This is a genomic window from Massilia sp. LC238 (assembly GCF_000735635.1).
Classification (GTDB): Bacteria; Pseudomonadota; Gammaproteobacteria; order Burkholderiales; family Burkholderiaceae_D; genus Telluria; species Telluria varians.
This window is the reverse complement of the sequence record NZ_JNNN01000030.1, coordinates 343,144-400,559: the sequence shown is the minus strand read 5'-3', so window position 1 is coordinate 400,559 and position 57,416 is coordinate 343,144. Positions and strand designations below refer to the sequence as shown.

Genomic DNA, 57,416 nt, shown 5'->3' with positions numbered 1-57,416 from the left:
GCCTACCTGCAGCTGCCGCCGCCGAGCCCGGCGAGCGTGATGGCGGAGGCGCTGGAGGAGCAGTGGGCGGTGATCGATTACACCGTCAAGGCGAATGCCCGGGCGGCGGTGAAGTGGCTGACGCCCAAGAAGTGACAGACTTGTCTTTCGTAGGGTGGGCAGGTTTCCTGCCCACGCGTTCAAACAGTGCTGGAGATGACGCGGGCATTTGACAGTCAACTATCACCGCGTGGGCGGGAAACCCGCCCACCCTACATTACCCGGCAACGGGCAGTGCGGTGGTTTCTTTGATCCTCTGCAGCGCAAAACTCGACTTCACATCCAGCACCGCCGGATGCTTGAGCAGCGTGCCCATCATGAAGCGCGAGAAGTGGTCCATGTCTTCCACGTGCACGCGCAGCAGGAAATCCATCTCCCCCGTCATCGCATAGCAGGCCACCACCTCCGGCCAGGTCCCCACCGAGATCGCGAAATCGTTGCGCGGCGAGGTCGCCGGCAGGCCCGGGGCGCCGCGCGCGCCGCCCGCCACTTCGCTGTGCTTTTCCAGGCGCACGTTCACATAGGCCAGCAGCCCGAGCCCGATCTTGTCCGGATCGACGAGGGCCACGTACTGGCGGATCACGCCCGCTTCTTCCAGGCGCTTGATGCGGCGCAGGCAGGGGGAAGGGGACAGGTTGACGCGCTCGGCCACGTCCTGATTCGACAGGCGGCCATCGGTCTGCAGTACGGACAGGATCTTGCGGTCGGTCTTGTCGAGCTCGATTTTTGACATGTTTTCCTCGGTGGATTCGCGAACCCGGCAATTTTATTGCGCAAATCATCTGGCGGGGGGAATTGTTTGGAATTTAATGCCGGAGGCCCAGGAATATACTGTGCGCATGATGGATCAGGCTGGCAGAACCCGGCCCCGCGCGTCCAGATGGCCAGCAAGAGCCGCAGCGCGCCCCGCATCCTGGCGACATTAACGGAGACACCGCATGAACGCACCCCTGGCGCGCGCCAACCTGGCGCTGCCGCAGCACGACATCACCCTCGACGACAAGTGGACGCTCGAACGCGGCCGTGCGTTCATGACCGGCACCCAGGCCCTGATCCGCCTGCCGATGCTCCAGCGCGAGCGCGACCAGAAGGCCGGCCTGAACACCGCCGGCTACATCACCGGCTACCGCGGTTCGCCGGTCACCGCCGTCGACCAGACCGCGATGAAGGCGAAGAAGCACCTCGACGCCCACCACGTCAAGTTCCACCCGGGCATGAACGAAGACCTGGCGGCCACCGCCGTCTGGGGCACCCAGCAGACCAACCTGTACAAGGACGCCAAGTACGACGGCGTCTTCGCCATGTGGTACGGCAAGGGCCCGGGCGTGGACCGCTGCGGCGACGTTTTTAAACACGGTAACAACGCCGGTTCCTCGAAGCACGGCGGCGTGCTGGTGCTGGCCGGCGACGACCATGCGGCAAAATCCTCGTCCACCGCGCACCAGTCCGACCACATCCTGACCCACTGCGGCATCCCGGTCCTGTACCCTTCGTCGGTGCAGGAATACCTGGACTTCGGCCTGCACGCCTGGGCCATGAGCCGCTACACCGGCCTGTGGGTGTCGATGAAGTGCGTCACCGACATCATCGAGTCGGGCGCCGTGGTCGACCTGGACCCGGACCGCGTGCAGATCGTCACCCCCACCGACTTCGAACTGCCGCCGGGCGGCCTGAACATCCGCTGGCCGGATGCCGTGCTGGACCAGGAAGTCCGCATGAGCAACTTCAAGTGGTATGCCGCGCTGGCCTATGCGCGCGCCAACAAGCTCAATCGCATCATCTGGGACAGCAAGAAGCCGAAGATCGGCATCATCACCGCCGGCAAGAGCTATGTCGACACCCGCCAGGCCCTGGCCGACCTCGGCATCGACGAGCAGGCGGCCGCCGACATCGGCCTGCGCCTGTACAAGGTCGGCATGACCTGGCCGCTCGAATCCGAAGGCGTGCACGAGTTCGCGCGCGGCCTGGACGAGATCCTGGTGGTGGAAGAGAAGCGCCAGGTGATGGAATACGCCCTCAAGGAAGCCCTGTACAACCTGCCGGACGGCGAGCGTCCGCGCGTGGTCGGCAAGTTCGACGACACCGGCGAGTGGAGCAACAAGGACCGCATGGGCCACGGCGACTGGCTGCTGCCGGCCACCTACGAGCTGAACCCGGCCCAGATCGCGCGCGCCATCGCCTCGCGCATCTCGCACTACTGCGCCGGCCACCCGGTCGAGCAGCGCGTGAAGGAGCGCATCGCCTACCTCGAGAACAAGGAACTGGTGCTGAAGTCGATCCCGGCCAAGGCCAATCCGGAAACCGACCGCATCCCTTACTTCTGCTCGGGCTGCCCGCACAACAGCTCAACCAAGGTGCCGGAAGGCTCGCGCGCCATGGCCGGCATCGGCTGCCACTACATGGTGCTGTGGATGGACCGCGAAACCTCCACCTTCACCCACATGGGTGCCGAGGGCACGACCTGGATCGGCCAGTCCCCGTTCACCGACGAGAAGCACGTGTTCGTGAACCTGGGCGACGGGACGTACTTCCACTCGGGCATCCTGGCGATTCGCGCGGCGGTGGCGGCGAAGGTCAACATCACCTACAAGATTTTGTACAACGACGCGGTCGCGATGACCGGCGGCCAGAACGTCGACGGCCCGCTCGACCCGGGCATGATCACGCGCCAGATCGCCGCCGAAGGCGTGCGCCCGATCATCGTCGTCACCGACGAGCCGGAAAAATACCCGGACGACTACGCCTGGGCCGAAGGTGTCACCGTGCGCCACCGTTCCGAACTGATGGACGTGCAGAAAGAACTGCGCGAGATGCCTGGCGTTTCCGCCGTCATCTACGACCAGACCTGCGCCTCCGAGAAACGCCGCCGCCGGAAAAAAGGCGAGTTCCCCGACCCGGCCAAGCGCGCCGTCATCAACGAAGCCGTGTGCGAAGGCTGCGGCGACTGCTCGGTGCAGTCGAACTGCCTGTCGGTCGAGCCGCTGGAAACGGAACTGGGCCGCAAGCGCCAGATCAACCAGTCCTCGTGCAACAAGGATTTTTCGTGCGTCTCCGGCTTCTGCCCGAGCTTCGTCACCGTCGAAGGCGGCGGCCTGAAGAAGCCAAAGAAAGCGGCGACGTCTGAAGCCGCGCCGCCGGCACTGCCGATGCCAGCCATCCCGTCGATCGCCGAACCCTTCGGCATCCTGATCGCCGGCGTGGGCGGCACCGGCGTGGTGACCGTCGGCCAGATCCTGGCGATGGCGGCCCACGTCGAAGGGAAGGGCGCCGTGGTGCTCGACCAGTCCGGCCTGGCCCAGAAGGGCGGCCCGGTGATGTCGCACGTGCGCCTGGCCGAACACCAGGCCGACCTGCACTCGACCCGCGTGGGCACCGGCAGCGCGGACCTGGTGATCGGCTGCGACCAGATCGTCGCTGCCTCCCGCGACGCCCTCTCCCGCATGGGCGAAGGCCGTACCTGGGCCACCGTCAACTCGACCGGCGCCACCACCGCGGCTTTCGTCAAGAACCCGGACTGGCAGTTCCCGGCCGAGGGTTCGAAGGGCGCCATCCTGCAGGCCTGCGGCGCCGACAACGTCGATTTCGTCGACGCCGGCAAGATCGCCACCGCCCTGATGGGCGATGCGATCGCAACCAATATGTTCATGCTGGGCTACGCCTTCCAGAAGGGCCGCGTGCCGCTGCTTGAGGCCTCGCTGCTCAAGGCGATCGAACTGAACGGCGTCTCGGTGCCCTTCAACAAAGCCGCCTTCAACTGGGGCCGCACGGCCGCCCATGACCTGGCCTCGGTGAAGAAGCTGGCCACTCCGGCCCAGGTGATCGAGTTCAAGCGCAGCGAGACGCTCGACGACATCATCGCCCGCCGCGTCGAGCTGCTCACCGCTTACCAGGACGCTGCCTACGCCGCGAAGTACAAGGCTTTCGTGGACCAGGTGCGCGCCGAGGAAGCAAAACTCGGCAAGGGCAGCCGCCTGGCCGAAGCCGTGGCGCGCTACTTCTACAAGCTGATGGCTTACAAGGACGAGTACGAAGTCGCCCGCCTGCATACCGACCCGGTTTTCCGCGCCAAGATCGCCAACATGTTCGAAGGCGACATCAAGCTGAAATTCCACCTGGCGCCGCCGCTGCTGGCCAAGCACGACAAAGAAGGGCGCGCGCTCAAGAAGGAATACGGTTCGTGGATGATGGGTGCGTTCGGCGTGCTGGCCAAGCTGAAACGCCTGCGCGCTACCCCGTTCGACGTGTTCGGCTACACCGCCGAGCGCCGCACCGAGCGTGCGCTGATCGGACAATACCGCCAGACCGTGGAAGCGCTGCTGCCGCAACTCACTGCCGAGAACCTGGCGCAGGCGGTGGCGATCGCCAGCATCCCGGAAGACATCCGCGGTTACGGCCACGTGAAGGAGCGCCACCTGAAGGCCGCCAAGCAGAAGGAAGCGGCTCTGGTCGCGGCTTTCCACGCGCCGGCCGCCGGCGCCCCGCGCGCCGCATAAGCGGGCAGCGCTTGACAGGAGAGAACAAGGCCGGAAAAACCGGCCTTGTTCGGCCGCCTCGTCGGCTCTTGTTCTTCTGGAATTCCCTTTAGCATTTCTTGTTGTCCATCAGACCCAACTGTTACAGTTGGTTGCACTCCAGCCCGATTCGCGCGTCTATAATCGATTGCATGAGACCGCCATATGCACATGGTCGTTTGTCGACCGCTCCCCGCCTGATCGCGTCGCTGTGCGCCGCAGCCTTCGTCCTTGCCGGATGCGGCGGCGGCGGTGGTTCGCCCGGCGCCGGCCAGACTTCTCAGCAGCCGCCCCCGTCGACCACGCCGCCCAACCCGACTCCCCCGACCGGCGGGGCGTCGCCGGAAGACCTCAATCCGAATCTGCTGGGCGAAGCCTTCAGCACCTACTGGAACCTGTGCGCCAAGCCGCGCACCGGCCTGGACACCGAAGGCAAGCCCTTCCCGGACCGCCAGGGCACGCTGCTCGACGAGCTGAAGTTCCTGCGCGCCTGGTCGAACCAGTACTACCTCTGGTACAACGAGATCCCGAATACCTACCGGATGGCGGATTTCACCAATCCGATCGACTACTTCAACGTGCTCAAGACGCCGGTCCTGACCGCGTCGGGCCAGCCGAAGGACAAGTACCACTTCACCTATGCCACCGAGGAGTGGGAAAAGGAGCAAAACTCCGGAATCGAACTGGGCTACGGCGTGACCTGGAAGCGCAACAGCGCGACCGTCCCGCGTACCTGGCTGGTCGCCATGGTGGAACCGGGTTCGCCGGCGGCGGCTGCCGGCCTGCGCCGCGGCGACATGCTGCTCAGGGTGGACGGCGTGGACTTCGTCAACGGCGGCACCGCCGACCAGGTCAACAGGATCAATGCCGGCCTGTTCCCAGAGACGGCCGGCGCGCCGCACCAGTTCACCCTGCAGCGCAGCGGCAGCACCTTCGACGTCTCGATGCTTGGTGCGGACGTGCGCATCGATCCGGTCAAGCACGTGCAGGTGCTCGATACCCCGACCGGCAAGGTCGGCTACCTGAGCTTCGAGACCCACAACCAGGTGTCGGAGAAGGAGCTGGTGGACGCCTTCACCACCCTGAAGCAGGCCGCCGTGAGCGACCTGGTGCTCGACATGCGCTACAACGGCGGCGGCCTGCTGTACATCGCCAGCGAGCTGTCCTACATGATCGCCGGTCCCGAGCAGACCAGCGGCAAGATCTTCGAGCGCCCGCAGTACAACGACAAGACGCCGCAGCAGCCGGCCATCCCGTTCCGCAACACGGCCTACGGCTTCAGCTCGCCGAATCCGGTGCGCGCGGGCACGCCGCTGCCTTACCTGGGCCTGAAGCGCGTCACCGTCCTGACCACCTCGGGCACCTGCTCGGCCAGCGAAGCCGTGATCAACGGCTTGCGCGGCGCCGACGTCCAGGTCGACGTGATCGGCAGCACAACCTGCGGCAAGCCCTACGGCTTCACGCCGGTGCCGAACTGCGGCACCACCTACTTCTCGATCGAGTTCAAGGGCGTGAACAACAAGGGCTTCGGCGACTTCTCGGACGGCCTGGCGCCGACCTGCCAGGTGGCCGATGACCTGTCGCGTCCGCTCGGCGACCGCAGCGAAGGCCTGCTGGCCGCGGCGCTGACCTACCGCGAGACCGGCACCTGCCCGCCGGCCAGCCGCGCGCGCCAGGTGCCGATGGAGATCGTGCGCCATCCGGCCAAGGAAATCTCGATCTACACGAAGCCGCGGCAGTAAGATTCGCGCGCAAAAAAGAGCCCGGCCAGCACTGCTGCCGGGCTCTTTTCATTCTGGAAACAGGTCTATAATCGTCGGCTTTGTCACCCGCTTGATTGTGGAGTTTCCTGATGATCCGTTCCGCCCTGCTGCTGGCCTTGCTGGCTGCCGTTCCCTTCGCCCATGCCGCGCCCGACCTGACCACCGTGTCGGAGCGCTCCGGCTTCCAGGCCACCGGCCGCTACGATGAAGTCATCAAGCTGTGCGGCGACTTCCAGAAAGCCTATCCGAAGCAGGTGAAGTGCATCGAGTTCGGCCGCACGCCTGAGAACCGCCCCATGCTGGCGCTGGTCGTCTCGAACACCGGCGCCTTCACGCCGCAGGCGGCCAAGAAGCAGGGCCTGCCGGTAACCCTGATCCAGGGCGGCATCCACGCCGGCGAGATCGACGGCAAGGACGCCGGTTTCCTGGCCCTGCGCGAAACCTTGAACAACAAACTGGCCAAGGGTGCATTGGACAAGCAGGTCCTGCTGTTCGTCCCGGTATTCAACGTCGACGGCCACGAGCGCTTCGGCAAGTGGAACCGCCCGAACCAGCGTGGCCCGGTCGAGATGGGCTGGCGCACCACCGCCCAGAACTACAACCTCAACCGTGATTACGTGAAGGCCGACGCACCCGAGATGCAGGCCATGCTCAAGCTGGTCAACGCCTGGGACCCGCTGACCTACGTCGACCTGCACGTGACCGACGGCGCCAAGTTCCAGCACGACGTCTCGATCCAGGTCGAGCCGGTCTATTCGGGCGATCCGGAATTCCGCAAGGCCGGCCTGGCCCTGCGCAGCAAGGTCATCGCCGACATCGCCAAGCAGGGCTCGATGCCGCAGTCCTACTACATGTCCTTCGCCAAGACCGACGACCCGCAGTCTGGCTTCATCGACAGCGTCTCGGACCCGCGCTTCTCGACCGGCTACTTCCCGCTGCGTAACCGCATGGCGATGCTGGTCGAGACCCATTCGTGGAAGGACTACCCGACCCGCGTGCGCGTCACCCACTACACGGTGATCTCGGTGCTCGAGCAGGTCGCGCAGAACGGCAAGGCCTGGCAGCAGGCTGCCCAGGCCGCGGACGCGCGCGCCGCCCAGCTGGCCGGCGCCCCGGTCGCGCTGACCTACCGCACCACCGACAAGACCGAGATGGTCGACTTCCAGGGCTACGAATACACCCGCACCCCGTCCGAGGTGTCGGGCATGCTGATGACCCGCTACGACGAAAGCAAGCCGCAGGTGTGGCGCGTGCCGCTGCGCGAGGAAGTGGTGCCGGACCGCGTGGTCAGCGCACCGCGCGCAGGCTACATCGTGCCGGCCGCCTGGGCCGACATCGTGGCCAGGAAGCTGACCCAGCACGGCATCGGCTTCCGCAAGCTGGACAAGGCGATCGCCCAGGCGAGCGTCGAAACCTTCCGCGCCGACAAGGCGACGTTCGGCGCCACTTCGCTGGAATCGCACCAGCGCTTGAGCGTCGACGGCAACTGGAAGACGGAGCCACGCGCCGTACTGGCAGGTTCGCTGTACGTGCCGGTGAACCAGCCGAAGGCGCGCCTGGTGGTGGCGATGCTGGAGCCGCAGGCGCCGGACTCGCTGCTGGCCTGGGGCTACTTCAACAACGCCTACGAGCGCAAGGAGTACATGGAAGAATACGTGGCCGAGGACGTGGCGCGCGAGCAGATGGCCGCCGACCCGGCGCTGGCCGCCGAGTTCAAGCGCCGCGTCGATACCGACCCGGCCTTCGCCAAGAACCCGCACGCGCGCTTGGACTTCTTCTACAAGCGCCACGCCTCGTGGGACGAGCGCCACAACCTGTACCCCGTCTACCGCACCGCCACCGCTCCCTGAGCGTTCCCCCTGCGCCTGATCCGAAACACGATACGGATCAAGCGCAGGGCGTGCGCCGTCCCCCGGGCGGCGCTGATTCGCTAGACTGCCAGGGTCGCCGCCATTCTTCGCCCTGCAATGCGTGCCTGCCGTGTTTCCCTCCAGCCCGGCATCCGCGCCGCGATCGCGACGCTGCCCGTCGTCTTCCTCCTGTCCAGCCTGGTCACCGGTTTCGGTATCGGCCTGGCCGCCTTCCTGTTCCTCGGCATTGCACTCTGGCAATGGCGCGCCAGCCGCGCGGTCTTGGTGCGCGACTGGCCGGCCCTGCGTCCGGTCGTGCTCGCGTTTGCCGCCTACGCCGCCTATGCGCTGTTCCTGCACCTGGCGCGCGCCACCGGCTGGAACACGGTCGAGGCGCCCCTGCGGATGCTGCTCGCCCTGGCCATCGTGCCGGTACTGCGGGTGGCGCAGCTTGACGCGCGGCCGTGGTGGCATGGCGCCTGCGCCGGTGCGCTGGCCGCGGCCGCCCTGGCGGCCTGGGAACGCTGGGGCGCCGGCTTCGAACGTGCCGGCGGCTTCCTCAACCCCATCGTGTTCGGCAACCTGGCGCTGGTGCTGGTGCTGGTGGGGCTGGCGTCGCTGCTGGACCCGCGCGTGCGCCGGCACTGGTGGTGGCCGGCGGCCGCCGCGCTGGCGGGAGCCGCCGCCTCGCTGCTGTCCGGCAGCCGCGGCGGCTGGCTGGCCCTGCCGCCGGCCTTCCTGCTGCTGTGGACCCAGCGCCGCCACATCCCGCGTGCCGTGCCGGGGGGCCTTGCGCTGGCGATCGGCGTGCTGGTCGTGCTGGCCTATGCGGTGCCGGCCACCGGGGTCAGGGCGCGTGTCGAGGTAGGCCTGAGCGACCTGCGCCTGTACGTGGACGGCAATCCCCTGCCGACCTCGCTGAGCATACGTCTCGAGCTATGGAAGGCGGCCGGCATGCTGGCCAGCGAGCACCCGCTGGCCGGCATCGACACGGCCGCCTACAAGGTGCAGATGCGGGCCTGGATCGCCGAGGGCAGGCTCAGCCCGGCCGTGTTCGCGCCGCCGGAGCCGCCGCACCTGCACAACGACGCCCTGCAGGCCCTGGTGACGCGGGGCCTGCCTGGACTGGCCTGCTGGCTGGCGATCATCTTGGTACCGCTATGCTGGTTCGGGCGGCGCCTGCGCCATGCCGCCTGCGGAGAACAGGCGGCGCCGGCGCTGGCCGGCCTGCTGGTGGTCGTGAGCTATGCCATGGCGGGACTGAGCGAGGTGATGTTCTGGTCGATGAAGGCGAGCCTGCTGTATGCCATGCTGGTGTTCGCCTTCATGGCCTGCTGCGTGCAGGCCGCGGATCCGCCCCGCAGGCAGGCTGCGCCGGCCTTCCCCTAGCGGCCCTCGTGACGGCGACGCCGCTCGATCTTCACCAGCCCCTGGCGCTTCGCCTCGGCCCCCGCCGCAGCGTCCGCCGGACGCCCGTCGAGAAACCCGGGGCAAGGCCCCAGCCGGCCGGCCCAGCCATCGGCCAGCGCCTGCCTGACGATACGCCAGGCGCCTTTGCGGAAGCGTCCGTGGCAAGCCAGCCACAGTCCCAGCCCGGTCAGTGTGGCGACGGCGCCCGCCAGCTGCGGCGAGCGCGCATGCCGGCGCGCCACCACGACCCGGTTGCGCAGGTTGTAGTAGTGGCGCGGGCCGATCGGCCCGGCGCGCATCCTGCTGGCAGGAGAGCGCAGGTGGTCGACGACGCTGCCGGGCGCCAGCCACAGCGGCCAGCCGGCGCGCCGCAGGCGCAGGCAGTATTCGGTGTCGTCGTAGGACAGGAACAGGGCCGCATCGGGCAGGCCGCAGGCCGCGGCGGCGCGCGCCGACACCAGCAGGCCGACGAAGGAGGCGGTGTCGACCCCTACCAGCGCGCGGCAGTAGTCGGCGGGCGCGAGCGCGCGTTCGATGCCGCTGAGCAGCTTGTAACGGCGCCGATGGGCCAGCGCCAGTCCGCCGAACTCGAAGACGGCCGGCGCCACGGCGCCGGGCGCCGCCACGCTGCTTGCCTGGACGAGCGCCTTGGCCAGCCGTTCCAGCGTGTCGGGGCGCGGCACCGCATCGTCGTCCAGCAGCCAGATCCAGTCGCAGCCGCCGACCAGGGCGTGGCGCATGCCGAGGGCGAAGCCGCCGGCGCCGCCCAGGTTGCTACGCGAACGCAGCACTTCCAGGCCGGGGCGGCGCGCCAGAACCGCGGCGGTTTCCGGTCCGCTGCCGTTGTCGACCACGATGACGTGGTCGGGAGGGCGGTGCTGGGACTGCAGCGCCGCCAGCACCTGTTGCAGCAGTTGGGGACGGTCGCGGGTGACGACGACGGTGACGATCCGCATGACTGGCTACAGGTGGCGCGCGAGCCGGCTCAGCATGCGGCGTACCGGCGCGCTGCTGCGTTGCGGATCGAACAGCAGCGCATGCAGCAGGCGGCTGTGGCGGAAGGCGAGGGCGGTCAGGCGCTTGCTGCGTCCCCTCTCGCGGATCAGGCGGCGCAGGCCGGGGGCATCCTGGAAGCCGGCCAGCTCGGGCCCCTGCAGCGCGACCCAGTCCAGGTGCATCATGTTGTTCATGCACTGGAAGCGCGACCCGCCCACCCAGGCATACTTGGGAAAGACCAGGCCGATCTGCCAGGGATCGAGCAGCATCACCTCGTGGGCCATGAAGCGCGCATGGTCGCGCAGCACCGCCTCCGACGTGTCGTTCAGCACGCGCGGACAAGCGTAGCCGCGGGCGCCGGCGAACTGGGTGCACAGGTGCTGCTCGACGGCGAAGCGGGAACGGAAGCGGCGCTCGAAGATCGACGAGCCGGGCGGATGGGCGCGCTGTTCGTAATGGCGCGCATCAATCGCGTCCATCGGCGCGGCCGACCAGTAGGCCTGCAGCAGTTCGGTGGGGCCGAAATGGAACCAGTCGCTCAGGTGGTAGGGCAGGCGCTCGAACATGAGCGGGTCGAGGGTGAAGAAGGAACAGGCCAGCAGCCGTTCGCGTCCTCCGTCGCGGCGGCGCTGCTCGGCGGCGCTGCTCGGCGGCGAAGTCGAGGAAGCCGGCATGTTCCAGGAAGCAGTCGGTGCGCAGCTTGACCGCGTAGGGCGTGTGCACGGCCGCCAGGCCGGCGCGCGTGCTGGCCAGTTGCCGGTTGGCGTTATTGGCCTTGTCGTCGTCGAGCTTGAGCGGCGCCAGCGGGCCGGGGTCCGGGCTGAGCACCACGGCGTCGACGCCCAGCTTGCGCGGCACGTCGGTGCCCTCCCAGGTCGACAGGACGATGCGGGCGCCCGGCAGCACCTGGCGCGTCATGCGGATATTGCGCACGAAGTCGTCGCGCTCGCGCGTGACGTAAGGTTTGAAGGCGCCCTGGAACACGAGGGTGATGTCGGAAGTCTTCATGGGGCGACAGGCGGCTGGTGGGACGTGGGCTCCGGCTGCGGCGCAGGCGCCGGGGCGGGCGCCAGTGCGTCGATGTAGCGGCGCAGCGGATGGTCCGGGCGGCGCGCTACCCGCTTCACGCCGAACAGGCCGTGGCGGTCGAACACGCGCCAGGTGTTGTTCCCGTCGGACATCCATTCGTAACGCGCCAGCCAGGCCGCATCGTCGGCGCCGATGCGGTCGACCAGGCGCCGCCGTATCCGGTGAAAGCCGCTGCGGATCATCAGGTGTTCGATGAGGCGGCGTGGAAAGTAGCGGGGATCGCCCGGGCGGCCGATCAGCGGATCGGCATAGCGCAGCACGCGCCAGAAGGCCCGGTCGAAGCGGTGCACCTCGGACAGCACGTAGGGACGGCCCCCGATGGGCGCGCCCAGCGCATGGGCCGCGGTGGCCAGCCAGACTTCCTCGCGCGGATAGGCGGCGCTGCCGTCGAGGTGGCGCTCGAGCAGGGCCGCTACTTCGAACAGCAGCGCCGCCTCGAAACTGGCGCCCTCGACCTGGGACCCGACCAGGCTGGTGCTGCCGAGCCGCCGGCACAGGTTTGCCAGCTGCTGGTCGGCCAGCGCAGGGGCGGCGAAACGCCAGCGGCTGCCGGCGCGGATCGGCCGCGTATGCAGGAAGTTGCCGCCGCGTCCCAGCCAGGCAGCCAGGCCGGGCCGGGCCGCACCAGCATGTCGTTCGAGGCATGCAGGCAGATGCGGCCGGCGTCGCCGGCGCGGCGGATCCATGCGATATTGGCCAGGTGGGCCTGCAGGATGCCGCCCCAGCGCGTCGCATGGCGTGCGGGATTGAGCACGACGTTGCGGCAGCCGGCTGCGCGCAAGGCCGTTTCCAGCTCGGGCAGGCTGAAGCGGGCATTGGCCGACACGTGCAGCACGATGCGCGCCTCGGGGAAGAAGGCGGCGAAATTCCTCGCTTGTCCTGCGACTACCCCTGCCTGCGTGTGCACGGGGAGCGATATGTAGATCAAAACAGGCTCCGTGCGTTGTCCTGCAAGGCGCTGTATTCCTGCGGCGTGCCGGCGAAGTGCACCTCGTGCGCACCGATCTGGTGGTACATGATGCGCTTGCCCGACGAGACCAAGTGGTTGTACAGGGGCGCGACGTAGAGTTCGCCCCATTGGCGCAGGTAGCGGCCGCCATCGCCGAGCGCATGCTCGCAGCTGGCGCCGAAATCGGCGGCGCGCGCGAAGTAGTACAGCCCGGTGCTGCACAGCGGGGAGACGCGGCGCTTCTCGGTGGTCTCGGCAACCAGGGGGCAGAGCGAGGTGGCGGGGCGCACGAAGGACCAGTGCGCCCCCTCGCCGGCGAACACTTCCAGGTAGCCGTCGCTCGACCCCATGGCCTCGGGGAAGCGGTAACGTGGACGGATGGTGTCGATGTTGAAGATGAGCAGGGCCTCGTTGCCGCCGGCGCCGGCAGCGTCCAGGCCGCGCAGCACGGTTTCGGCCTGGCCGCGCGTGGTCTCGCCGAGGCCGACCGCAAGGTAGTCGTCCAGGCCCAGCCTGTCGCATTCGCGCGCGATGAAGTCGTCGGCGCCGAAGGCATGGCGGTGGACGAACACGAAGCGCTCGCTGCCGAAGTAGTGTTCGAACGAGCGCAGGCAGCAGCCGAACAGCGTCTGCCCGTCGAGCGGCAGTTCGTACTTGGGGCGGGAATAGCCGGCGTCAAAGAAGCGGCGGCTCATTCCCGCCATCGGAATCACGATCATGCGCTCTCCATTCGAGGTAAACGCGGATGGCATTGGCTAGCAGGGCGCGTTGGCGTAGCGGGGCGTCGGCGTGCAGCGGCAGCATCGACAGGAACAGCAGCACCATGACCGGGTAGCAATCCCATGCGGTGGGCAGGCGGCCGGCGAAGTGCGTGGCCAGGAACAGCTCGCGGATCGGCCCGGTGCGCTGGGCCAGGACCCGGAAGCGCAGCGCGTGGCCGGGAGGCAGTCCATGCAGGGCTGAGCCGGTCGAGGAGCGCACCGGCGAGAGCGGCGGCGCGCCCACTTGAAGACGCGTCCGGCCCTTGCCTTGCCCGTCCAGGTCGCCGCTCAGCTGCAGGTTCCGCGGTTCGCCGAACTGGGCGTTGCCCGCACTGCTCAATTGCAGGCCAGGCCGTTCGCCTGGCCGGTCGTCGTCTTCCAGCACGAAGTGCCCGGCCACGATGTGGTCGTACAGCCCGAGCACCGAATGGGCGAGCTTGCCGATGTCGTAGCGCAGGTCGCCGAAGCGGGAGGGGCGGCCGTTGGCATCGGTCCCGCGCGGATCGATGGTCTTGACGCGGCCGGCGCGGAAGTCGAACAGGATGTTGCTGAAGCAGAAGTCGCCGTGCAGGAAGCTGGGTTCGGGAGGGCCGGCGTCGACCGCGGCGCAGGCCTGTTCGGCGATGACGCGCAGCGAGGGCGTGCGTACGCCGTTGAGGGCCCAGTCGGCGTCGAGGTCGCACCCGGCCGTGGCGGCGTAGGCCTCGAGCCGCGACAGGGTCTTGTCGCGGTAGGCCTGGCGGATGGCGTCGAGCGGAGGGGGCTGGTCCAGCGGGACCGCCCGCGCGGTGCGCAGGAAGGCATCGGCGGCACGGAAGATGCGTGCCCAGACCCGCTCCGGCAGGCGTCCGAAGACGTAGAGCTCGTTCAGGGCGGCCAGGTGCAGGTATTCGAGTTGGTAGCCGCAGCCGCAGCACTCGTCGGTGCGCCCGATGTAGGGAGCCAGGAAGGGCTTGACGGAGCGCGGCGCCCGTTCGAACCATTCGGCCTCGGCCGCGATCTTGCCGCTGTCGTCGCCGGTCTTGGTGACCACGCCGTCGGACACGCGCAACTGGTTGAAGTGGCGCTGGGTGGTGACGGTGCGCTTGGAATCGAAATAGGTGTGCACGTGGCCGAAGTCGAGCCAGCGCGCGACCGGCCAGTGGTCCAGGCCGACCTGGCGCTCGTAGGCGACGACCGAGGCGATGAAATCTCCCCCTTCGGCCAGCAGTTCGCGCAGCCGCGCCGGATCGGAAAACGCGAACATGCCGGTCCAGATGCCGCCCGGCTGGCCGTGCCTGGGCACTTCGTGGTACCAGTCGTAGTACTCGTCGGTCTGGCCCACCGCCAGCCAGTCGCTGCCGCTGCGCGGCGGGTCGTCGATCAGGGTGTCGCCGTACAGGATTTCGATCGGCCCGCTGACGCCGTGCGTGCAGAGGAAGTCGTGCACCGCCCAGCCCAGCGCCGCGCCGGTTTCGGTACGGTAGAGCGTGATGCCGCAGGCTTGCAGGCAGGCGGCGTCGGCCTCGTCGAGTGCGAAGTCGCCCGGCACCGTCATGACCACCTGCGCATGGCGGGCGCCATGGCGCCGCGCCTGGTAGGTGAACAGCCGCTGGTTACCCACGGGAAGAAAGGCGGGCGGAATGCGGCCGAACTCGGCGTACAACTCGCTGTCGACGTAGGCGCCGGAAGTAATGAGCAGCATTTATGCCTCGCGCCGTTCGTCCGCCAGCAGGGCCGAGATGTCGGCGAGGGAATAGCGCAGGAATTCCGACGGCCGCACGGCCTTGTCGTCGACATAGAAGCCTTGCGTGCCGCACCACGGCTTGCCGACGTGGAGCTCGTCGCAGGGCACGCCGTGGCGCGACAGCCATTCGACGATGAGAGGCAGCGTGTGCAGGTTGATCTTGCCGACGTTGCCGCTGTAGGTGCGCACGTTGCGGCTGGTGCTGATCACGATGTCGAAGCCGTCGCGCTGGTAGTCGCGCAGGCGGGCGATCAGGGCCAGGTTGGGAAGCGCATGCGCATAGCCCGCTTCTGTGCAGTAGGCGATGGTGTCGTCGAGGTCGATGATCAGGCGTTTCATGCGACCAGAATAGGCGGGGCCGGAAGCGGATTTATGATCCATGTCTATCGTGCGCACGATGCCCACAGGCACTCACAGGAGGTTGGCGTCGACTTCGCACAAGAGCCCGTGTTCGAGCCGGAAGAAGCGTCGGCAGTGGCGCTTGAGGGCCGCGATGTCGTGCGAGGCGAACACGAAGATGCGCACCGAGGAGATCAGTGCTTCCATGCGGGTGGCGGCCTTCAGCTGGAACTCGGCGTCGCCGGCGCCGAAGATCTCATCGACCAGCAGGATGTCCGGACTGGTCGAGGTGGCCACCGCGAACATCAGGCGCGTGGCCATACCGGCCGAATAGGTGCGCACCGGCAGGTGCAGGAAGGAGCCGAGCTGGGTGAATTCCTCAATGTCGGGCAGGCGTGCGGCGATCTCGCGCTTGCCGATCCCGAGCAGCATCGCCATGCGCCGGATGTTTTCGTAACCGCTCAGTTCGCTTTCCATGCCGGCCCCCAGCTCGAACACGGTGGCCACCTGGCCTTCGCGCAGCACGCTGCCGGACGAGGGGCAGTACACCCCGGCCATGGTGCGCAGCAGGGTGCTCTTACCGGCGCCGTTGTGGCCCAGCAGCCCGACGCTGTCGCCGTCGCGCAGCCGGAAGCTGGCGTCGCGCAGCGCGGTGACGAGCTGGATGCCGCTTCCCTCGGCTTCGATGCGCCCGCCGGTCGATACCCGCATCAGGTGCCGGCGCAGGGACTTGGCGCGTACGTCGTAGACCGGATACTGGACCGTCACGCGGTCGAATTCGAGGCGCGCCATGATCAGAGCCAGTAGGCGATGCGGTTGCGCTTGGCGTTGAACAGCCACAGGGTGAGGATCCAGCCGCCCAGGCACAGCAGGGCATTGGTCAGCACCACGAAGCCGGGCGGCGCCGCGCCCAGCAGCGGGTAGCGCATCAGCTCGATCAGGTGGCTGAACGGATTGAACCAGATGAACTCCGCGCTGAAGGGCAGGTAGTCGGGCCGGTAGAACACCGGACTGAGGAACATCAGCAGCGGCATGGCGGCGCCCAGCACGTATTCGAGATCGCGGAAGCGCGCGCCGAGCATGCTGAGCAGCAGCGCCAGCCACAGCAGGTTGGCCGCCACCAGCAGCAGGCAGGGCAGGGCCAGCAGGGTGTAGCGCGTGACGGGCACGTCGAACATCAGCACGACCGCGAGCAGCACCGGCAGGTTGTGCGCGAAGTTGATCAGGTGCTTGAGCACCATCTGGATGGGCGGCATCGACAATGGCATGCTGATGTTGCGGATCAGCGCCGCCTGCCGCCAGTAGGTAGTGGTGGATTCGAGGATACAACCGCTGAGCAGTTGCCACAGGATCAGGCCGCAGGTGAGCGAAGGCACGAAGCTGGCGCGCTCCATGCGCAGCAGCTCGCTCCAGACGAGGCCGAGGCCGAGCGTGCCGGCGGCGGTGCCGAGCGTCATCCAGAACGGGCCGAGCACGCTGCGCCGGTAGCGCGCGCGCAGGTCGCTGGCCGCGATGAAAGCGATCACGTGCAGCAGTCCCCAGGCGTGGCGCAGGTCGGCCAGGGCGGGCCCGCCCAGGACCTTGCGCACGCTGCCGTTCATGGTGGTCGTGGCGGTGGTTGACATGATGGGCGATTCTGGCCTGCCGTGTCCCCGTGCGCCTGATCTTGCGCAATCGGGCGCGATACCGATGCAACTGCCGATCCTGTCATGCCGTCTGAATCTTCATGTGGCCGCGGGCCGGTTCCGGAGACGTCGATGGACAATTTCCTCAAGCAGTATGCGCGCATGCAAAAGACTTTCTATGACGACTCGCCTGCGGATGTCGAGGAGATCGTCGGCAATTACGACTACCACGAGAACTTTCCCTACGAGACCCACCTGCTGCACCTGTACGGCGACATCCGCAAGCCCGTGCTGGCCGACCCGCAATCGGCACGCGGCTTCGAGATCGGCTGCGGCGAAGGCCGCATGGTGCGGCGCATGTCGCGCCTGCTGCGCCAGGTCGACGGCGCCGACATTTCCAAAAAGATGGTGCGGGCGGCGCGCGCCCGCACCCCGAACGCCGAGATCTTCCTGAGCAGCGGCACCGACTGCGGCGAGGCCCCGTCCGGCGCCTACGATTTCGCCTACTGCGCCATCTCGATGCAGCACATCTGCGTGTACGACACGCGCGCCCGCATCCTCGACGACATCGTGCGCATCCTGCGTCCCGAGGGCTGCGCCACGCTGCAGTTCTTCTTCTCGCGCTACTACCCCTATTGCCGCACCGCACCGCCGCCCATCAACGAGGCCTTCCTGGTCGACATCCACCACATCGACCGCCTGCACGCGCGCTGGACCGAGAACCGCTGGGACGCGGCCGGCACCAACAGCGCCTGCGACGTCGCCTTCGGCACCGACGACATCCCGCGCGTGCTGGAAGACTTCGGCCGCTGGTTCCGCCAGGCCGACGTCTGGTTCCACGACATCTCGCTGGGCCGGCCGGACGGGCGCGGCGGCGGGCGCGAGCGTGTCCTGGCCGAGGTCCATCCCAACTGCCATGGATGGGACGACGCCTGGTTCACGCACATGGCCTTTTTCCACCTGCGCGGGCCGAAAAAATGACGCGGGCGCCGGTACTGGCCAGCTGCTCGGTGGTGGCGTACGCCAATCCCCCCGAGCAGATCGAGCGCCTGCTGCGCGGGGTGAGCGGGAGCTGGCCGCGGCTGCTGACCTACCTGATCGAGAACTCCCCCGAGGACAGCCTGCGCAGCCTGGCGCCGCGCTACCAGGCCCTGCACTGGCACCAGCCCGACAATCCGGGCTTCGGCCGTTCGCACAACCGGGCGATGCGCGCCGCGATGGAAGCCGGCAGCCGCTACCACTTCGTCCTCAATCCCGATATTTATTTTTCTGAAGACAGCTTTCCGCGCCTGCTGGCCTACATGGAAAGCCAGGCCGACGTGGCCATGCTGTCCCCGCGCATCTGCTTCCCCGATGGCCGCCTGCAGCCGCTGTGCAAGCTCCTGCCGGCGCCGATCGGCCTGGCGACGCGGCGCTTCCTGCCCTGGCTGCACCGGCGCACGGGACTCCAGCGCGACTACGAGATGCATGCGAGCGGTTACGACCGCATCATGGACGTGCCGGTCCTGTCCGTATGCTTCATGCTGATCCGCACCGATGCGCTGGCCAGGGCGGGGCTGTTCGACGAACGTTTCTTCCTGTATTTCGAGGACGTCGACCTGTCGCGGCGGCTGGCCCGTGTCGGACGCACAGTGTTCTATCCGCACGTGACGGTGATGTACGAATATGGCCGTGGCTCCTACCGTGACTGGCGGCTGCTGTGCCATCACAGCGCTTCCGCGGTGCGCTACTTCAACAAATGGGGCTGGTGGTTCGACGAGGAGCGAGAGCGGGTCAATGCCCGCGCGCTAGGCAGCATCTCGCTTGCGAAAGGAGAAGGCGGCGTGGGCATCGACGCCGCCGGGGACGTGGCGCCTTAGAGCGCCTTAGTAAAGCTGCCCGCCGAAAGGATCGCTGATGGTCTGCCTTGCGTAGTCGATGCCGCTCAGTTCGGCATACTGGGCCATGCTGCGCACCGTACCGAGCCCATAGGCGCCGGGCAGGCCATCGCCCATCAGCAGGCGGTTCAGGCGCAGTTTGGCACGCTCGGTCAGGTAGTGGGATGTGAAGGCGCGCCGCGCATCCAGCTCGCCGTGCCAGTGGTGAGTTTCGTAGGGCGTCCCTTCGGTCTTGTACAGGTGGTAGACCGGCGTGGTGAGCGGATGAAAGATGTCCCAGCCGTGCGTGAAGGCGCGCACCGCCAGGCTCTGCTCTTCGCCATGGAAGTACAGCCAGGGGTCGTAGGGAACCTCTTCCACGAAGCTGCCGGCCGCGAACAGGAAGCCGGCGGATACGTGGCAGCCCATCACCGGCTCGCTGGTGAACAGGTGGCGCGCCATGAAGCGCAGCACGGCATCGCCAGGTGTTAGGTTCTTTTCCGGATGCGGGCGCAGCACCAGCGCAGTGCGGCCTTCGCCCGGGGTGTACTGGGGCTTGCCGTCGACCATGTCGAAGCGGTAGGGATAGGTGCTGATGATCGGCTTGGCCGAGCGCTCGCCCAGTGTCGCGTGCAGGCTGCGCAACTGCTCGTCCCAGCCCGGCTCGAACAGGGTGTGCGAATCGACCTGCAGCAGGAAGGCTTCGCCGTCGTACAGCGAAAAGGCGGTGCTGCGCGCCCAGCTCACGCCCAGCGTGTCCTGCGGGTGCAGGTGCACGTAGCGCACCCGGCGCGCGAAGGGCAGGGCGGCAATCGCGGCACGCTGGTCCTCGAGGTGCTGGCCGACCACGCCCAGCGACAGCAGCTCCGGGCGGGCGGCTTTCGCCACCGCGTCGTTCAGGGTGAAGAACAGCATCGAGTCGAGGTAGGACGCGATGCTGATGAAGATCGTCGGGCTGCTCGGTGGCGTCATCGGGCTCAAGCGGTGATTCCCTGGAAGGGGCCGCCGTCGGCCTTGAGCGCGCGCTGCACGGCCGATGCGGGAAGGTTCATCAGGAGCCGCACCAGCTCCGGCTGGCGGTTGGTCGCGGTCTTCTGGTAGATCGACACCAGCTGCTTGCGCACCGTATCGTACTGCACTCCCAGCGTCTCGGCGATGCTCTTCAGCGGCATGCCGTCGGCCAGCAGCGAGGCCACGCGGCATTCGGCGTGGGACAGGCCGAATGCCGCGGTGAGCAGGTCCGAATCGATCTCCTGGGCCGAGGTCGGGTGGTAGAAGAACAGCATCACCAGCGGGCGCAGGCCGAAGCTGCCCAGGGTGCGTTCCGGCACCAAGAGGGTGAAGAAGCCATACAGGACGTCCTGCGCGGCGCCGGGCTCGCTGGTCATGTGCAGGGAGCGGAAGGCCTTGTCCGTATCCGCACCGGCGCCGGCAGCGGTGCGTGCCCTGTGCTCGAGCTCCGCGCACTGGCCCAGGAAGGCGCGGCGGTAGGCTTGCGGCAGCACCAGGCGCTTCTCAAGCACCTGCACCAGGCTGGTCGAGTCGAGCAGGCAGCGCGCCGCCTCGTTCGCCAGCACCACCTCGCCGCCGGTGGTCAGGAGCATGACCGGCTGGCGCAGCTTGTCGACCAGCGCGTGCCCGACCAGGGCCTGGGCCGAATACACGAACTGCGCCAGGCCCATGCGCGTGGCACGCTGCAGGTGCGGGCGCAAGCGGTCGAGGAAGGCCAGGGCATCCGGCGGCATCGGGCCTTCGCCGGGACGGCGCAAGCAGGCCAGCAGCACGGTCGCCTCGCTGTTCTCGACCAGCTTGCAGGCCGTCAGGTAGCGCGCGCCGTGCGGGAGCAGGAACTCCTGGTAGAACGGATCGCTGGCGACGAAGGCTTCGTCGAAATGCTCGTGGCAGTGCAGCCACCCGTCCGCCCATTGCGTACGCATCAGCCCGACACGCGGATCGACGAACTGGTATTTCTGGATGTATTCCAGGTCGATCTGCGGCGCCATGTCGGCGCCGTCGCTGTACGACAGGGCGCCATGGGCGGCGTCGAAAGCGAGCAGGTGGATGGCGCGCCCGCCGACCGCCTCGTGCAGGCATTCGAGCACGCTGCGCCAGGCGGCCCGGTTGTCCAGCGTGTCGTAGATGAGGTTGACGGCGCGGTCGAACTGCGCCTGGGACAGATCCAAAATTTGCTCCGCTCAATAATTCCCATGCATCCTAACTGATGCAAAGAAGTATTGAAACTACTGGTTGTCCTGCCGCCTCGCCGAAATTTTAATATTGTTGCATTGATAATACAGAACAGCTCCGGATCAGAGCGGGCTGGATGGTGGGGAACTCAGCAGGACCGTCCTGACCGCGCCTCCTGACCCCGGCGTGAGCTGGTAGACGCGGTCGTATTCGTCGTCGCCGATGTCGGCGCCGGGCGCGCCGCCGAACAGCCGCACCAGTTCCGGCAGGGTGTTCGAGTGACCCACCACCAGCACCGGCCCGGACAAGGCTTTCACCTTCTCGACCAGCGCTTTCGGCGCACGCGGGTCATACAGCTGCACCTCGAGCCCGATGCGCTGGGCCAGCGGCTGGGCGGTCTGGCGCGTGCGCTGGGTCGGCGTGCTGAACACGGCGGTGATGCCGGTGCGCGACAGGATGGTGGCAATCGCCTGCGCCCGCGCCTGGCCTTGCGGGGTCAGCTCCGGGTCCTGGCCCACGCTGGCCTTCTCGCCATGGCGCACGAGGTAGATCGCGCTCGGCTCGGCCAGCGCCGCACCGGGGGCGAGGATGGCCAGGCTGAAGGACAGGCAGCGGAACAGGCGGGCGGACAGGCTCATGGGATCCTCTTATAGGTCTTCTGGAAAAAAAGCAGAGTACCATGTCCTCGCCTCCATGCAGCCGCCGAAGCGGCGATCACTTCAAGGCATGAGACGGCAAAGCGGATGAATGGCTCGGCTAAATTGTCGGAAGGCAATAAACGCAAATGCCAAGTGATTATGATTCCTCTGTCAGCATTGCACCTGTGAGAGGAGTTTGAATGTCGTCGCCAAGCAGCGGTTCAATCGTGTCCCCGCTCCAGTTTCCACGACCGGTATGGCGTTATCTACTGCTATTTCAATCGTGGACGCAGTTTCAGGCATGGGCTGTACTCGTCCTCGCGATGCTCGTGGTGGTGAATGGCCTGTTGGTGCTAGCCGGATTACGGCTGCTGCCTCTGGAAGCCGTCATCGCTGCGGTGTTTGGTTCGCTGCCTTCGGTCTTCATGGCGCTTCCGGCTGAATTCGTTCTCCAGCCCTATTCACCTCAGCTGCCTGCAGCAGTGAAAAGCGAGCTGGATGCGCTGGGATATCGTCCGCGGGCCGACAAGGACGGGGGCGTCAACTTTGAGCAGAATTTGCCGAAATGTCTGCGCTGGGCCGAGGGGAACGTGACCGTGGAGAGAACGGATGCCACGATCACGGTCCGGGGCGCCTTGTTCATCGTCTGGAAGGTTCAGCGTTCCTTGCGTGCTGGTCTGGCAAGCGGCAAGGCTGCGCGGCCATGATGAGGGCCTCCTTCGACGCGGCAGCGCTTGTTTGCTGCTGAGTTGTATTTTTGCGCACATGCTGCGCACGCATGGGCGCTCGCGCGACACGCTCTCCTTGCAGCGCTACTCTATGCCCGAGGCCGCCAGCCGATTGGCCTGCGGCTTCAGCGATGCGTTTTTCCAGAGGAGGAGTAAATGGAGAATCGGCAACTGCTGGCCACTGCCGCTTTGGCGCTGGTAGCCGCCAGCACACAGGCACAGGAAACCACGTGGAAGGTCGAATTCCTCGATGTCTTCGGTCGGGCCTATCACTGGAGCATGGATCCGGACCCGGTCCCGCCGCCGCCCGCGCCCTTCGACCTGAGTGGGCTGGTCAAGGGCGAGGACAGTAACCGCGACGGCTGGATCGACCTGTCGGAACTGAGTGAGCTCCGGTTCGGCTATGACCTTGTCGCCGGCAACTATGCCACTTGCGATACTGCCGGCGACTACCAGAATTACTGCACGCTGAGCCACTTCCGCTTTTCGCCCGACGGGGAAGCGGGGCCGGTGTTCGAGATGACGGCGCGCTGGTACCAGTACCCGGGGGACAGGAACGAGCGGCTCGTGTGGGTGGAAACCGGCAAGGAATACCGTTACGAATTCTACCGGGACAGCTATGGCCGCTATGGCTGGACGGAGGACACGCGCTTGCAGGTGACCCAGATCTCCCCGGTGCCCGAGCCGGGCGGCGGCCTGATGCTGGCGGCCGGCCTGGCGGCGCTGCTGGGCGCACGCCGCTGGCGGCGCCCCGGTCCGGTCACGGCTGGATGATCAGAGCTGCGTGAGCGAGATCGTGTTCGCCGCCGGTGTCGAGCACGGCTCCTCGTCGAAGGCGATGTCGCCGTTCGGATTCGCCACGCCGTCGGTCTTCAGGTCGACGAAGCCGAACAGGTTGCGGTCCTGCAGGTGCGAGGGCACCACGGTGCTCAGGGACGAGAACACGTTCTCCACGCGGCCCGGATGCTTCTTTTCCCAATCGCGCAGCATGGCCTTGATCTGCTTGCGCTGCAGGTTTTCCTGCGAGCCGCACAGGTCGCACGGGATGATCGGGAAGCCTTTGACTTCCGCATAGCGCTCGGTATCGGCTTCCTTCACGTAGGCCAGCGGGCGGATCACCATGTGCTTGCCGTCGTCCGAGACCAGCTTGGCCGGCATGCCCTTCAGCTTCCCGCCGAAGAACATGTTCAGGAAGAAGGTTTCGAGGATGTCGTCGCGGTGGTGGCCCAGGGCGATCTTGTTGCAGCCCAGTTCGTCCGCCACGCGGTACAGGATGCCGCGCCGCAGGCGCGAGCACAGCGAGCAGGTGGTCTTGCCTTCCGGGACCAGGCGCTTGACGATGCTGTAGGTGTCCTGGTTTTCGATGTGGTACGGCACACCCAGTTTGTCCAGGTAGGCCGGCAGCACTTCGGCCGGGAAGTTCGGCTGCTTCTGGTCGAGGTTGACCGCGATGATGTCGAAATGGATCGGCGCGCGCTCGCGCAGGGTCATCAGGATGTCCAGCAGGGCATAGCTGTCCTTGCCGCCGGACAGGCAGACCATCACCTTGTCGCCGTCCTCGATCATGTTGAAGTCGCCGATCGCCTGGCCCACCAGGCGGCACAGGCGCTTGTGCAGCTTGTTGTTCTCGAACGCCAGCTTCTCCGCCTTCTTGGCGGCATCGGCGTTCATCTGGTCGAAATCCGCTTCGCTCATGCTTCTTCCTTCAGCTGGAACACTTCCACGCCCACGCCTTCGCAGTCCGGGTAGACGTCCGGCTTCATGGTCGACACGCGCGCGGCGCGCACCCGAGGGTGGGTCAGCATCGCCTTGACCACGTCGTCGCACAGGGTTTCCTGCAGGTGGATATGGCCTTTCGAGATGCGCTTGGCAATGGTCTCGCGCATGAAGTCGTAGTCGACCACTTCCGACAGCTGGTCGGCCTTCGGGGTCGACTGCTCGAGCGGGATGTACAGGTCGACGTTGATCAGGACACGCTGTTCCGCCCGCTTCTCGAAGTCGTGCACGCCGATGTTGATCATGACTTCGTAATTGCGCAGGAACAGCCGGCGGCAGTCGCGCAAGCTCGGGTGGATCAGGGCGGATAACATGGGTAGAGCCTTATTAGGAATGTTGATTGTTTTCAGTCAGGAACATCACATCTCGTGATAATGGCGCCAGGTGCTGGCCGCCATCGACCAGCAGGGTGGTGCCGGTCAGCGCGCGCGCGCCGGCGGCATACACCACCGCATCGGCGATGTCCTGCGGGGTCGAGGAACGGCCCAGCGGCGTCATGCGGTGCGCCTGCGCGAAGCCTTCCTCGCTCTGCTCGCCCGACACCATCGTGATGCCGGGCGCCACGCCGACCACGCGCACCGCGGGCGCCAGCGCCTGCGCCAGCATCGTGGTCGCCGCGTGCAGCGCCGCCTTCGACAGCGTGTACGACAGAAAATCTGGGTTGAGATTGTACAGTTTCTGGTCCAGCAGGTTGATCACCACGGACTGCGAGCCTGCCGGCGTGGCGGCGTGCAGGGCCTGCGCCAGCAGCAGCGGCGCGGTCAGGTTCGCACCCATGTGCGTGGCGAGCAGGGCCGGCGAAAAACTGGTCGCACTGTCGTATTCGAACAACGATGCGTTATTGACCACGCAGCTGATCACGCCCAGTTCCGCCGCCACGCGGCCGGGCAGGGCGCGTACCGCGGCTTCATCGAGCAGGTCGCATTGAAACAGGGCGGCGCGCCGGCCGAGGGCGCGGATGGCTTGCGCCGTCTCCAGGGCCTCGCGCTCGGAATGGCGGTAGTGCACGGCGACGTCCCAGCCGGCGCCAGCCAGGCCGAGCGCGATCGCACGCCCCAGGCGGCGGCCGGCGCCGGTCACGAGCGCGAGCTTCGAAGCGGTGTGGGCGGATTGCGTCATCGATCGATTTTGTACTGAGGATGTGTGCTGAGTTTGAAAGATGCTGCTTGTTGGCCGTTTCGCTACAATGCCGGCATGTCCCTGCCCGCACCCACTCCCGACGCGCTCGCCGCGTCCCACTCCCTGCAACAACTGATCGCCGCCGAGATCGAACAGCTCGGCGGGGCGATGGCGTTTTCACGGTTCATGGAACTGGCGCTGTACGCACCCAGGCTCGGGTATTACAGCGGCGGCGCGTCCAAACTGGGGGCTAGCGGCGATTTCACGACCGCGCCCGAGATGTCGCCCCTGTTCGGGGCAGCCCTGGCGCGCGCGGCAGCCGCTATTATCGCCCAAAGCGCGCCCGATATCATCGAATTCGGCGCCGGCACCGGCAAGCTGGCGCGCGACGTGCTCACCGCGCTTGGCGAGATGGGCGTGCAGGTGCGCTCGTACACCATCATCGAATTGTCGGGCGAGCTGCGCGCGCGCCAGCAGGAAGCCCTGAAGGATCTGCCGGTGGTAACGTGGCTGGACGGCATGCCCGCATCGTTCAGCGGCGTGGTGCTGGCCAACGAGGTGCTCGATGCGATGCCGGTCGAACTCGTCATCCGCAAGGACGGCCGCTGGCAGCGCCAGATGGTCACCGTCGACAACGGCGCCTTCGCCTTCGTCCAGCAGGCGCTGCCGCCGGAGCTTGCGGCCCAGGTGGCGCGCCAGATTCCCGAGGCCGAGCATCTGCCGGACGGCTACGTCACCGAAATCCACCCGGTGGCCGAAGGCTTCATGGGCTCGCTGGCGGCGATGATGAAGGGCGGGCGCGGCGCCGCCTTCCTGTTCGACTACGGTTTCCCGGCGCACGAGTACTACCTCGACCAGCGCATGGGCGGCACCCTGATGTGCCACTACCGCCACCATTCGCATCCGGATCCGTTCTTCCTGCCGGGCCTGCAGGACATCACCGCCCACGTGGACTTCACCGCGATGGCGCTGGCGTCGCAGGAAGCCGGCCTGCCGGTGCTGGCCTACATGAACCAGGCCTCCTTCCTGCTCGGCTGCGGCATTGGCGAACTGCTGATGGAAACCGACCCGGCCGATGCGCTGCGTTTCCTGCCGCAATCGAAGGCGGTGCAGAAGCTGGTGTCGCCGGCCGAGATGGGCGAGCTGTTCAAGGTGCTGGTGGTGGGGCAGGGTGTGGACTTGCCAATTGCTATCGTGCGGGCGGACCGGGCCCACCGCCTGTAGAATTTTTGACATCTTGCGCTCCGGATACAAATCCGGCTAAGCTGTACAACCCGGAGCGTCCGCAGATGGTCAACGGAACAGCGCCGACGGAACCGCGCACCTGAAAGATTATGGCCAAGATCCATACCCACTATGACAACCTGAAGGTCGCGCGCGGCGCGCCGGCGGAAGTCATTCGTGCGGCATACAAGGCCCTCAGCCAGAAATACCATCCCGACAAGAATCCGGGCGACGAAAAAGCCGCCCGCATCATGGCGATCGTCAATACCGCCTACAACACCCTGTCCGACCCGGTGCGCCGCAAGGAGCACGACGAATGGATCGCCTCGGAAGAGTGGGAAGTCGAATGGCTGGAAAGCACCGGCGCGGAAGAGACGCCCGGCCGCCCGCCGCGGCCGGATGCCTGGGAGCCGAAGGTTCCGGACACCTCGGCACGCCCGCGTCCGCGCCTGATGCGCGACCCGCGCTGGTGGCTGGGCCTGGCCACCTGCTTCGTGGCCGGCGCGGGCGCCGCCGTCTACCTGATGGAGCCGCCACAAGGCAAGCTGCCGCCGATGCTGGCCTGGGCCGGCAAGCCGGATCCCGTTCCGAGCATACCCACCGACCGTCCCGACGAGCTCGGCACCGACGCCAGCACCGAAGGCTGGGCGCGCCGCTTCGGCGGCGAAGGCTCGGCGCCGCCACCCGAGATCAAGGCGCTCGCCGTGACCCAGCTGGTGGTGCCGGCGCGTGCGCCCGACTGCGGCACCGACCTGCAGACCCTGACCGCCCCCAGCGGCGACCCGTGGCCGGCCGAGTCCGGTTATCTGCCGGGCTACCCGGTGGGCAACAGCGGCAGCGAGATGCAGTTCCTGATCGACAACAGCGCGAACGCCTCGCCGATCTTCGTCAAGCTCTATGACCTCGACCGCCGCTCGAACGTGCGCCACGCCTACGTGCAGGCGCGCGCGACCTTCGTGATCGACAAGCTCAGCGCCGGAAAGTACGAAGTCCGCTATCAGAACATCATCGTCGGCGACGGCAAGACCGAATGCCTGAACGGCCGCCGGGTACAACTGCGCCAGGCGGCCGCCTTCGCCCCGGGCGGCTGAGGACCGGAACAGACCCGGTTGTCGTTTTTTCGCGCAACAACCAAAAGTTGCGCTACGTCTTTACCCAATTTACGTAATTTGTTCCCCGGCCGTAATATACTGGGCTGATGCGACGCCAATGCAGCGTTGCCGCACGCCCAACGCAGGCTGGACAAGAATACATGAACGAACTGGAAGGCCTGACGGCCCTGATCATCGAGCCCCATTCGGGCATGCGCGCCAACATCCACAGCATGCTCAACATGTGTGGCCTGACGCGCATCGAACACGCCAGTTCGTCCAACCTGGCGGTCAAGCATCTCGGCCTGCGCAGCTTCGACATGATCCTGTGCGAATACGACCTCGAGGGCGGCCAGGACGGCCAGCAGCTGCTCGAGGACGTGCGCCACCACAAGCTGATGCCGCTGTCGACCATGTTCTTCATGGTCACGGCCGAGGGCAACCACAGCAAGGTGGTCAGCGCCGCCGAGCTGGCGCCGACCGACTACATCCTCAAGCCTTTTACCGCCGACCGCCTGCTGGACCGCATCGCGCGCGCCCTCGACCGCCGCAGCGCCTTCATGCCGGTGTATACCCTGATGGAAGCCGGCGACCAGCGCGAAGCGATCGAAGCCTGCAGCGAAGGCGAGCGCCTGCATCCGCGCTACGCGATCGACTTCATGCGCCTGCGCGCCGAGCTGCACGTGTTCCTGGGCGAGCCGGACCAGGCCGAACCGATCTACCGCAAGCTCATCGACATGAAGGCGATCGCCTGGGCGCGCCTGGGCCTGGCCAAGACCCTGTTCCTGCGCAAGCAATTCGACGAAGCCAAGGGGATGCTGGAAGAGCTGGTCGACACCAACCGCAACTTCGTCGACGCCTACGACTGGCTGGCGCGCACCCACGCGGCGGTGGGCGACCTGGGCAAGTCCCAGGCCGTGCTGAATGATGCGGTGGCGGTGTCGCCGCATGCCGTGCGGCGCCTGCGCACGCTGGGCGAGACCGCCTTCGAGGCCGGCGATACCGCGGCGGCCGAAAAGGCGCTCAAGCAGGTAGTGGCCAAGGCCAAGTATTCCGAATTCCGCGACCCCGAAGACCACGTCAAGCTGGTGCGCACGCTGGTGAAGAAGGGCGATCCGGTGGCCGCGGCCTCGGTCATCCGCGACCTCGACCGTTCGATGGGCGGGCGTCCCGCCACCGTGCTGTGCAGCGCGATCTCCTCGGCCCTGCTGCACGAATACACCGGCAACGAAGCGCGCCTGAACGACTCCCTGGCGACCGCCCTGGCGGCCTGCGCCGAGGTGCCGGGGCTCTCCAGCGAACTGAAGCTGGAGCTGGCGCGCACCTGCCTCGAGAACAACATGGAAGAGGGCGGCGCCGAGCTGGTGCGCGAGGTCATGCGCAATGCCTCGAGCGACGCCGCCATGCTGCGCGCAATGGGCGTGCTGGAAGGGGCGGGCTTTCCCGACCTGGCGCGCACGCTGGCGCAGGAAAGCCGCCAGCACGTGGTCGACCTGGTGGCCGACGGCGCGGCGCGCGCCCGCAGCGGCGACTACAAGGGCGCCGTGAGCATGATGCTGGAAGCCGCGGCCAAGCTGCCGAACAATCCGGCGGTGGCCTTCAATGCCGCGCTGGCGACCCTGCGCTGCCTCGAGCACGACGGCTGGGAGGACAAGCTCGGCCAGCAGGCCGTCAGCCTGATCGGCAACGTGCGCACGCTCGACCCGGGCAACCCGAAGCTGGGCGCCTTGTCGGCCCTGCACCACCAGGTACTCAGGAAATACGAACGCAACGCGCAGGGGCGCCCGGCCAAACCGGGCCAGAAAAGCGCCCCCGCAGCCGCCTCCGCGGGGAAAGCAGCATAGGAAAGATGAGCCGCGATGGCAGCAATGTTTGACGCGATTCCGCCGGAAGGCGCGACCCGGCGCGTGCGCGCCGCCCTGATGCACAAGGTCTGCGGCGACGAAGAGATGTTCGCCCTCGGCGCCTCGATCGCCCGCGTGGTCGAGATGGCCTCGAGCGACGACCAGGGCACCCACGACCTGGCCTATTACGTGGTCTCAGACCCGGCGCTGACCCAGCGCATCCTGCGCCTGTCCAACACCATCCAGTACCGCACCCCGGGCGGCACGCCGGTGACGACGATCTCGCGCGCCATCTCGCTGCTCGGCTTCGACAACGTCAAGACCACGGCGCTGGCGATGTTGCTGGTCGATGCGCTCGACAGCTCGGAACATGCCGGCAGCGTGCGCATGGAGCTGGAAGCGGCCCTGTGCGCCAGCCTGGTGGGCCGCGAGATGGCGCGCCACAGCTTCTTCCAGGGCGCCGAGGAAGCGGCGATCTGCGCGCTGTTCAAGAACCTGGCCCCGCTGCTGGTGGCCAGCCACGAGCACGAGCGCTACCGCGAGATCGCCGCCCTGGTCGCGGGCGGCAAGCACACGGTCGGGCAGGCTTCGCAGATGATCCTGGGGGCAAGCTACGACGCGCTGTCGCAGGCGGTACTGGCCGAATGGAAGATCCCGGACGTGATCGTGCGCGCCCAGGCTTCCCTGGCGCCCACCGCCGTGCGGGTGGCCGCCAACCGCGGCGAATGGATGCGCCAGGTGGCGGCCTTCGGCCTGGACGTGGCGCGCCTGTTGGCCAGGACCCACGAGCCGGCCGGCTCGAAAGAGGCGCTGGCGCTGCTGGGCCGCTACGGCGAGGCCCTCGACCTCGACCGCTCCCGCATGGACGCGCTGCTGTCGGCGGTGCAGGACGGCATGCGCGCCCTGCTGGAGAGCATGAACATGCAGCCAACCCCCAGGAGCGAGGCGCAGGAGGGCGGCAAGGGCTTGCCGAACGTGCTGATGCTGGCCACGCTCGACGCCGGCGAGGAGGAGCACGAGGGCCTGCATCCGAGCGGCAAGCCGAAGAACGCGCGCGACCTGCTGCTGGCCGGCGTGCAGGACGTGACCCAGATGCGCGCCTCGGGCGGCAAGGTCAACGACGTGGTGCTGGCGGTGCTCGAGACCCTGTACGGCGCGCTCGGCTTTCGCTTCGCCACCGTGTGCCTGAAGGATGCCAAGAGCGGCCAGTACCGGGCGCGCGTGGTGCTGGGCGAGGACAGCGCGCGCCAGCAGGCCGGCTTCGCCTTCCCGGTGGCCTCGAGCCGCGACCTGTTCCACCTGGCGATGGAGAACGACGCCGACCTGATGATCTCGGACGCCTCCAGTCCCAAGATCCGCGACCTGCTGCCGGAGTGGCACCGCAAGCTGCTGCCGGATGCGCGCAGCTTCATCGTGCTGCCGCTGGTGGTGGGGAAGGTGCAGCTGGGACTGTTCTATGCGGACCGCACGCTGCCGGCGCCGGAGGGCGTGCCGCCGGACGAGACCGCCTTGATCAAGGCGCTCAAGGGGCAGGTGCTGGCGGCGCTGGGGCAGGGCTGACGCCTTTCTTACCGCTACCCGATGAGTCGTCATCCCGGCGCAGGCCGGGATCCAATTCCGCAGAACAGTGACGGACGCATCCGCGAAGCGCTATCACCATGCACGCAAGAATTGGGCTCCGGCCTTCGCCGGAGCGACGGTTTTGAAGGCGGTGTTGGAAGTAAAAATCGCCGCACTGCACGCCTTCACACACTAAATTTCGACATCCCTGCAATTCGCGCAAAATCACCCTTGTGGTTTTGCATCCCGCCCGTTACAATCACGCCCCGAAGCAACGCTGCTATGCGAAGCCAGACAAAGTCTGATGAAACATAGTTGACACTACGTTGAGCTTGCTTCATACTCTGCGGTTCTTCGCGGTGGGGTGGCCGAGTGGTTAAAGGCAGCAGACTGTAAATCTGCCCTCTCTGAGTACGCTGGTTCGAATCCAGCCCCCACCACCAAAAAGAAGAGTCGAAGGAATTGAAATTTGTACCTCGCGGGTGTAGCTCAATGGTAGAGCAGAAGCCTTCCAAGCTTACGACGAGGGTTCGATTCCCTTCACCCGCTCCAGTTAGTGCGGTGTTTCTAACCGCAAAAAATAAGCCCTTGTAGCTCAGTGGTAGAGCACTCCCTTGGTAAGGGAGAGGCCACGTGTTCAATCCACGTCAAGGGCACCAGAATTTTGTACGGCAGTCGCGTTGCACTCGTCCGTCAGGTGTGCCTGGTAATTCTCAAAAAAATCGTTAGATCTTAGGAGTCTGAAATGGCAAAGGAAAAATTCGAACGGACCAAGCCGCACGTCAACGTCGGCACCATCGGTCACGTTGACCACGGCAAAACCACCCTGACGGCTGCAATCGCAACCGTTCTGTCGAAGAAGTTCGGCGGCGAAGCCAAGGCCTACGACCAGATCGACGCGGCTCCGGAAGAAAAAGCACGCGGCATCACCATCAACACCGCGCACGTCGAGTACGAAACCGCAAACCGTCACTACGCGCACGTTGACTGCCCAGGCCACGCCGACTACATCAAGAACATGATTACCGGTGCAGCGCAGATGGACGGCGCGATCCTGGTGTGCTCGGCCGCTGACGGCCCGATGCCGCAGACCCGCGAGCACATCCTGCTGGCGCGTCAGGTTGGCGTTCCGTACATCATCGTGTTCCTGAACAAGTGCGACCTGGTCGACGACGCAGAACTGCTGGAACTGGTCGAAATGGAAGTGCGCGAGCTCCTGTCGAAGTACGAGTTCCCGGGCGACGACCTGCCGATCATCAAGGGTTCGGCTCGTATGGCCCTGGAAGGCCAGGCTGGTCCGCTGGGCGAAGACGCCATCATGCAACTGGCTGACGCACTGGATTCGTACATCCCGACCCCGGAACGTGCCGTTGACGGCGCCTTCCTGATGCCGGTGGAAGACGTGTTCTCGATCTCGGGTCGCGGCACCGTGGTGACCGGTCGTGTCGAGCGCGGCATCATCAAGGTCGGCGAAGAAATCGAAATCGTCGGTATCGTTGACACCGTCAAGACCACCTGCACCGGCGTGGAAATGTTCCGCAAGCTGCTGGACCAGGGTCAAGCTGGCGACAACGTCGGCCTGCTGCTGCGCGGCACCAAGCGTGAAGACGTCCAGCGTGGTCAGGTTCTGGCCAAGCCGGGCTCGATCAAGCCGCACACCGATTTCACCGGCGAAGTGTACGTCCTGTCGAAAGACGAAGGCGGCCGTCACACCCCGTTCTTCAACAACTACCGTCCGCAGTTCTACTTCCGTACGACTGACGTGACCGGTTCGATCGTGCTGCCGGCCGACAAAGAAATGGTCATGCCAGGCGACAACGTGTCGATCACCGTCAAGCTGATCGCTCCGATCGCGATGGAAGAAGGTCTGCGCTTCGCAATCCGCGAAGGCGGCCGTACCGTCGGCGCCGGCGTGGTTGCCAAGATCATCGCCTAATAAGCGATGGTAGAGGGAGGCAGAACAACGCTTCCCTCGACCAGCATTGCCTGGTACGCGCGTACCATGTATAATGCTGGATTCAGCGAGAAGTTTTCGTAGGGGTGTAGCTCAATTGGCAGAGCGTCGGTCTCCAAAACCGAAGGTCGCGGGTTCGATTCCCTCCGCCCCTGCCACCGAATTCTGGTGCGTAGGCACCGAAAGTAAAGAAGAATGTCCAATCAATCCGTGCAAACTGTCAGCACCTCGAATGACAAGTTCAAGGTCGCACTGGCGGTAGTTGCCACGATTGCAGGCGTTATCGGGTTCTTTTACCTGAAAGGCCAAAACAAACCAGCCTTGGTCGCCGCCGGCGCCCTCGTGGCTGGTTTAGTTTTTGCTGTCCTGCTTTTGTGGACCTCCACCACCGGCCGTGAGTTCCTGAGCTTCGCCAAGGAGTCGGTGCGCGAGACCAAGAAAGTTGTGTGGCCGACCCGTCGGGAAGCTACCCAGATCACCGGCATCGTGTTCGCCTTCGTGGTCGTCACCGCGATCTTCCTGTGGGGCACGGATAAGGTTCTGGAATTCCTGTTGTACGACCTGGTCCTGGGATGGAAAAACTGATGAGCGATAACGTGCAAGACAACGCGCCGGGCCAAGACCCGGCGCAAGACGCTGGTGCGGCTCCCGTGAGTGTCCCGGTAAGCAACAAGCGCTGGTACGTCGTCCACGTCTACTCCGGCATGGAAAAGAGCGTCATGCGCGCCCTCACCGAGCGCATCGAGCGCGCGGGCATGCAAGAGCAGTTCGGCCGCATCCTGGTCCCGACTGAAGAAGTCGTCGAGATGCGCAACGGCACCAAGGCCGTCTCCGAGCGTCGTTTCTTCCCAGGCTATGTCCTGGTCGAGATGGAAATGACGGACGAGACCTGGCACCTGGTCAAGAACACCAGCAAGGTCACCGGCTTCATCGGTGGCAAGTCGAACAAGCCGACGCCGATCCCGGCGCGCGAGATCGACAAGATCATGCAGCAGGTCCAGGAAGGCGTCGAAAAGCCGCGTCCAAAAGTCCTGTACGAAGTGGGCGAGCAGGTCCGGATCAAGGAAGGCCCGTTCACCGACTTCAACGGCAACGTCGAAGAAGTCAACTACGAAAAATCGAAGGTGCGTGTCTCTGTCACCATCTTCGGTCGCGCAACTCCGGTGGAACTGGAGTTCGGGCAGGTAGAAAAGGTTTAAAGCGCTTACATCGGAGCGTCGCAGCAGCAAGGCGGAATCCGGTAAGAGGAGCCCCGCCAGAGTAGTAGTGGTGGGGCGCTACTACTCAAACCAAATCAAGGAGCCATCATGGCCAAGAAGATTATTGGTTTTATCAAGCTGCAAGTCGCAGCTGGTAAAGCAAACCCGTCCCCACCGATCGGCCCAGCACTGGGTCAGCGCGGCCTGAACATCATGGAATTCTGCAAGGCGTTCAACGCCCAGACCCAGGGTTTCGAGCCGGGCATGCCGATTCCTGTCGTGATCACCGCGTTCGCCGACAAGTCCTTCACTTTCGTGATGAAGACCCCGCCGGCAACCTACCTGATCAAGAAAGCCGCTGGCATCACCAAGGGTTCGCCGAAGCCACATACCGACAAGGTTGGCACGCTGACCCGTGCCCAGGCTGAAGAAATCGCAAAAACCAAGCAGCCGGACCTGACCGCCGCCGACATGGACGCCGCAGTGCGTATCATCGCTGGCTCGGCACGTTCGATGGGCATCACGGTGGAGGGTGTGTAATGGCTAAGCTGTCCAAGCGCGTCAAAGAAATGAAAGCAAAAGTGGACCGTAACAAGGTCTACGCGTTCGACAACGCTGTGTCGATCGTCAAGGAATTCGCCACCGCCAAGTTCAACGAGTCGATCGACGTCGCGATCCAGCTCGGCGTGGACCCGAAGAAGTCGGACCAGGTTGTCCGCGGTTCGGTCGTCCTGCCAGCAGGCACCGGCAAGACCGTGCGCGTCGCTGTCTTCGCTTCGGGCGACAAGGCTGAAGCTGCCAAGGCAGCCGGCGCCGACATCGTCGGTATGGAAGACCTGGCCGAGATGGTCAAGGCCGGCAACATGCCGTTCGACATCGTGATCGCTTCGCCGGACACCATGCGTATCGTCGGTACCCTGGGTCAGATCCTGGGCCCGCGCGGCCTGATGCCGAACCCGAAGGTCGGCACCGTGACCCCGGACGTGGCTGGCGCCGTCAAGAACGCCAAGGCCGGTCAGGTCCAGTACCGTACCGACAAGGCTGGTATCGTGCACGCCACCATCGGCCGCAAGTCCTTCTCGGACGAGCAGCTGAAGACCAACCTGTCGGCACTGCTGGAAGCCCTGAACAAGGCCAAGCCGGCAACCTCGAAGGGCGTGTACCTGCGCAAGGTCGCGATCTCGTCGACCATGGGCGCCGGCGTCCGCGTCGACCACGCTTCGATCGCTGCTGCTTAATAGCACTGAATAAAGTCCCTGCAGCTTCATCGCAGGGCGCATCTTTGGGCTGTCGGGGCAAATCACCGCTCCGGCAGGCAGTCAAAGACCGTTGGGCCGAAGGCAGAGGTTGAGCCGGAGGTTAATAGACCACCCAACGCAGATGGTGTACCCGAACAAGTTTTGTAGTCCACGCTGCGTGAGTTCATCCGCGTTAGATTGACTTCTTAACTTCGGACGCCGTGTTCGAACCGATGTGAACATGTTGTTCGCATCATTTAAGGAGATTGACCGTGGGTCTTAATCTGAATGACAAAAAGGCCGTCGTCGAAGAGGTAAGCGCTAAAGTTGCAACCGCGCAGACCATCGTCGTGGCTGAGTACCGTGGCATCCAGGTTGCTCACTTGACCAAACTCCGTGCAGCCGCACGTGCCCAGGGCGTCTACCTGCGTGTTCTGAAGAACACGCTGGCTCGTCGCTCGGTTGAGGGCACGCAGTTTGCCGCGCTGGCAGATTCCATGACCGGCCCGCTGATCTACTCGATCTCGGACGACGCCGTTGCAGCAGCTAAAGTCATCAATGACTTCGCTAAAACCAACGACAAGCTGGTCGTGAAAGCTGGTAACTACGCTGGTAAGGCACTGGATGTCGCCGGCGTGACCGCGCTGGCAAGCATCCCGAGCCGTGAAGTCCTCATCGCCCAGCTGCTGGGCGTCATGCAGGCACCGGTGTCGGGCTTCGCACGAGTTCTGGCTGCAGTCGCAGCACAAAAAGGCGAAGGCGCCGCTGCTCCGGCAGCGGAAGCCGCCGAAGCGTAATCGCTTCGCGTCTTTCTGTTCAAGTAGAACCAAACCTGTACTACACACACACAATATTTGGAGTTTCAAATGGCAATTAGCAAAGAAGAGTTCCTGGACGCAGTTGGCGCAATGTCGGTCATGGAACTGAACGACCTGGTCAAGGCTTTCGAAGAGAAGTTCGGCGTGTCGGCAGCTGCAATGGCAGCACCGGCAGCTGGCGGTGCCGCTGGCGGCGCAGCTGCTGCTGAAGAGCAGACCGAGTTCAACGTTGTCCTGACCGAAGTCGGCGCGAACAAAGTCGGCGTCATCAAGGCAGTCCGCGAAATCACCGGCCTGGGCCTGAAGGAAGCCAAAGACGTCGTCGACGGCGCACCGAAGACCGTGAAAGAAGCCCTGCCGAAAGCTGACGCTGAAGCCGCTAAGAAGAAGCTGGAAGAAGCTGGCGCCAAGGCCGAGCTGAAGTAATACATATGCATTGGGCACTCATCAAGGGTGCCCAGCGCGGGAGTCAAAGCTTGCGGAACCTGCCGAAAGGGAGGGGATGCGGCTTTGGCTCTTTTGTCGTCCCTGCGTCAAACGTTTGCATCTGGGGCCGGCAGGAAACAAAGCATCACTGCATCACCGTTTCAGAAATATCGTAACACAGCAGTACGGCTGTCTTAATCACCTGGCGGGAAAGCAGAGGCTTCAGGCCTTGCGTGTGGTGCGACCACCACTGGCAATTCCTGAATTCTCATCCTTTCTGTCACTCACGGAGTGTCCATGCACTACTCATTTACTGAGAAGAAGCGCATTCGCAAGTCGTTCGCGAAGCGCGCCAACGTTCACAACGTTCCTTATCTTCTGGCTACCCAGCTCGAATCCTACGAGAATTTCCTGCAAGCGGACGCCGTTCCCTCCGTGCGCAAGAACGAAGGCCTGCAATCGGCCTTCAGCTCCATCTTCCCGATCGTGTCGCACAATGGTTTTGCGCGCCTCGAGTTCCTGTCCTATGTGCTGGGCGACCCTGCGTTTGACGTGAAAGAGTGCCAGCAGCGTGGCCTGACCTTCGCGTCGCCGCTGCGCGCCAAGGTGCGTCTGGTGATCCTGGACAAGGAATCGCCGACCAAGCCGGTCGTGAAGGAAATGAAAGAGCAGGAAGTGTACATGGGCGAACTGCCGCTGATGACCACGAACGGTTCGTTCGTCATCAACGGTACCGAGCGCGTCATCGTCTCGCAGCTGCACCGCTCGCCGGGCGTGTTCTTCGAACACGACCGCGGCAAGACCCACTCGTCGGGCAAGCTGCTGTTCTCGGCTCGTATCATTCCTTACCGCGGCTCCTGGCTGGACTTCGAGTTCGACCCGAAGGACATCCTGTTCTTCCGCGTCGACCGTCGCCGCAAGATGCCGGTCACGATCCTGCTGAAGGCCATCGGCATGACGCCGGAGCAGATCCTGGCGAACTTCTTCGTCTTCGACAATTTCACCCTCCGCAATGAAGGCGGCGAGCTGGAGTTCGTGTCCGAACGCCTGCGTGGCGAAGTCGCGCGCTTCGACATCGTCGATCCGAAGTCGGGCAAGACCATCGTCACCAAGGACAAGCGTATCAACGCCAAGCACGTCCGTGACATCGAAGCTGCCGGCATCAAGTCGATCTCGGTGCCGGAAGATTACCTGCTGGGCCGCGTGCTGGCCAAGAACATCGTCGACCAGGACACCGGCGAAGTCATCGCCGTCGCCAACGACGAGCTGACCGAAGAACTGCTGGGCAAGCTGCGCGACGCCAGCGTGACCGACATCCAGACGCTGTACACCAACGACCTGGACCAGGGCGGCTACATCTCGCAGACCCTGCGCACCGACGACACCGCCGACCAGACCGCCGCGCGCGTGGCGATCTACCGCATGATGCGTCCTGGCGAACCGCCGACCGAAGAATCGGTGGAAGCCCTGTTCAACGGCCTGTTCTACATGCCGGAACGCTACGACCTGTCGGCTGTCGGCCGCATGAAGTTCAACCGCCGTATCGGCCGTGACGAACTCGTGGGCGACATGACCCTGTCGAACGAAGACATCCTGGCCGTGATCAAGATCCTGGTCGAGCTGCGCAATGGCCGCGGCGAAGTCGACGACATCGATCACCTGGGTAACCGCCGCGTGCGTTGCGTCGGCGAACTGGCGGAGAACCAGTTCCGTGCCGGCCTGGTGCGCGTCGAGCGCGCAGTAAAGGAACGCCTCGGCCAGGCCGAAGCGGACAACCTGATGCCGCACGACCTGATCAACAGCAAGCCGATCTCGGCAGCGATCCGCGAGTTCTTCGGTTCGTCGCAGCTGTCGCAGTTCATGGACCAGACCAACCCGCTGTCGGAAGTCACCCACAAGCGCCGCGTCTCGGCCCTTGGCCCGGGCGGCCTGACCCGCGAACGTGCAGGCTTCGAGGTGCGCGACGTGCACCCGACCCACTACGGCCGCGTGTGCCCGATCGAAACGCCTGAAGGCCCGAACATCGGCCTGATCAACTCGCTGGCACTGTACGCCCGCCTGAACGAATACGGCTTCCTGGAAACCCCGTACCGCAAGGTCGACGGTTCGAAGGTCACCGACAAGATCGAATACCTGTCGGCGATCGAAGAAGGCCGCTACATCATTGCGCAGGCAAACGCCGCGATCAATGAAGAAGGCCAACTGGTCGACGAACTGGTGTCGGCACGTGAAGCTGGTGAAACCATCCTGGTCTCGCCGGAACGCATCCAGTACATGGACGTGGCCCCGGGCCAGATCGTGTCGGTCGCAGCGTCGCTGATTCCGTTCCTCGAGCACGATGACGCGAACCGTGCACTGATGGGCGCCAACATGCAGCGCCAGGCCGTGCCTTGCCTGCGTCCGGAAAAAGCCTTCGTCGGTACCGGCATCGAGCGTACCGTGGCAGTCGACTCGGGCACCACCGTGCAGGCCCTGCGCGGCGGCGTGGTCGACTACATCGATGCGGGCCGTGTGGTCATCCGCGTCAACGACGACGAGGCGCAAGCCGGCGAAGTCGGTGTGGACATCTATAACCTGATCAAGTACACCCGTTCGAACCAGAACACCAACATCAACCAGCGTCCGATCGTGCAAGTGGGCGATCGCGTGGCACGCGGCGACGTCATCGCCGACGGCGCCTCGACCGACCTGGGCGAACTGGCACTTGGCCAGAACATGCTGGTGGCCTTCATGCCGTGGAACGGCCTGAACTTCGAAGACTCGATCCTGATCTCGGAAAACGTGGTCAAGGACGACCGCTACACCTCGATCCACATCGAGGAACTGAGCGTGGTCGCCCGTGACACCAAGCTGGGCGCGGAAGAAATCACCCGCGACATCTCGAACCTGGCCGAGAACCAGCTGGCTCGCCTGGACGAATCGGGCATCGTGTACATCGGCGCCGAAGTGCAAGCCGGCGACGTGCTGGTCGGTAAGGTCACCCCGAAGGGCGAGACCCAGCTGACCCCGGAAGAGAAGCTGCTGCGCGCGATCTTCGGCGAAAAGGCCTCGGACGTGAAGGACACCTCGCTGCGCGTGCCGTCGGGCATGGTCGGCACCGTCATCGACGTGCAAGTGTTCACCCGCGAAGGCATCCAGCGCGACAAGCGCGCCCAGCAGATCATCGACGACGAGCTGAAGCGCTACCGCCTGGACCTGAACGACCAGATGCGTATCGTGGAAGGCGACGCCTTCCAGCGTCTGGAGCGCATGCTGATCGGTAAAGTGGTCAACGGCGGTCCGAAGAAGCTGGCCAAGGGTGCTGCGATCACCGCTGAATACCTGGCGGACCTGGACAAGTTCCACTGGTTCGACATCCGTCCGGCCGACGACGACACCGCGAACGCGCTGGAAGCGATCAAGGAGTCGATCAACGAGAAGCGCCACCAGTTCGACCTGGCCTTCGAAGAGAAGCGCAAGAAGCTGACGCAAGGCGACGAGCTGCAGCCTGGCGTGCAAAAGATGGTCAAGGTCTACCTGGCCGTCAAGCGCCGCCTGCAGTCGGGCGACAAGATGGCAGGCCGCCACGGTAACAAGGGTGTGGTCTCGCGTATCGTGCCGGTGGAAGACATGCCGTTCATGGCCGATGGTACCCCAGCCGACGTCGTGCTGAACCCGCTGGGCGTTCCGTCGCGTATGAACGTCGGTCAGATCCTCGAAACCCACCTCGGTTGGGCGGCGAAGGGCCTGGGCCTGCGTATCGGCGACATGCTGCGCGCACAAGCCAAGGCAGAAGAACTGCGCGGCTTCCTGGGCAAGATCTACAACGAGACCGGCCGCAAGGAAGACCTGGACAGCTTCAGCGATGAAGAGATCCTGACCCTCGCGAACAACCTGAAGAACGGCGTGCCGTTCGCGACGCCGGTGTTCGACGGTGCGCACGAGACCGAGATCCGCCGCATGCTGGACCTGGCGTTCCCGGACGAGATCGCGACCCACTTGGGCATGACCCCGTCGAAGAACCAGGTCACGATGTTCGACGGCCGCACCGGCGAAGCATTCGAGCGCAAGGTCACCGTCGGCTTCATGCACATGTTGAAGCTGCACCACCTGGTCGACGACAAGATGCACGCCCGTTCGACCGGTCCGTACTCGCTGGTGACGCAGCAGCCGCTGGGCGGTAAGGCCCAGTTCGGTGGCCAGCGCTTCGGTGAGATGGAGGTGTGGGCACTGGAAGCCTACGGCGCGTCCTACGTGCTGCAGGAAATGCTGACTGTGAAGTCGGACGACGTGAACGGCCGTACCAAGGTTTACGAGAACCTGGTCAAGGGCGATCACGTGATCGATGCCGGCATGCCGGAATCGTTCAACGTGCTGGTGAAGGAAATCCGCTCGCTGGGTATCGACATCGATCTCGAGCGCAGCTAAGCAGGGCCAGCATGGCCGCCAGCCTTCGGGCTGGCCCGCGACCTTCGAGTCGTCGCCCCGGCGCAGGCCGGGGCCCAATTCGGCTGATATGCCAAAAAACTTGGATCCCGGCCTGCGCCGGGATGACGTTTTCAAGGGATACGGTTCAGCAAACGCCGGCGAAAATCGGCGAGAAGCGGCGGTAGTAGTACTCAGTAAAGAATTCAATCACCTCTGGAGTGATACATGAAAGCACTGCTCGATCTATTCAAGCAAGTTCAGCAAAACGAGAGCTTCGACGCCATCAAGATCGGCCTCGCCTCGCCTGAAAAAATCCGTTCCTGGTCGTTCGGCGAAGTCAAGAAGCCGGAAACCATCAACTACCGCACCTTCAAGCCCGAGCGCGACGGCCTGTTCTGCGCCAAGATCTTTGGCCCGATCAAGGACTACGAATGCCTGTGCGGCAAGTACAAGCGCCTGAAGCACCGCGGCGTCATCTGCGAAAAGTGCGGCGTCGAAGTCACGCTGGCCAAGGTGCGCCGTGAGCGCATGGGCCACATCGAGCTGGCCTCGCCGACCGCCCACATCTGGTTCCTGAAGTCGCTGCCGTCGCGTCTGGGCATGGTCCTGGACATGACCCTGCGCGATATCGAACGCGTGCTGTACTTCGAAGCATACGTCGTGACCGATCCTGGCATGACCCCGCTGAAGAAGTGCCAGATCATGTCGGAAGACGACTACGCCGCCAAGTACGAAGAGTACGGCGACGACTTCACCGCATTCATGGGCGCCGAAGGCATCCGTGAACTGCTGCGCTCGATCGACATCCACCGCGATGCCGAAGCCCTGCGCGTCGAACTGAAGGAATCGAAATCCGAAGCCAAGATCAAGAAATACGCCAAGCGCCTGAAGGTGCTCGAGGCGTTCCAGCGCTCGGGCATCAAGCCTGAGTGGATGATCATGGAAGTGCTCCCGGTCCTGCCGCCGGAGCTGCGTCCGCTCGTCCCGCTGGATGGCGGCCGTTTCGCGACCTCCGACCTGAACGACCTGTACCGCCGCGTCATCAACCGTAACAACCGCCTGAAGCGCCTGATGGAACTGCGCGCTCCGGAAATCATTACGCGTAACGAGAAGCGCATGCTGCAGGAAGCAGTGGACTCGCTGCTGGACAACGGCCGTCGCGGCAAGGCGATGACCGGCGCCAACAAGCGTCCGCTGAAGTCGCTGGCTGAAATGATCAAGGGTAAGGGCGGCCGCTTCCGTCAGAACCTGCTGGGCAAGCGCGTCGACTACTCGGGCCGTTCGGTCATCGTGGTGGGTCCGCAGCTGAAGCTGCACCAGTGCGGCCTGCCGAAGCTGATGGCCCTGGAACTGTTCAAGCCCTTCATCTTCAACAAGCTGGAACTGATGGGTCTCGCGACCACCATCAAGGCTGCGAAGAAGCTGGTCGAAATCCAGGAACCGGTGGTCTGGGACATCCTGGAAGAGGTCATCAAAGAGCACCCGGTCATGCTGAACCGTGCGCCGACCCTGCACCGTCTCGGTATCCAGGCGTTCGAGCCGGTCCTGATCGAAGGTAAAGCCATCCAGCTGCACCCGCTGGTCTGCGCGGCGTTCAACGCCGACTTCGACGGTGACCAGATGGCAGTCCACGTGCCGCTGTCGATCGAAGCGCAGATGGAAGCCCGCACCCTGATGCTGGCCTCGAACAACATCCTGTTCCCGTCGAACGGCGAACCGTCGATCGTGCCGTCGCAGGATATCGTGCTGGGTCTGTACTACGCGACCCGCGAGGCGATCAACGCCAAGGGCGAAGGCATGATGTTCCCGGACGTGTCGGAAGTCATCCGCGCGTACGACAACAAGGAAGTCGAACTGGCGACCCGCATCACCGTGCGTATCGTCGAGCACCCGAAGAACGCCGAGGGTGAATTCGACCGCACCGTGACCCGCTACGAGACCACCGTCGGCCGCGCCATCCTGTCCGAGATCCTGCCGAAAGGCCTGCCGTTCTCGGTGCTGAACCGCGCGCTGAAGAAGAAGGAAATCTCGAAGCTGATCAACACGTCGTTCCGCAAGTGCGGCCTGCGTGCGACCGTCGTCTTCGCGGACAAGCTGATGCAGTCGGGCTTCCGCCTGGCGACCCGCGCCGGCATCTCGATCGCCGTCGACGACATGCTGATCCCGGACGTCAAGAAGGGCATGATCGCGACCGCCGAAGCGGAAGTGAAGCAGATCGAGCAGCAGTACGCTTCGGGTCTGGTCACCGCCGGCGAGCGTTACAACAAGGTCGTCGACATCTGGGGCAAGACCTCGGACGAAGTCGGCAAGGCGATGATGGACCAGCTGAAAGTGGAACCGGTCACCAAGCGTGACGGCACCGAAGGCACCCAGGAATCGTTCAACGCGATTTACATGATGGCCGACTCGGGCGCCCGTGGTTCGGCAGCCCAGATCCGCCAGCTGGCCGGTATGCGAGGCCTGATGGCCAAGCCGGACGGTTCGATTATCGAAACGCCGATTACCGCGAACTTCCGCGAAGGCCTGAACGTTCTGCAGTACTTCATCTCGACCCACGGCGCGCGTAAAGGTCTGGCGGATACGGCACTGAAGACCGCGAACTCGGGTTACCTGACCCGCCGCCTGGTCGACGTGACCCAGGATCTGGTGGTGATCGAGGACGATTGCGGCACCACCAACGGCACGCACATGAAGGCGATGGTCGAAGGCGGCGAAGTCATCGAGCCGCTGCGCGACCGTATCCTCGGCCGCGTGACCGGTACCGACGTCGTCAACCCGGAAACCCAGGAAACCCTGTTCGAAGCCGGCACCCTGCTGGACGAAGACATGGTGGAAGAGATCGAACGCGTCGGCATCGACGAAGTGAAGGTCCGCACCCCGCTGAACTGCGACACGCGCTACGGCCTGTGCGCCAAGTGCTACGGCCGTGACCTCGGCCGCGGCATGCTGGTGAACAGCGGCGAAGCAGTCGGCGTCGTGGCGGCACAGTCGATCGGTGAGCCGGGTACCCAGCTGACCATGCGTACCTTCCACATCGGTGGTGCGGCATCGCGTGCGGCAGTGGCATCGTCGGTCGAAGCCAAGTCGAACGGCACCGTGCGCTTCACCGCCACGATGCGTTACGTCACCAACGGCAAGGGCGCGCAGATCGTCATCTCGCGTTCGGGCGAAGTCCTGATCACCGACGACCACGGCCGTGAGCGCGAGCGTCACAAGGTGCCGTACGGCGCGACCCTGATCGTCAAGGACGGCCAGGTCGTCAAGGCCGGCACCGCGCTGTCGACCTGGGATCCGCTGACCCGTCCGATCATTACCGAGTACGCCGGTACGATCAAGTTCGAAAACGTGGAAGAGGGCGTCACCGTCGCTCGCCAAGTGGACGAAGTGACCGGCCTGTCGACCCTGGTGGCGATCGATCCGAAGCGCCGCGGTTCGGGCAAGGTCCTGCGTCCGCAGGTCAAGCTGCTGAACGAAGAAGGCCAGGAAGTGAAGATCGCCGGCACCGAACACGCCGTGACGATCGGCTTCCAGGTCGGCGCGCTGATCATGGTCAAGGACGGTCAGCAAGTCTCGGTGGGTGAAGTGCTGGCACGTATCCCGACCGAATCGCAGAAGACCCGTGACATTACCGGTGGTCTGCCGCGCGTTGCCGAACTGTTCGAAGCACGTTCGCCGAAAGACGCGGGCATGCTGGCCGAAGTCACCGGTACCGTCGCATTCGGTAAGGAGACCAAGGGCAAGCAGCGCCTGGAAATCACCGACATGGACGGCAACAAGCACGAGTTCCTGATCACCAAGGACAAGCAAGTGCTGGTGCACGACGGCCAGGTGGTGAACAAGGGCGAGATGATCGTCGACGGTCCGGCCGATCCGCAGGACATCCTGCGCCTGCTGGGTATCGAAGCGCTGGCCCGCTACATCGTGGACGAGGTGCAGGATGTGTACCGTCTGCAGGGTGTGAAGATCAACGACAAGCACATCGAGGTGATCGTTCGCCAGATGCTGCGTCGTGTGCAGATCACCGATGCCGGCGACACCGACTACATCGTCGGCGAGCAGGTGGAGCGTTCGGAGCTGCTGGAAGAGAACGACAAGGTCAACGCCGTCGGCAAGCTGCCGGCACAGTACGAAAACGTGCTGCTGGGTATTACCAAGGCGTCGCTGTCGACCGACTCGTTCATCTCGGCCGCATCGTTCCAGGAAACCACCCGCGTCCTCACCGAAGCGGCGATCATGGGCAAGCGCGACGGCCTGCGCGGCCTGAAGGAAAACGTCATCGTCGGCCGCCTGATCCCTGGCGGTACCGGCCTGGCATTCCACCGCGCCCGCAAGGAGAAGGAAGTGTGGGAGGCGGAAGAGCGCCAGGCACTGCTGCAGCAGGAAAAGGCCAACATGGCCGCCGAGCTGCAGGCGATGGAAGACCAGCAGAATGCTGCGGCTTCGGTCGAGCAGCATCAGGGCGATGGCGAGTGATCGTCTGAGCTGAAGAGCTGAAATGAAGACGGCACCCTGAGGGGTGCCGTTTTTTTTGCCGATGTTCTTTTACGAACAAACCCGGCTCGGCCGATCGCCAGGCTCACCTGCATACTTCAGTTCACTGTTTCGGCACGGCCTTGGTAGCGATGGACGAGGTGGTCGGAGCACACGCACGAGTGCAGCTCCGATAGCTCGCATCGCAGGCATCGAGCCGTTCACGCTTGCGCTTGTGAAAATCGGACTGCTCCGCCGCCCGCGCCGGCACCGACTCCACCTGCCCATGGTTTGCTACACGCGCAAACTGGTTCTTTTCCTCGACCGGGGGCAGCTTGTCGAACCCGGTCAGCCGGCCCGCACGGCTCGTGCATTGCTGCTTCTCGGATGCGCACACCGAGGTGCACACGGAAGGCTCGTCGGCATGCACCAGCGGCGACGCCATCAGGCCAAGCAGAGCGACGAGCAGGAGAGAACGATTCATATGGATTCCTTTCACTGAAGAGGCCAACCTTCATTGACCAGGAAAACCCATTCTAAATCGACTCCCCACCGCAAGGAGGCAAACCCAGCCCATCCAGCGCCAACTTACCCATCCAGGGTAAAGCACAACTGCACAGACACATGTACGACACAATGTTGTCCATTTAACTCATCCGTACGCCCGTCCCGTGTAATGACTGCTATGATCCACAGCTGAGTTAGCGATCCATCCACATTCCTTGCCCAGCGAGCATCATGCCTTGGCCCTTTGACGCGGCTTCCGACGCTGCAAGCGCATCGACGACCATGTCGGAAATGGAGCGCCAGATGCGCGCCTATCCCTGGGAAACCACCTCCGTCGGTCCCGTCAGCAGTTGGCCGCAAAGCCTGAAACACGCCGTGCGCACCGTGCTCGACCTGCACATGCCGGCCTACCTCGCCTGGGGCGATGGCTATGTCCAGTTCTTCAACGACGCCTACATGCCCATCCTGGGCGGCAAGCTTGAGGGCGCGCTGGGCAACGACACCCGCGTCACCTGGCCCGAGGCCTGGCCGACAATCCAGCCGCTATGGGAGCAGGTCCGCCAGGGCGCCACCTTCGGCCACGACGAATTCCTGATCACCCTGCACCGCAACGGCTATCCGGAGAGGTGCTACTTCAGCCACTCCTACAGCCCGGTCTACGGCGACGACGGCAGCATCGGCGGCGTGCTGGCCACGCTGGTGGAGACCACCAAGGCCGTGCTGGGCGAGCGCCGCCAGACCTACCAGCTCAAGCTGGCCGATACCCTGCGCCGCGAGACCGAGTTCGCCCCGATGCTGAAGGCGACCATCCGCCTCACCAGCGAATACTTCACCGGCTCCAACGTCGCCTACGTCGAACTCGACGAGGGCAAGCGCACCTTCACCGTCAAGGAAGAGTGGAAGGACGGGGTCGAAACCGGCGGCGCCCAGGGCACGCTGCCGATCGACATGCTGTCGCCGAACCAGATCGACGCGCTGCGCGGCGGCGCCACCATCTGCATCAACGACGTCTCGACCGATCCGGAATGCGCGGCCGTCGCCAAGCCCTGCCTGATGCTCGGCATCCATTCGGTGGTAGTCATCCCCTTGAAGGACGGCGACCGCCTGCACGGCGCCGGCTTCCTGTATAAGGACCACGCCTACCGCTGGACCATTGATGAGCGCAGCCTGGCCGAAGACCTGGCGCGCCGCACCTGGGAAGCGCTGCGCCGCATCCGCGCCGAGGAAGCGCTGCGCGAAGAGACGCGCATGCTCGAGCTGCTCAACCGCGCCGGCAAGGTGCTGGCTTCCACGCTCGACATCGACACCCTGCTGCAGTCCGTCACCGACGCCGCCACCGAATTGACCGGCGCCGAATTCGGCGCCTTCTTCTATAACGGCAAGGACGCCAACGGCGACGCCTACCTGCTGTACACGCTCTGCGGCGCGCCGCGCGAAGCCTTTGAAGGCTTCGGGCACCCGCGCCCGACCGCGGTGTTCGCGCCCACCTTCAACGGCGGCCCGCCGGTCCGCAGCGACGACATCACCAAGGATCCGCGCTACGGCCGCATGGGCCCCCACCACGGCATGCCGAAAGGGCACCTGCCAGTGCGCAGCTACCTGGCCGCCTCGGTCAGCTCGCGCTCGGGCGAGGTGCTGGGCGGCCTGTTCTTCGGGCATTCTCAGCCGAAGATGTTCGACGAGCGCACCGAGCAGCTGATCTCCGGCTTCGTGGGCCAGGCCGCGGTGGCGATCGACAATGCGCGCCTGTACGACCTGGCGCAGCGCGCGGCCAGGGAGCGCGAAGGCATCCTGGCCAGCGAGCGCGCCGCGCGCGCCGAGGCCGAGCGCCACAGCAAGATGAAGGACGAGTTCCTCGCCATGCTGGCGCACGAGCTGCGCAACCCGCTGGCGCCGATCACCAACGCGGCCCAATTGCTGCGCATGCCCAGCGTCGACGAGAACCTGCGCCTGAAGGCCAGCAGCATCATCTCGCGCCAGGTGCGCCACATGACCGAGCTGGTGGACGACCTGCTGGATGTGTCCAGGGTGACGCGCGGCCTGGTCAAGCTCGAGACCGAGACGCTGGAACTGAGCGGCGTGCTGCGCGCCGCGGTCGAGCAGGCGCGCCCGCACATCGAGGAGCGCAAGCATGCGCTGACGGTGGAAGCGCCCATGCGGCAGGTCGTCGTGGCGGGCGACCGCACGCGCCTGGTGCAGGTGCTGGTGAACCTCCTGAACAACGCCGCCAAGTACACGCCGCAGGGCGGCAAGATCATCTTGCGCCTGGAGGCCGGCCCGGAGCAGGCGCGCATGACCGTCATCGACAACGGCGCCGGCATGGACGCCAAGCTGCTGCCGCACGTGTTCGACCTGTTCACCCAGGCCGAGCGCACGCCGGACCGCTCGCAGGGCGGCCTCGGGATCGGCCTGGCGCTGGTCAAGACCATCGTCCAGATGCACGGCGGCCAGGTGGAGGCGCACAGCGACGGGCCGAACCTGGGGTCCTCGGTGTCGGTCCTGCTGCCCCTGGCCCAGGAAACCGACGCCTGCGTGGCGCCGGCGCCGCTGCACGGCGCGACAGCTGCGCGGCCGGTCGCGCCGTGCACGCTCACCATCGTCGACGACAATGTCGACGCGGCCCATTCGCTGGCGGTGCTGCTGCGCGAGCAGGGGCACACCGTGCACGTGTTCGAGGGCGCCCTGCGCACGCTCGCGTCCGCCGACATCGCGGACACCCACGCCTTCATCCTCGACATCGGCCTGCCCGACATGACCGGCTACGAGCTGGCGCGCCGCCTGCGCCGCGAGCATCCGACGGCCAGCTTCATCGCGCTCACCGGCTACGGCCAGGCGCGCGACCGCGACCTGTCGAAGCAGGCCGGCTTCGAGCACCACCTGGTCAAGCCGGTGGAGTTCCGGGCGCTGGCGGACATCCTGGCCCGGCTGCCGCAGTGCCAGCCGCCGGTCGACACGGCGCAGACAGGTGTGGCACAGGAACCGGATATTGCGGGCGTCAGCTGATTGTGTTGACATTGTTGCTGTAACTCAGCAATATTCTTAACTCCCCGACATCTGTCTACGCCCGTGTCCCGTAAAAAGAACAGCCGCCAATGGGCGCGCCTGCGGATCCTGTGTTCCGGCGGGCTGCACCTGATGACCCTCATTCCCGATGCACTGGAGCTGGTGCGCGAGCTGATTCCCAACAGCGCGTCCCAGCTGTTCTTGCACGCCGAACGGGCACCGGAAGACGTGCACGAGGCGAACGTGCTCGGCGTGCTGCCGCCGCCCAACGGCTATTTTTATGGCGATTCGGTGCACTTCGGCGTGCCGCCGGCGGAGGCGCGCGCACGCGCGGCCCACGTGCTCGAGGTGCGACTGGGTCCGGCGGCGAACCCGCTCGGCACGCTCACCCTGCTGCGCGACGACGGCCCGGCCTTCGACACGGACGACGAGGAAGACCTGGGACGCGTCGCCAAGTATTTCGATTACGCGCTACATAATGTCAATGCGGCGGCCGCGGCCGGCAACGGCCTGCTTGGTGTGATCGAGGACGAGGCCATGCTGCTGGCCACCACCAATGGCGATATCCTGTTCCTGAGCGACTCGGCCGGCGCGCTGCTCGGCCAGCTGGCCTCGCAGGAGCAGCAGGTGTTCGACCGCCGCAGCCTGCCGCCGTTCTGCCTGCGCCTGGTGGAGTCGGTGGTGTACGGCGAACGCTATCCCTGGCGCCTGCCGGCCGGGACGCTGGAGCTGGCCGGCGGCGTGCTGGAAGCGCGCGCGCAGTGGATGAGCGCCGGTTCCTACGACGCCATTCACAGCCGCACCGTCGGCATCTTCCTGAAGTTCGTGGTGCCCATGCCGCTGCGGATCTGGCGCGCCCTGGGCAGCGTCGAGTTGTCGCCGCAGCAGATGGAAGTGGCCTTCTGGATGGGGCTGGGAGGAGGGCGCGACGCGGCGCGCTCGCGCATGGATGTCAGCGACGCCGTGCTGCGCGACTGCGTAAAGGCGGTCTACGAGAAATTCGGCTGCACCTCCGAAGCCGGCCTGCTGGCCATCCTGCGTCCCGCGATCTCGCGCATGTAAGCCTCGCTGCGATGTCGGAAAAATTTACATCCGACAACGCAGTAAATACGCGAGAGATTCTAAGCCACTGAAAATCCAGTCAAAATTTAAACTGGCATGTTAGTTGCTCTTTCCGGGAATCATCGTCCTGAAGGGAGTACACCATGTCCGCCAAACGCCTGATCACCTCGGTTTTTGCTGCCGCCATCGCTGCGGCATCCATCGGCAGCGCCAGCGCCGCGCCCATCGAGCAGTGGGCCAGCAGTGTCGTGGGTTTCAGTTCGCAATGGAGTGCGGGCGACTGGAGTGCGGCCCAGGCGCTCGGCGCACCGGATACCTTTGCCTACGGTGACATCCGCACTGCCTGGGCCCCGGGAAACCAGAACGGCACCCTGGAATGGATCTCGGTCGGCTTCGACACCGCGGTGTACGCGAATGGCGCGACCATCCGCGAGACCTCGGGCAACGGCTTCGTCTACCAGATCGACGTGATCGACACGCTCGGCAACCTGCACAAGGTGTGGGACGGCGTCGACACCAGCGCCGCCAACACTCCCTTCGACTTCAGCGTGTCCTGGGCCACCACCTCCTTCCTGGTGGCCGGCCTGAAGGTGTATGTCGACACCAGCCACACCTCAACCTGGGAAGAGATCGATGCAATCCGGCTGGCCGGCGACAGCGCCGCGCCGGTGGGGCAGGTGCCGGAACCGGCTTCGCTGGCGCTGATGGGCCTGGGCCTCGGCCTGGCCGGCATCGCACGCCGCCGCCGCGCGGCCTGATCCCGTCCGTCCTCTCGATTCAGCGTACAGCTTGCTTGCTGAACATTCCCCCACCCCATGGGGGTAGAACGCAAATGTTTCATTTTTTATCATTTGCGCACACTAATCGAGAGGACGACACGAGATGACACTGCATTCCCTGATCGCGGCGGCGCTGCTGTGCGCCGCCGGCGCCAGCCAGGCCGGGCTGATCCACCAGTATGAGCTGAACGGCGACCTGAAGGACGCGAAGGGCGGGGCCGACCTGCTCGCCTTCGGCGGCGACAAAGGGCCAGGCGCCTACGCCTTCACCGCGAACAAGGGGCTGCAGCTGCAGGTCGCCCTCGGCGCGGTCTACACGATCGACATGGAGTTCAGGCTCGGCAGCGACAAGGCCAACTGGCAGCGCATCCTGAACTTCCAGTTTGCGACACCGGACCACGGCCTGTACGTCTCCACCGACAAGTTCTGCTTTTATCGCGGCAACTGTAGCAACGGCAGCAGCTTCACGCCGCAGCAGGACATCCGCCTGACCGTCACCCGCGACAGCAATTCCCTGGTGACCTTCTATCACGACGGGGTAGCGATGCTGAGCTTCCAGGATGGCCTCGGCCTGGCCGGCCAGACCGACCTGGCCGACGAGCTCGATCCGCGCAACCCGGACAAGCCGCCCCGCCGGCGCCTGCTCAGCTTCTTCAAGGACGATGGCTCGGGCGAATTCGCGACCGGCTCGGTCGACTTCATCCACCTCTACGACCACGCCCTGAGCCGGCAGGAAGTCGCGGCGCTGAACGTCGCCAGGGTGCCGGAGCCGGCGCCGCTGGTCCTGGTCGGCGCCGGCCTGGCGCTGCTCAGCTGGACGCGCCGCCATAAGCCGGGCGGGGCGGCGTAGGAAGCCTGCCTGTCGGGATGTTCTCCGGAACATCCCCCATCCAAGGGGATGGAATACACTTGCTTGGCTTTCTATTATCTCAACCGGATCTCGAAGGAGGTTTGTATGAACATTCGATGGATGTGCGCCGTCATGCTGGGCGCCACCTGTGCCCTTGCCAACGCGGCCGACATGAAAGTCACCATGAAGATGGCGACCGAAAAAGGAGAGGGCGCCGATATCGGCACCGTGACCGTCAGCGAAACGAAGCACGGCCTCGTGTTCACGCCGGCGCTGAGCAAGCTGCCGGCCGGCCTGCACGGCTTCCACGTGCATGAAAACGGCAGCTGCGGCCCGAACCAGAAGGACGGCAAGACGGTGCCCGCGGGCGCCGCCGGCGGCCACCTGGATCCGGCCAAGACCGGCAAGCACGGCCTGCCCTGGGGCGACGGCCACCTGGGCGACCTGCCGGCCCTGACGGTGGACGAGAAGGGCAATGCGACCAACCCGGTGCTGGCGCCGCGCCTGAAGCTGGCGGACGTCAAGGGCAAGGCCCTGATGGTCCATGCGGGCGGCGACAACCACGCCGACCACCCGGCGCCGCTCGGCGGCGGAGGCGGCAGGATCGCCTGCGGCGTCATCCAGTAACCATCCCTGGCACATCAGGGGTGAAATAAAATTTCAATTTATGGAACAAAACGAAATGAAATTTCATCTCTGAAGTGCTGCTTCATTCGTCCGCTGGTCTGTCGTCCTTCGGCAGTTCCACCAAGGGCACCGGCGTCGCCTGCGCCGCGATGAAGCCGGCCAGCGCGGCCGACAGGTCGTCGAGCACGCGCTTGCCCCACGCCTTTTCCATCAAGCGGTACTGACGCTCGATCAGCGGCGCGATCTCGTCGAACAGGGCGTCGCCCTTTGGCGCCAGGCTCACCATCACCCGGCGCGCATCCGCCGCCACGCGCCGGCGCTGCACCAGCCCCGTCTCTTCCATGCGTGCCAGCACCCCGGCCATGCTCGGGCTCAGGATCTGGCACAGCTCGCACAGTTCGCGCGGCTCGAGCTGTTCGTGCTCGTCCAGCGCGCGCAGGATGCGCCACTGCTGCTCGGTCACGCCGAAGTGGTTCAGCACCGGGCGGAAGTGGGACATCAGCGCATCGCGCGCCTTCAACAGCTGCTGCGGCAGGTCGCGGTTGGTGATACGACGGGACACTATCTACTCCATTCTGCGAAACGATGAGCTTGACTGGCTAACATATTAGTGATTAACTTGCGAACATATTAGCGAATATCGGTGTACACCGACACCTTTTTCAAGCGGCAAAGATCGTGATTATCCGAGACAGGCCTTCCGGCCTCAAGCTGTTCCTGCTGCTGCGCGGTTCGGTCCTGCCACGCATCCTGCCCACGCTCGCGGTCAACGTGGCGATCGCCATCCTGGTCACCTGGACGCACGGCGTGCTCGGCGGCCTGAAGATCACGATTACCCCCATCCCGTTTACCCTGATCGGCCTGCCGCTCGCGATCTTCCTGGGTTTTCGCAACAATTCGGCCTACGACCGCTTCTGGGAAGGGCGCAAGCTGTGGGGCGAGCTGGTGCTGCGCAGCCGCAACCTGGCGCGCCAGTGCACCGGATTGATCGGAGGCGAGGGCCCGGCGCTGGCGCGCAACGGCATGCAGGACGTGCGGGTACGCATGGTCCTGCGCGCCGTCGCCTTCTGCGCTTCGCTGCGCGACCTGCTGCGCCACCGTCCGCTCGACCCGTCCCTGGCCCGCTTCCTCGCGCCGCAGGAATTCGCGCGGATGGAAGGCGCGCCCAACAAACCCGACTACCTGATGCGGCACATGGGCCAGGACCTCGGCCAGTGCGTGAAGGAGGGCCGCATCGAGGCCTGCCTGGCCGCCAACATCGACGCCACGCTGTCCGCGATGACCGCCGCCGCCGCCTCGTGCGAGCGCATCAAGAATACCCCGATTCCGTTCTCGTACTCGGTGCTGCTGCACCGCACCGCGTACATGTACTGCTTCCTGCTGCCCTTCGGCCTGGTCGACACGCTCGAATTCATGACGCCGGTGGTGGTGGCGATCGTGGCCTACACCTTCTTCGGCCTCGATGCCCTCGGCGACGAGCTCGAGGAGCCCTTCGGCATGGAGCCGAACGACCTGCCGCTGGACGCCATCTGCCGCGCGATCGAGATCGACCTGCGCAGCGCGCTGGACGACGAGGACATCCCGCAGCCCCTGCAGGCGGTCGATTTCACCCTCATGTAATTTCGTAGCCCCCTCGAGGACCACATGCACCACGACGAACACGTTCAACACGACCGCATCCGCCTGCCGCAGCTGCGCGAACGCATCACCAATGCCGCCCAGGCGGCCACCTGGATCAAGGACGGCATGACCGTCGGCATGAGCGGCTTCACCCGCGCCGGCGACGCCAAGGCGGTGCCGCTGGCGCTGGCCGAGCGTGCCCGCCATGAGCCCCTGAAGATCACCCTGATCACCGGCGCCTCGCTCGGCGGCGACACCGACAGGCAGCTGACCGAATCCGGCGCCCTGGCGCGCCGCATGCCCTTCCAGACCGACCCGGCGCTGCGCGCGGCGATCAACAGCGGCGAGGTGATGTTCATGGACCAGCACCTGTCCGAGACCGTCGAATTGCTGCGTACGCGCCAGATCGCGCCGGTCGACGTGGCCGTGATCGAGGCGGTGGCCATCACCGAAACCGGCGGCATCGTTCCCACGACCTCGGTCGGCAACAGCGCCAGCTTCGCGATCCTGGCCGAGAAGGTGATCGTCGAGATCAACCTGAGCCAGTCGCCGGCCCTGGAGGGCCTGCACGACATCTTCATCCCCAAGCGCCGCCCGAGCCGCGAGCCGATGCCCTTGACTAGCGTGAGCGACCGCATCGGCACGAGCGCCATCGAGATCCCGCCTGAGAAGATCGTCGCCATCGTCTTCACCGAGAAGACTGATAGCGCCTCGACGATCCTGCCGCCGGACGCCGAGACCGCCGCCATCGCCGGCCACCTGATCGACTTCTTCGGCGCGGAGATCGCCCAGGGCCGCCTGACCGAAAGCCTGATGCCGATCCAGGCCGGCATCGGCACCATCGCCAACGCGGTGGTGTCGGGCCTGAACGAGGGCCCGTTCAAGCACCTGACCATGTATTCGGAAGTGCTGCAGGATTCGACCTTCGAGCTGTTCGACTCCGGCAAGCTGGATTTCGCCTCGGGCTCCTCGATCACCGTGTCCGAAGCCAAGGGCCGCGAAGTGTTCGGCAACCTGGAGCGCTACAAGGACCGCCTGGTGCTGCGCCCGCAGGAGGTGAGCAACCATCCCGAAGTCGTGCGCCGCCTCGGCATCATCGCCATCAACACGGCGCTGGAGTTCGACATCTACGGCAACGTGAATTCGACCCACGTGTCGGGCACGCACATGATGAACGGGATCGGCGGCTCGGGCGACTTCGCGCGCAACGCCTATCTATCGGTATTCGCCACCAAGTCGGTGGCCAAGGGCGGCAAGATCTCGAGCATCGTGCCGATGGTCTCGCACGTGGACCACAACGAGCACGATGTCGACATCGTCGTCACCGAAGTCGGCCTGGCCGACCTGCGCGGCCTGGCGCCGCGCGAACGGGCGCAGCGCATCATCGACAACTGCGTGGCAGAGCCGTACAAGGGGATGCTGCGTGAGTACGTGGAAGAGGCCAACCGGGGAGGGGGGCAGACGCCGCACGTGCTGGAGAAGGCGTTCTCGTGGCATGTGCGCTACCGCGAGACGGGGTCGATGCTGCCGGCGTAGCGGCAGCGCTTCGGAACTTGGATCCCGGCCTTCGCCGGGATGACGGCTCATCTGTATGTAGTACTCTCAGCACGTCGTTCCGGCGAAGGCCGGAACCCAATTCCACACCGAAGCCGTACAGCCAGATTACTTGGCCGCGGTGCGCGCCTTGCCAAACGGATCCCCCGCCTTCCACTGCGGCGCCCTCGGCGAATCCGCCACCATGCGTCCCAGGTTCAGCGTGAACTGCGCCTGCTGCACCATGCCCGACAGGTCCCAGGTCGGATCGTATTCGTCGTTGGCCTGGTGGTAGCGGGGGCCGTAGGCCTTGCGCTTGGCGTTGCTCGCTTCCACGTCCTTCACCCAGCTGCTGCCCGCGCCCACCGAGAACGCCGGCACGCCGGCCTTGGCGAAGCTGAAGTGGTCGCTGCGGAAGTAGCCGCCGCCCAGGTCGGGCCTGGCGGGTGCGATCGTCATGCCCATGCTCTTGGCGGTGGCGGCCGCCATCGCGCCCAGGTCGGTGCGCTCGCTGCCCGGGGTGCTGACATCCTTGACCAGGCCTACGAAGTTCAGACTGTCCAGGTTCAGGTTGGCCACCGTCTTCTCGATCGGCCACAGCGGCGCGGCGGCATAGGCCGCGCTGCCCAGCAGGCCCTGTTCCTCGGCTGCCACCCACAGGAACATCTGGCTGCGCTTGGCCGGGTTGCGCACGGCTTCCTGCGCCATCGCCAGCAGGGCGGCGGTGCCGGAGGCATTGTCGACGGCGCCGTTGAAGATGGTGTCACCCTCGGTGCCCTGCTTGCCCATGTGGTCCCAGTGCGCGCTGTAGACCACCAGCTCGTCCTTCAGCTTCGGATCGGCGCCCGGCACGATGCCGGCCACGTTGAATTCGTTCAGGGTGCGCACCTCGGCACGCGCCTCGCCCTGCACGCGGGCGTTCAGCGCCACCGGCTTGAAGTTCTTGTCTTCGGCGGCGGCGCGCAGCTTGTCGAGGTCCTGGCCGGCGGCGGCGAATAGCTTGCGCGCGGTGGCGTCGGTCATCCAGCCCTGCAGGCCGGTGCCCAGCTTGCCCTCGGCCAGCTGGAAGCGCTCGGCATTGGCCCAGCTGTTCTGCACCACGCTCCAGCCGTACGAGGCCGAGGCGTCGGTGTGGATCAGCAGGACGCCGGCCGCGCCCTGGCGCGCCGCTTCTTCCAGCTTGTAGGTCCAGCGGCCGTAGTAGGTCAGGCCTTCGCCGTTGAAGCGCTTCGGCTCGGCGGCGGTCGGCTTCGGATCGTTCACCATCATCACCAGCACCTTGCCCTTGAAGTCCTGGCCCTTGAAGTCGTCCCAGCCTTCTTCCGGCGCGTTGATGCCGTAGCCCACGAAGACCATGTCCGCGTCCAGCGTGTGGTCGGCTTGCGCATCGCCCGGACCCCAGACCCAGTCGGCGCCGAACTGCGCCGGCAGCGGCTGGCCGCCGGCAAACAGGCCGATCGTGCTCTTCTGCGGCAGCGAGCGCACGCCGGCGATCTTCACCGGCTGGCGGAAGCTGCCCTTGTTGGCCGGCTGCAGGCCGATCGCGGCGCTCTGGGTTTCGAGATAGGTGACGGTCAGTTCACCGCCGCGCTGGCCGGTGCCGCGGCCTTCGAGGGCGTCGGACGCCAGGAAAGCGAGGTGGGCGCGCAGGGGCGCTTCCTTGACGGTGGCAGCCTGTGCGGACTGCGGCGCCTTGGGCGAGGCGGCATGGGCCGGGTAGGCCAGCGCCAGGCTGCTTGCGAGGGCGGTGAGGACAACGGAGGAGACGATCTTGTGCATGGCTTCCTGCTGCTTGGTTAATCGGGGTGTGCACGGTGTGCGTCGAACATTGTATGCCAACTG

General features: G+C 65.4%; 48 protein-coding genes and 4 tRNA genes (1 of these 52 running past the window's edge). 33 read left to right on the top strand and 19 right to left on the bottom strand.

The window, feature by feature from the left end:
* Window positions 1–135 carry the final stretch of a GNAT family N-acetyltransferase gene (locus tag FG94_RS07730; RefSeq protein WP_036209189.1) on the top strand. The gene continues 522 nt to the left of window position 1, outside the view, so 135 of the gene's 657 nt are visible here — the last part of the coding sequence; the start codon falls outside the window, past its left edge; its stop codon occupies window positions 133–135.
* A gap of 121 nt (window positions 136–256) precedes the next feature.
* Here the strand turns inward: FG94_RS07730 and FG94_RS07725 are convergent, their stop codons facing one another.
* A complete protein-coding gene (locus FG94_RS07725; RefSeq protein WP_027868200.1) occupies window positions 257–772 on the bottom strand; it encodes an Lrp/AsnC family transcriptional regulator in 516 nt (171 codons plus the stop codon).
* Window positions 773–977: 205 nt separating this feature from the next.
* Between FG94_RS07725 and FG94_RS07720 the strand changes: the two genes are divergently transcribed.
* The 4 genes from FG94_RS07720 to FG94_RS07705 all read left to right on the top strand — a co-directional run bounded on the left by FG94_RS07720 (window position 978) and on the right by FG94_RS07705 (window position 9,552).
* Window positions 978–4,532 (top strand): indolepyruvate ferredoxin oxidoreductase family protein, encoded by a 3,555-nt coding sequence (locus FG94_RS07720; protein ID WP_036209186.1) that lies wholly within the window; start codon window positions 978–980, stop codon window positions 4,530–4,532.
* Between the two features lie 197 nt (window positions 4,533–4,729).
* Window positions 4,730–6,292, top strand: coding sequence for a S41 family peptidase (locus FG94_RS07715; RefSeq protein WP_229445884.1), 1,563 nt, complete (start codon window positions 4,730–4,732; stop codon window positions 6,290–6,292).
* A gap of 110 nt (window positions 6,293–6,402) precedes the next feature.
* Window positions 6,403–8,163 (top strand): M14 family metallopeptidase, encoded by a 1,761-nt coding sequence (locus tag FG94_RS07710; protein ID WP_036209175.1) that lies wholly within the window; start codon window positions 6,403–6,405, stop codon window positions 8,161–8,163.
* A 117-nt stretch (window positions 8,164–8,280) separates the two neighbouring features.
* Window positions 8,281–9,552: an O-antigen ligase gene (locus FG94_RS07705; protein ID WP_051996318.1), complete on the top strand. Its 1,272-nt coding sequence runs from the start codon at window positions 8,281–8,283 to the stop codon at window positions 9,550–9,552.
* On the opposite strand, the gene FG94_RS07700 is transcribed toward FG94_RS07705, so the two are convergent.
* From FG94_RS07700 to FG94_RS07665, 9 genes are all read right to left on the bottom strand, one after another.
* Complete coding sequence (locus FG94_RS07700) at window positions 9,549–10,529, bottom strand: glycosyltransferase (RefSeq protein ID WP_051996317.1); 981 nt, start codon at window positions 10,527–10,529, stop codon at window positions 9,549–9,551. The genes FG94_RS07705 and FG94_RS07700 overlap by 4 nt on opposite strands.
* Window positions 10,530–10,535: 6 nt before the next feature.
* Window positions 10,536–11,135: a WavE lipopolysaccharide synthesis family protein gene (locus FG94_RS28430; protein ID WP_200879957.1), complete on the bottom strand. Its 600-nt coding sequence runs from the start codon at window positions 11,133–11,135 to the stop codon at window positions 10,536–10,538.
* Complete coding sequence (locus FG94_RS28425; protein ID WP_161783948.1) at window positions 11,035–11,577, bottom strand: WavE lipopolysaccharide synthesis family protein; 543 nt, start codon at window positions 11,575–11,577, stop codon at window positions 11,035–11,037. The genes FG94_RS28430 and FG94_RS28425 overlap by 101 nt, the downstream gene beginning before the upstream one ends.
* Complete coding sequence (locus FG94_RS27620) at window positions 11,574–12,344, bottom strand: hypothetical protein (RefSeq protein ID WP_036209172.1); 771 nt, start codon at window positions 12,342–12,344, stop codon at window positions 11,574–11,576. The genes FG94_RS28425 and FG94_RS27620 overlap by 4 nt, the downstream gene beginning before the upstream one ends.
* A 238-nt stretch (window positions 12,345–12,582) precedes the next feature.
* Window positions 12,583–13,326 (bottom strand): NTP transferase domain-containing protein, encoded by a 744-nt coding sequence (locus tag FG94_RS07685; protein WP_036209170.1) that lies wholly within the window; start codon window positions 13,324–13,326, stop codon window positions 12,583–12,585.
* Complete coding sequence (locus FG94_RS27860; protein ID WP_036209165.1) at window positions 13,283–15,052, bottom strand: phosphotransferase; 1,770 nt, start codon at window positions 15,050–15,052, stop codon at window positions 13,283–13,285. The genes FG94_RS07685 and FG94_RS27860 overlap by 44 nt, the downstream gene beginning before the upstream one ends.
* A complete protein-coding gene (locus FG94_RS07675) occupies window positions 15,053–15,475 on the bottom strand; it encodes a capsular biosynthesis protein (RefSeq protein WP_229445883.1) in 423 nt (140 codons plus the stop codon). It lies immediately after the preceding gene.
* Between the two features lie 30 nt (window positions 15,476–15,505).
* Window positions 15,506–16,225, bottom strand: coding sequence for an ABC transporter ATP-binding protein (locus tag FG94_RS07670; protein WP_036209160.1), 720 nt, complete (start codon window positions 16,223–16,225; stop codon window positions 15,506–15,508).
* Window positions 16,226–16,227: 2 nt separating this feature from the next.
* Window positions 16,228–17,058: an ABC transporter permease gene (locus FG94_RS07665; protein WP_051996314.1), complete on the bottom strand. Its 831-nt coding sequence runs from the start codon at window positions 17,056–17,058 to the stop codon at window positions 16,228–16,230.
* 132 nt (window positions 17,059–17,190) lie between these two features.
* Here FG94_RS07665 and FG94_RS07660 point away from each other — a divergent pair, with 132 nt between their 5' ends.
* Complete coding sequence (locus FG94_RS07660; RefSeq protein ID WP_036209157.1) at window positions 17,191–18,039, top strand: class I SAM-dependent methyltransferase; 849 nt, start codon at window positions 17,191–17,193, stop codon at window positions 18,037–18,039.
* Window positions 18,036–18,917, top strand: coding sequence for a glycosyltransferase (locus FG94_RS07655; protein ID WP_051996313.1), 882 nt, complete (start codon window positions 18,036–18,038; stop codon window positions 18,915–18,917). Before FG94_RS07660 ends, FG94_RS07655 begins: the two co-directional genes overlap by 4 nt.
* A gap of 6 nt (window positions 18,918–18,923) precedes the next feature.
* Here the strand turns inward: FG94_RS07655 and FG94_RS07650 are convergent, their stop codons facing one another.
* The 3 genes from FG94_RS07650 to FG94_RS07640 all read right to left on the bottom strand — a co-directional run bounded on the left by FG94_RS07650 (window position 18,924) and on the right by FG94_RS07640 (window position 21,739).
* Window positions 18,924–19,886: a GlcNAc-transferase family protein gene (locus tag FG94_RS07650; protein ID WP_036209155.1), complete on the bottom strand. Its 963-nt coding sequence runs from the start codon at window positions 19,884–19,886 to the stop codon at window positions 18,924–18,926.
* Between the two features lie 5 nt (window positions 19,887–19,891).
* A complete protein-coding gene (locus tag FG94_RS07645) occupies window positions 19,892–21,097 on the bottom strand; it encodes a helix-turn-helix transcriptional regulator (protein WP_036209152.1) in 1,206 nt (401 codons plus the stop codon).
* Between the two features lie 126 nt (window positions 21,098–21,223).
* Window positions 21,224–21,739 carry a histidine phosphatase family protein gene (locus FG94_RS07640; protein ID WP_036209149.1) on the bottom strand — a complete coding sequence of 172 codons (516 nt, stop codon included), beginning with the start codon at window positions 21,737–21,739 and terminating at the stop codon, window positions 21,224–21,226.
* A 200-nt stretch (window positions 21,740–21,939) separates the two neighbouring features.
* On the opposite strand from FG94_RS07640, the gene FG94_RS07635 reads away from it, so the two are divergent.
* Together FG94_RS07635 and FG94_RS07630 are read left to right on the top strand one after the other, a co-directional pair.
* Window positions 21,940–22,446: a hypothetical protein gene (locus FG94_RS07635; protein WP_152570878.1), complete on the top strand. Its 507-nt coding sequence runs from the start codon at window positions 21,940–21,942 to the stop codon at window positions 22,444–22,446.
* 177 nt (window positions 22,447–22,623) lie between these two features.
* Window positions 22,624–23,241, top strand: a complete 618-nt coding sequence (locus FG94_RS07630) for a PEP-CTERM sorting domain-containing protein (RefSeq protein ID WP_036209143.1) — start codon at window positions 22,624–22,626, stop codon at window positions 23,239–23,241.
* On the opposite strand, the gene ttcA is transcribed toward FG94_RS07630, so the two are convergent.
* Genes ttcA through FG94_RS07615 form a run of 3 tightly spaced genes read right to left on the bottom strand, consistent with a single transcriptional unit; the run spans window position 23,242 to window position 25,362 of the window.
* Window positions 23,242–24,162 carry a tRNA 2-thiocytidine(32) synthetase TtcA gene (ttcA, locus tag FG94_RS07625; protein WP_036209141.1) on the bottom strand — a complete coding sequence of 307 codons (921 nt, stop codon included), beginning with the start codon at window positions 24,160–24,162 and terminating at the stop codon, window positions 23,242–23,244.
* Window positions 24,159–24,557, bottom strand: a complete 399-nt coding sequence (locus FG94_RS07620) for a dihydroneopterin aldolase (RefSeq protein ID WP_027868217.1) — start codon at window positions 24,555–24,557, stop codon at window positions 24,159–24,161. The genes ttcA and FG94_RS07620 overlap by 4 nt, the downstream gene beginning before the upstream one ends.
* 13 nt (window positions 24,558–24,570) lie before the next feature.
* On the bottom strand, window positions 24,571–25,362 hold the full coding sequence (locus FG94_RS07615) for an SDR family oxidoreductase (protein ID WP_036209138.1): 792 nt from the start codon (window positions 25,360–25,362) through the stop codon (window positions 24,571–24,573).
* A 75-nt stretch (window positions 25,363–25,437) separates the two neighbouring features.
* Between FG94_RS07615 and FG94_RS07610 the strand changes: the two genes are divergently transcribed.
* The 17 genes from FG94_RS07610 to rpoC all read left to right on the top strand — a co-directional run bounded on the left by FG94_RS07610 (window position 25,438) and on the right by rpoC (window position 45,596).
* Window positions 25,438–26,586, top strand: a complete 1,149-nt coding sequence (locus tag FG94_RS07610; RefSeq protein ID WP_036209136.1) for a class I SAM-dependent methyltransferase — start codon at window positions 25,438–25,440, stop codon at window positions 26,584–26,586.
* A gap of 110 nt (window positions 26,587–26,696) precedes the next feature.
* Window positions 26,697–27,677: a J domain-containing protein gene (locus FG94_RS07605; protein WP_036209134.1), complete on the top strand. Its 981-nt coding sequence runs from the start codon at window positions 26,697–26,699 to the stop codon at window positions 27,675–27,677.
* A 161-nt stretch (window positions 27,678–27,838) separates the two neighbouring features.
* Window positions 27,839–29,521 (top strand): tetratricopeptide repeat-containing response regulator, encoded by a 1,683-nt coding sequence (locus tag FG94_RS07600; protein ID WP_051996312.1) that lies wholly within the window; start codon window positions 27,839–27,841, stop codon window positions 29,519–29,521.
* A 15-nt stretch (window positions 29,522–29,536) separates the two neighbouring features.
* A complete protein-coding gene (locus FG94_RS07595; protein ID WP_307188116.1) occupies window positions 29,537–31,081 on the top strand; it encodes an HDOD domain-containing protein in 1,545 nt (514 codons plus the stop codon).
* Window positions 31,082–31,439: 358 nt separating this feature from the next.
* Window positions 31,440–31,524 (top strand) — tRNA-Tyr (locus FG94_RS07590).
* A gap of 35 nt (window positions 31,525–31,559) precedes the next feature.
* A tRNA-Gly gene (locus FG94_RS07585) sits at window positions 31,560–31,633 on the top strand.
* A 32-nt stretch (window positions 31,634–31,665) separates the two neighbouring features.
* Window positions 31,666–31,740 (top strand) — tRNA-Thr (locus FG94_RS07580).
* A gap of 86 nt (window positions 31,741–31,826) precedes the next feature.
* Complete coding sequence (tuf, locus tag FG94_RS07575; protein WP_036209002.1) at window positions 31,827–33,017, top strand: elongation factor Tu; 1,191 nt, start codon at window positions 31,827–31,829, stop codon at window positions 33,015–33,017.
* 100 nt (window positions 33,018–33,117) lie between these two features.
* A tRNA-Trp gene (locus tag FG94_RS07570) sits at window positions 33,118–33,193 on the top strand.
* Window positions 33,194–33,230: 37 nt separating this feature from the next.
* Window positions 33,231–33,620: a preprotein translocase subunit SecE gene (gene secE / locus FG94_RS07565; protein ID WP_036209131.1), complete on the top strand. Its 390-nt coding sequence runs from the start codon at window positions 33,231–33,233 to the stop codon at window positions 33,618–33,620.
* Window positions 33,620–34,234, top strand: coding sequence for a transcription termination/antitermination protein NusG (gene nusG, locus FG94_RS07560; protein WP_036209128.1), 615 nt, complete (start codon window positions 33,620–33,622; stop codon window positions 34,232–34,234). The genes secE and nusG overlap by 1 nt, the downstream gene beginning before the upstream one ends.
* 108 nt (window positions 34,235–34,342) lie before the next feature.
* Window positions 34,343–34,774 carry a 50S ribosomal protein L11 gene (gene rplK, locus FG94_RS07555; protein WP_020653552.1) on the top strand — a complete coding sequence of 144 codons (432 nt, stop codon included), beginning with the start codon at window positions 34,343–34,345 and terminating at the stop codon, window positions 34,772–34,774.
* On the top strand, window positions 34,774–35,472 hold the full coding sequence (rplA, locus tag FG94_RS07550) for a 50S ribosomal protein L1 (protein ID WP_036209123.1): 699 nt from the start codon (window positions 34,774–34,776) through the stop codon (window positions 35,470–35,472). Before rplK ends, rplA begins: the two co-directional genes overlap by 1 nt.
* A 272-nt stretch (window positions 35,473–35,744) precedes the next feature.
* A complete protein-coding gene (rplJ, locus tag FG94_RS07545; protein WP_036209119.1) occupies window positions 35,745–36,269 on the top strand; it encodes a 50S ribosomal protein L10 in 525 nt (174 codons plus the stop codon).
* Between the two features lie 69 nt (window positions 36,270–36,338).
* Window positions 36,339–36,716, top strand: a complete 378-nt coding sequence (gene rplL, locus FG94_RS07540; RefSeq protein ID WP_027868024.1) for a 50S ribosomal protein L7/L12 — start codon at window positions 36,339–36,341, stop codon at window positions 36,714–36,716.
* A 297-nt stretch (window positions 36,717–37,013) separates the two neighbouring features.
* Complete coding sequence (gene rpoB / locus FG94_RS07535) at window positions 37,014–41,123, top strand: DNA-directed RNA polymerase subunit beta (protein ID WP_036209115.1); 4,110 nt, start codon at window positions 37,014–37,016, stop codon at window positions 41,121–41,123.
* A 225-nt stretch (window positions 41,124–41,348) separates the two neighbouring features.
* Entirely contained in the window at window positions 41,349–45,596 is a 4,248-nt protein-coding gene (gene rpoC / locus FG94_RS07530) for a DNA-directed RNA polymerase subunit beta' (protein WP_036209113.1), read from the top strand.
* A 121-nt stretch (window positions 45,597–45,717) separates the two neighbouring features.
* On the opposite strand, the gene FG94_RS07525 is transcribed toward rpoC, so the two are convergent.
* Window positions 45,718–46,077 carry a hypothetical protein gene (locus FG94_RS07525; protein ID WP_036209110.1) on the bottom strand — a complete coding sequence of 120 codons (360 nt, stop codon included), beginning with the start codon at window positions 46,075–46,077 and terminating at the stop codon, window positions 45,718–45,720.
* Between the two features lie 254 nt (window positions 46,078–46,331).
* Between FG94_RS07525 and FG94_RS07520 the strand changes: the two genes are divergently transcribed.
* The 5 genes from FG94_RS07520 to sodC all read left to right on the top strand — a co-directional run bounded on the left by FG94_RS07520 (window position 46,332) and on the right by sodC (window position 52,421).
* Window positions 46,332–49,103 (top strand): ATP-binding protein, encoded by a 2,772-nt coding sequence (locus tag FG94_RS07520; RefSeq protein ID WP_152570877.1) that lies wholly within the window; start codon window positions 46,332–46,334, stop codon window positions 49,101–49,103.
* 63 nt (window positions 49,104–49,166) lie between these two features.
* Entirely contained in the window at window positions 49,167–50,165 is a 999-nt protein-coding gene (locus tag FG94_RS07515) for a hypothetical protein (RefSeq protein WP_036209107.1), read from the top strand.
* A 143-nt stretch (window positions 50,166–50,308) separates the two neighbouring features.
* Entirely contained in the window at window positions 50,309–50,923 is a 615-nt protein-coding gene (locus FG94_RS28095; RefSeq protein ID WP_036209104.1) for a PEP-CTERM sorting domain-containing protein, read from the top strand.
* Between the two features lie 124 nt (window positions 50,924–51,047).
* Window positions 51,048–51,794 (top strand): PEP-CTERM sorting domain-containing protein, encoded by a 747-nt coding sequence (locus tag FG94_RS07505; protein ID WP_036209101.1) that lies wholly within the window; start codon window positions 51,048–51,050, stop codon window positions 51,792–51,794.
* 105 nt (window positions 51,795–51,899) lie between these two features.
* Window positions 51,900–52,421, top strand: a complete 522-nt coding sequence (sodC, locus tag FG94_RS07500; RefSeq protein WP_036209099.1) for a superoxide dismutase family protein — start codon at window positions 51,900–51,902, stop codon at window positions 52,419–52,421.
* A gap of 82 nt (window positions 52,422–52,503) precedes the next feature.
* Here the strand turns inward: sodC and hpaR are convergent, their stop codons facing one another.
* The gene (gene hpaR / locus FG94_RS07495; protein ID WP_036209096.1) at window positions 52,504–52,983 is read right to left on the bottom strand and encodes a homoprotocatechuate degradation operon regulator HpaR; all 480 of its coding nucleotides are present in this window, start codon (window positions 52,981–52,983) and stop codon (window positions 52,504–52,506) included.
* Window positions 52,984–53,099: 116 nt separating this feature from the next.
* On the opposite strand from hpaR, the gene FG94_RS07490 reads away from it, so the two are divergent.
* Together FG94_RS07490 and FG94_RS07485 are read left to right on the top strand one after the other, a co-directional pair.
* The gene (locus FG94_RS07490; RefSeq protein ID WP_036209093.1) at window positions 53,100–54,041 is read left to right on the top strand and encodes a bestrophin family protein; all 942 of its coding nucleotides are present in this window, start codon (window positions 53,100–53,102) and stop codon (window positions 54,039–54,041) included.
* A 24-nt stretch (window positions 54,042–54,065) separates the two neighbouring features.
* Window positions 54,066–55,577 (top strand): acetyl-CoA hydrolase/transferase family protein, encoded by a 1,512-nt coding sequence (locus tag FG94_RS07485; protein ID WP_036209090.1) that lies wholly within the window; start codon window positions 54,066–54,068, stop codon window positions 55,575–55,577.
* A gap of 126 nt (window positions 55,578–55,703) precedes the next feature.
* Here FG94_RS07485 and FG94_RS07480 read toward each other — a convergent pair whose 3' ends face one another.
* On the bottom strand, window positions 55,704–57,353 hold the full coding sequence (locus tag FG94_RS07480) for a M28 family peptidase (RefSeq protein ID WP_036209087.1): 1,650 nt from the start codon (window positions 57,351–57,353) through the stop codon (window positions 55,704–55,706).
* Window positions 57,354–57,416 lie beyond the last annotated feature (63 nt).

What these genes read in the sequence shown, in the direction of transcription:
- FG94_RS07725 (WP_027868200.1), bottom strand. Translation starts at nt 772, where the DNA reads ATGTCAAAAATCGAGCTCGACAAGACCGACCGCAAGATCCTGTCCGTA.
- FG94_RS07720 (WP_036209186.1), top strand. Translation starts at nt 978, where the DNA reads ATGAACGCACCCCTGGCGCGCGCCAACCTGGCGCTGCCGCAGCACGAC.
- FG94_RS07710 (WP_036209175.1), top strand. Translation starts at nt 6,403, where the DNA reads ATGATCCGTTCCGCCCTGCTGCTGGCCTTGCTGGCTGCCGTTCCCTTC.
- FG94_RS07705 (WP_051996318.1), top strand. Translation starts at nt 8,281, where the DNA reads ATGCGTGCCTGCCGTGTTTCCCTCCAGCCCGGCATCCGCGCCGCGATC.
- FG94_RS07700 (WP_051996317.1), bottom strand. Translation starts at nt 10,529, where the DNA reads ATGCGGATCGTCACCGTCGTCGTCACCCGCGACCGTCCCCAACTGCTG.
- FG94_RS28430 (WP_200879957.1), bottom strand. Translation starts at nt 11,135, where the DNA reads ATGTTCGAGCGCCTGCCCTACCACCTGAGCGACTGGTTCCATTTCGGC.
- FG94_RS28425 (WP_161783948.1), bottom strand. Translation starts at nt 11,577, where the DNA reads ATGAAGACTTCCGACATCACCCTCGTGTTCCAGGGCGCCTTCAAACCT.
- FG94_RS27620 (WP_036209172.1), bottom strand. Translation starts at nt 12,344, where the DNA reads ATGGATCCGCCGCGCCGGCGACGCCGGCCGCATCTGCCTGCATGCCTC.
- FG94_RS07685 (WP_036209170.1), bottom strand. Translation starts at nt 13,326, where the DNA reads ATGATCGTGATTCCGATGGCGGGAATGAGCCGCCGCTTCTTTGACGCC.
- FG94_RS27860 (WP_036209165.1), bottom strand. Translation starts at nt 15,052, where the DNA reads ATGCTGCTCATTACTTCCGGCGCCTACGTCGACAGCGAGTTGTACGCC.
- FG94_RS07675 (WP_229445883.1), bottom strand. Translation starts at nt 15,475, where the DNA reads ATGGATCATAAATCCGCTTCCGGCCCCGCCTATTCTGGTCGCATGAAA.
- FG94_RS07670 (WP_036209160.1), bottom strand. Translation starts at nt 16,225, where the DNA reads ATGGCGCGCCTCGAATTCGACCGCGTGACGGTCCAGTATCCGGTCTAC.
- FG94_RS07665 (WP_051996314.1), bottom strand. Translation starts at nt 17,058, where the DNA reads ATGTCAACCACCGCCACGACCACCATGAACGGCAGCGTGCGCAAGGTC.
- FG94_RS07660 (WP_036209157.1), top strand. Translation starts at nt 17,191, where the DNA reads ATGGACAATTTCCTCAAGCAGTATGCGCGCATGCAAAAGACTTTCTAT.
- FG94_RS07655 (WP_051996313.1), top strand. Translation starts at nt 18,036, where the DNA reads ATGACGCGGGCGCCGGTACTGGCCAGCTGCTCGGTGGTGGCGTACGCC.
- FG94_RS07650 (WP_036209155.1), bottom strand. Translation starts at nt 19,886, where the DNA reads ATGACGCCACCGAGCAGCCCGACGATCTTCATCAGCATCGCGTCCTAC.
- FG94_RS07640 (WP_036209149.1), bottom strand. Translation starts at nt 21,739, where the DNA reads ATGAGCCTGTCCGCCCGCCTGTTCCGCTGCCTGTCCTTCAGCCTGGCC.
- FG94_RS07635 (WP_152570878.1), top strand. Translation starts at nt 21,940, where the DNA reads ATGTCGTCGCCAAGCAGCGGTTCAATCGTGTCCCCGCTCCAGTTTCCA.
- FG94_RS07630 (WP_036209143.1), top strand. Translation starts at nt 22,624, where the DNA reads ATGGAGAATCGGCAACTGCTGGCCACTGCCGCTTTGGCGCTGGTAGCC.
- ttcA (WP_036209141.1), bottom strand. Translation starts at nt 24,162, where the DNA reads ATGAGCGAAGCGGATTTCGACCAGATGAACGCCGATGCCGCCAAGAAG.
- FG94_RS07620 (WP_027868217.1), bottom strand. Translation starts at nt 24,557, where the DNA reads ATGTTATCCGCCCTGATCCACCCGAGCTTGCGCGACTGCCGCCGGCTG.
- FG94_RS07615 (WP_036209138.1), bottom strand. Translation starts at nt 25,362, where the DNA reads ATGACGCAATCCGCCCACACCGCTTCGAAGCTCGCGCTCGTGACCGGC.
- FG94_RS07610 (WP_036209136.1), top strand. Translation starts at nt 25,438, where the DNA reads ATGTCCCTGCCCGCACCCACTCCCGACGCGCTCGCCGCGTCCCACTCC.
- FG94_RS07605 (WP_036209134.1), top strand. Translation starts at nt 26,697, where the DNA reads ATGGCCAAGATCCATACCCACTATGACAACCTGAAGGTCGCGCGCGGC.
- FG94_RS07600 (WP_051996312.1), top strand. Translation starts at nt 27,839, where the DNA reads ATGAACGAACTGGAAGGCCTGACGGCCCTGATCATCGAGCCCCATTCG.
- FG94_RS07595 (WP_307188116.1), top strand. Translation starts at nt 29,537, where the DNA reads ATGGCAGCAATGTTTGACGCGATTCCGCCGGAAGGCGCGACCCGGCGC.
- tuf (WP_036209002.1), top strand. Translation starts at nt 31,827, where the DNA reads ATGGCAAAGGAAAAATTCGAACGGACCAAGCCGCACGTCAACGTCGGC.
- secE (WP_036209131.1), top strand. Translation starts at nt 33,231, where the DNA reads ATGTCCAATCAATCCGTGCAAACTGTCAGCACCTCGAATGACAAGTTC.
- nusG (WP_036209128.1), top strand. Translation starts at nt 33,620, where the DNA reads ATGAGCGATAACGTGCAAGACAACGCGCCGGGCCAAGACCCGGCGCAA.
- rplK (WP_020653552.1), top strand. Translation starts at nt 34,343, where the DNA reads ATGGCCAAGAAGATTATTGGTTTTATCAAGCTGCAAGTCGCAGCTGGT.
- rplA (WP_036209123.1), top strand. Translation starts at nt 34,774, where the DNA reads ATGGCTAAGCTGTCCAAGCGCGTCAAAGAAATGAAAGCAAAAGTGGAC.
- rplL (WP_027868024.1), top strand. Translation starts at nt 36,339, where the DNA reads ATGGCAATTAGCAAAGAAGAGTTCCTGGACGCAGTTGGCGCAATGTCG.
- rpoB (WP_036209115.1), top strand. Translation starts at nt 37,014, where the DNA reads ATGCACTACTCATTTACTGAGAAGAAGCGCATTCGCAAGTCGTTCGCG.
- rpoC (WP_036209113.1), top strand. Translation starts at nt 41,349, where the DNA reads ATGAAAGCACTGCTCGATCTATTCAAGCAAGTTCAGCAAAACGAGAGC.
- FG94_RS07525 (WP_036209110.1), bottom strand. Translation starts at nt 46,077, where the DNA reads ATGAATCGTTCTCTCCTGCTCGTCGCTCTGCTTGGCCTGATGGCGTCG.
- FG94_RS07520 (WP_152570877.1), top strand. Translation starts at nt 46,332, where the DNA reads ATGCCTTGGCCCTTTGACGCGGCTTCCGACGCTGCAAGCGCATCGACG.
- FG94_RS28095 (WP_036209104.1), top strand. Translation starts at nt 50,309, where the DNA reads ATGTCCGCCAAACGCCTGATCACCTCGGTTTTTGCTGCCGCCATCGCT.
- FG94_RS07505 (WP_036209101.1), top strand. Translation starts at nt 51,048, where the DNA reads ATGACACTGCATTCCCTGATCGCGGCGGCGCTGCTGTGCGCCGCCGGC.
- sodC (WP_036209099.1), top strand. Translation starts at nt 51,900, where the DNA reads ATGAACATTCGATGGATGTGCGCCGTCATGCTGGGCGCCACCTGTGCC.
- FG94_RS07485 (WP_036209090.1), top strand. Translation starts at nt 54,066, where the DNA reads ATGCACCACGACGAACACGTTCAACACGACCGCATCCGCCTGCCGCAG.
- FG94_RS07480 (WP_036209087.1), bottom strand. Translation starts at nt 57,353, where the DNA reads ATGCACAAGATCGTCTCCTCCGTTGTCCTCACCGCCCTCGCAAGCAGC.